The organism is Mycobacterium gordonae, assembly GCF_002101675.1.
GTDB lineage: Bacteria > Actinomycetota > Actinomycetes > Mycobacteriales > Mycobacteriaceae > Mycobacterium > Mycobacterium gordonae.
The window spans coordinates 57,672-111,782 of record NZ_LQOY01000022.1; the positions used below are offsets into that span (position 1 = coordinate 57,672).

General features: G+C 66.6%; 66 protein-coding genes and 2 pseudogenes (2 of these 68 running past the window's edge). 26 read left to right on the forward strand and 42 right to left on the reverse strand.

Features of this window, described 5'->3' with window-relative positions:
• Positions 1-45 carry the start of a Si-specific NAD(P)(+) transhydrogenase gene (gene sthA, locus AWC08_RS04100; RefSeq protein WP_142283404.1) on the reverse strand. It extends 1,362 nt beyond the left edge of the window, so the window shows 45 of its 1,407 coding nt (coding positions 1-45); the start codon lies at positions 43-45; its stop codon lies beyond the left edge, outside the window.
• A 112-nt stretch (positions 46-157) separates the two neighbouring features.
• Between sthA and AWC08_RS04105 the strand changes: the two genes are divergently transcribed.
• Positions 158-1,213 (forward strand): DUF4192 domain-containing protein, encoded by a 1,056-nt coding sequence (locus AWC08_RS04105; protein ID WP_065134424.1) that lies wholly within the window; start codon positions 158-160, stop codon positions 1,211-1,213.
• Between the two features lie 13 nt (positions 1,214-1,226).
• Here the strand turns inward: AWC08_RS04105 and AWC08_RS04110 are convergent, their stop codons facing one another.
• The 3 genes from AWC08_RS04110 to AWC08_RS04120 all read right to left on the reverse strand — a co-directional run bounded on the left by AWC08_RS04110 (position 1,227) and on the right by AWC08_RS04120 (position 3,611).
• Positions 1,227-1,919 carry an iron-dependent transcriptional repressor DtxR gene (locus AWC08_RS04110; protein ID WP_065134404.1) on the reverse strand — a complete coding sequence of 231 codons (693 nt, stop codon included), beginning with the start codon at positions 1,917-1,919 and terminating at the stop codon, positions 1,227-1,229.
• A 147-nt stretch (positions 1,920-2,066) separates the two neighbouring features.
• Entirely contained in the window at positions 2,067-3,038 is a 972-nt protein-coding gene (gene sigB / locus AWC08_RS04115) for a sigma-70 family RNA polymerase sigma factor SigB (protein ID WP_065134405.1), read from the reverse strand.
• Between the two features lie 147 nt (positions 3,039-3,185).
• Positions 3,186-3,611 carry a DUF3099 domain-containing protein gene (locus tag AWC08_RS04120; RefSeq protein WP_082986398.1) on the reverse strand — a complete coding sequence of 142 codons (426 nt, stop codon included), beginning with the start codon at positions 3,609-3,611 and terminating at the stop codon, positions 3,186-3,188.
• 58 nt (positions 3,612-3,669) lie between these two features.
• Between AWC08_RS04120 and AWC08_RS04125 the strand changes: the two genes are divergently transcribed.
• Positions 3,670-3,909, forward strand: coding sequence for a DUF3039 domain-containing protein (locus tag AWC08_RS04125; RefSeq protein WP_065134407.1), 240 nt, complete (start codon positions 3,670-3,672; stop codon positions 3,907-3,909).
• 1 nt (position 3,910) lies between these two features.
• On the opposite strand, the gene AWC08_RS04130 is transcribed toward AWC08_RS04125, so the two are convergent.
• Together AWC08_RS04130 and AWC08_RS04135 are read right to left on the reverse strand one after the other, a co-directional pair.
• The gene (locus AWC08_RS04130; protein WP_069433096.1) at positions 3,911-4,906 is read right to left on the reverse strand and encodes a YihY/virulence factor BrkB family protein; all 996 of its coding nucleotides are present in this window, start codon (positions 4,904-4,906) and stop codon (positions 3,911-3,913) included.
• Between the two features lie 64 nt (positions 4,907-4,970).
• Positions 4,971-5,156 (reverse strand): DUF7455 domain-containing protein, encoded by a 186-nt coding sequence (locus tag AWC08_RS04135; RefSeq protein ID WP_055578419.1) that lies wholly within the window; start codon positions 5,154-5,156, stop codon positions 4,971-4,973.
• A 117-nt stretch (positions 5,157-5,273) separates the two neighbouring features.
• On the opposite strand from AWC08_RS04135, the gene AWC08_RS04140 reads away from it, so the two are divergent.
• A complete protein-coding gene (locus AWC08_RS04140) occupies positions 5,274-5,663 on the forward strand; it encodes a DUF952 domain-containing protein (RefSeq protein WP_065134426.1) in 390 nt (129 codons plus the stop codon).
• On the opposite strand, the gene AWC08_RS04145 is transcribed toward AWC08_RS04140, so the two are convergent.
• On the reverse strand, positions 5,648-6,019 hold the full coding sequence (locus tag AWC08_RS04145) for a RidA family protein (protein ID WP_069433095.1): 372 nt from the start codon (positions 6,017-6,019) through the stop codon (positions 5,648-5,650). The genes AWC08_RS04140 and AWC08_RS04145 overlap by 16 nt on opposite strands.
• Positions 6,020-6,083: 64 nt before the next feature.
• Between AWC08_RS04145 and AWC08_RS04150 the strand changes: the two genes are divergently transcribed.
• The 3 genes from AWC08_RS04150 to AWC08_RS04160 all read left to right on the forward strand — a co-directional run bounded on the left by AWC08_RS04150 (position 6,084) and on the right by AWC08_RS04160 (position 7,872).
• Positions 6,084-6,539, forward strand: a complete 456-nt coding sequence (locus AWC08_RS04150; RefSeq protein WP_069433094.1) for a DUF4352 domain-containing protein — start codon at positions 6,084-6,086, stop codon at positions 6,537-6,539.
• A 173-nt stretch (positions 6,540-6,712) separates the two neighbouring features.
• A complete protein-coding gene (locus AWC08_RS04155; RefSeq protein ID WP_142283399.1) occupies positions 6,713-6,994 on the forward strand; it encodes a hypothetical protein in 282 nt (93 codons plus the stop codon).
• Positions 6,991-7,872 carry a tyrosine-type recombinase/integrase gene (locus tag AWC08_RS04160; RefSeq protein ID WP_232007780.1) on the forward strand — a complete coding sequence of 294 codons (882 nt, stop codon included), beginning with the start codon at positions 6,991-6,993 and terminating at the stop codon, positions 7,870-7,872. The genes AWC08_RS04155 and AWC08_RS04160 overlap by 4 nt, the downstream gene beginning before the upstream one ends.
• A 23-nt stretch (positions 7,873-7,895) precedes the next feature.
• On the opposite strand, the gene AWC08_RS04165 is transcribed toward AWC08_RS04160, so the two are convergent.
• From AWC08_RS04165 to ppgK, 19 genes and pseudogenes are all read right to left on the reverse strand, one after another.
• Positions 7,896-8,120, reverse strand: coding sequence for a hypothetical protein (locus AWC08_RS04165; RefSeq protein WP_085087393.1), 225 nt, complete (start codon positions 8,118-8,120; stop codon positions 7,896-7,898).
• Positions 8,121-8,201: 81 nt separating this feature from the next.
• Positions 8,202-11,822: a tape measure protein gene (locus AWC08_RS04170; protein WP_069433091.1), complete on the reverse strand. Its 3,621-nt coding sequence runs from the start codon at positions 11,820-11,822 to the stop codon at positions 8,202-8,204.
• A gap of 238 nt (positions 11,823-12,060) precedes the next feature.
• Positions 12,061-12,396, reverse strand: coding sequence for a hypothetical protein (locus AWC08_RS04175; RefSeq protein ID WP_069433090.1), 336 nt, complete (start codon positions 12,394-12,396; stop codon positions 12,061-12,063).
• Positions 12,396-12,872 carry a phage protease gene (locus AWC08_RS04180; RefSeq protein ID WP_069433089.1) on the reverse strand — a complete coding sequence of 159 codons (477 nt, stop codon included), beginning with the start codon at positions 12,870-12,872 and terminating at the stop codon, positions 12,396-12,398. Before AWC08_RS04180 ends, AWC08_RS04175 begins: the two co-directional genes overlap by 1 nt.
• 13 nt (positions 12,873-12,885) lie before the next feature.
• A complete protein-coding gene (locus AWC08_RS04185; RefSeq protein WP_069433088.1) occupies positions 12,886-13,770 on the reverse strand; it encodes a major capsid protein in 885 nt (294 codons plus the stop codon).
• Positions 13,771-13,784: 14 nt separating this feature from the next.
• Positions 13,785-14,168: a DUF2190 family protein gene (locus AWC08_RS04190; protein ID WP_069433087.1), complete on the reverse strand. Its 384-nt coding sequence runs from the start codon at positions 14,166-14,168 to the stop codon at positions 13,785-13,787.
• The gene (locus AWC08_RS04195; protein ID WP_069433108.1) at positions 14,165-14,689 is read right to left on the reverse strand and encodes a hypothetical protein; all 525 of its coding nucleotides are present in this window, start codon (positions 14,687-14,689) and stop codon (positions 14,165-14,167) included. The genes AWC08_RS04190 and AWC08_RS04195 overlap by 4 nt, the downstream gene beginning before the upstream one ends.
• 2 nt (positions 14,690-14,691) lie before the next feature.
• Positions 14,692-15,087, reverse strand: a complete 396-nt coding sequence (locus AWC08_RS37560) for a helix-turn-helix domain-containing protein (RefSeq protein WP_197521984.1) — start codon at positions 15,085-15,087, stop codon at positions 14,692-14,694.
• Positions 15,084-15,305 (reverse strand): hypothetical protein, encoded by a 222-nt coding sequence (locus AWC08_RS04205; RefSeq protein WP_069433085.1) that lies wholly within the window; start codon positions 15,303-15,305, stop codon positions 15,084-15,086. Before AWC08_RS04205 ends, AWC08_RS37560 begins: the two co-directional genes overlap by 4 nt.
• 13 nt (positions 15,306-15,318) lie before the next feature.
• Positions 15,319-15,492 carry a hypothetical protein gene (locus tag AWC08_RS36280; protein WP_156803059.1) on the reverse strand — a complete coding sequence of 58 codons (174 nt, stop codon included), beginning with the start codon at positions 15,490-15,492 and terminating at the stop codon, positions 15,319-15,321.
• Positions 15,489-15,680, reverse strand: coding sequence for a hypothetical protein (locus AWC08_RS04210; protein WP_069433084.1), 192 nt, complete (start codon positions 15,678-15,680; stop codon positions 15,489-15,491). Before AWC08_RS04210 ends, AWC08_RS36280 begins: the two co-directional genes overlap by 4 nt.
• Positions 15,677-15,817: a hypothetical protein gene (locus AWC08_RS36285; RefSeq protein ID WP_156803058.1), complete on the reverse strand. Its 141-nt coding sequence runs from the start codon at positions 15,815-15,817 to the stop codon at positions 15,677-15,679. Before AWC08_RS36285 ends, AWC08_RS04210 begins: the two co-directional genes overlap by 4 nt.
• A 190-nt stretch (positions 15,818-16,007) precedes the next feature.
• Complete coding sequence (locus AWC08_RS04215) at positions 16,008-16,976, reverse strand: AAA family ATPase (RefSeq protein WP_069433107.1); 969 nt, start codon at positions 16,974-16,976, stop codon at positions 16,008-16,010.
• 99 nt (positions 16,977-17,075) lie between these two features.
• Positions 17,076-17,153, reverse strand: a pseudogene (locus AWC08_RS37870) (hypothetical protein); the annotation flags it as partial.
• A gap of 334 nt (positions 17,154-17,487) precedes the next feature.
• Positions 17,488-17,760: a hypothetical protein gene (locus AWC08_RS04225; protein ID WP_083271053.1), complete on the reverse strand. Its 273-nt coding sequence runs from the start codon at positions 17,758-17,760 to the stop codon at positions 17,488-17,490.
• A gap of 116 nt (positions 17,761-17,876) precedes the next feature.
• Positions 17,877-18,281: a hypothetical protein gene (locus tag AWC08_RS04230; RefSeq protein WP_069433082.1), complete on the reverse strand. Its 405-nt coding sequence runs from the start codon at positions 18,279-18,281 to the stop codon at positions 17,877-17,879.
• Positions 18,278-19,156: a tyrosine-type recombinase/integrase gene (locus tag AWC08_RS04235; protein WP_174900753.1), complete on the reverse strand. Its 879-nt coding sequence runs from the start codon at positions 19,154-19,156 to the stop codon at positions 18,278-18,280. Before AWC08_RS04235 ends, AWC08_RS04230 begins: the two co-directional genes overlap by 4 nt.
• Before the next feature lie 122 nt (positions 19,157-19,278).
• Positions 19,279-20,763, reverse strand: a complete 1,485-nt coding sequence (locus tag AWC08_RS04240) for an RNA polymerase sigma factor (RefSeq protein WP_065134428.1) — start codon at positions 20,761-20,763, stop codon at positions 19,279-19,281.
• 178 nt (positions 20,764-20,941) lie between these two features.
• Complete coding sequence (ppgK, locus tag AWC08_RS04245; RefSeq protein WP_065134411.1) at positions 20,942-21,736, reverse strand: polyphosphate--glucose phosphotransferase; 795 nt, start codon at positions 21,734-21,736, stop codon at positions 20,942-20,944.
• A 115-nt stretch (positions 21,737-21,851) separates the two neighbouring features.
• Between ppgK and AWC08_RS04250 the strand changes: the two genes are divergently transcribed.
• Positions 21,852-22,730, forward strand: coding sequence for an inositol monophosphatase family protein (locus AWC08_RS04250; protein WP_069433081.1), 879 nt, complete (start codon positions 21,852-21,854; stop codon positions 22,728-22,730).
• 4 nt (positions 22,731-22,734) lie between these two features.
• Here the strand turns inward: AWC08_RS04250 and cei are convergent, their stop codons facing one another.
• Positions 22,735-23,388: an envelope integrity protein Cei gene (gene cei, locus AWC08_RS04255; RefSeq protein ID WP_065134413.1), complete on the reverse strand. Its 654-nt coding sequence runs from the start codon at positions 23,386-23,388 to the stop codon at positions 22,735-22,737.
• Positions 23,389-23,578: 190 nt separating this feature from the next.
• On the opposite strand from cei, the gene AWC08_RS04260 reads away from it, so the two are divergent.
• Entirely contained in the window at positions 23,579-23,881 is a 303-nt protein-coding gene (locus AWC08_RS04260; RefSeq protein WP_003919098.1) for a DUF4193 domain-containing protein, read from the forward strand.
• A gap of 9 nt (positions 23,882-23,890) precedes the next feature.
• Here the strand turns inward: AWC08_RS04260 and AWC08_RS04265 are convergent, their stop codons facing one another.
• Complete coding sequence (locus AWC08_RS04265) at positions 23,891-24,367, reverse strand: DUF3093 domain-containing protein (RefSeq protein ID WP_065134414.1); 477 nt, start codon at positions 24,365-24,367, stop codon at positions 23,891-23,893.
• Positions 24,368-24,392: 25 nt separating this feature from the next.
• Here AWC08_RS04265 and dut point away from each other — a divergent pair, with 25 nt between their 5' ends.
• Together dut and AWC08_RS04275 are read left to right on the forward strand one after the other, a co-directional pair.
• A complete protein-coding gene (gene dut / locus AWC08_RS04270; protein WP_065134415.1) occupies positions 24,393-24,857 on the forward strand; it encodes a dUTP diphosphatase in 465 nt (154 codons plus the stop codon).
• A 53-nt stretch (positions 24,858-24,910) separates the two neighbouring features.
• Positions 24,911-25,675, forward strand: a complete 765-nt coding sequence (locus AWC08_RS04275; protein ID WP_065134416.1) for a DUF3710 domain-containing protein — start codon at positions 24,911-24,913, stop codon at positions 25,673-25,675.
• A 116-nt stretch (positions 25,676-25,791) separates the two neighbouring features.
• Here the strand turns inward: AWC08_RS04275 and AWC08_RS04280 are convergent, their stop codons facing one another.
• Positions 25,792-26,493: a hypothetical protein gene (locus AWC08_RS04280; RefSeq protein ID WP_069433080.1), complete on the reverse strand. Its 702-nt coding sequence runs from the start codon at positions 26,491-26,493 to the stop codon at positions 25,792-25,794.
• 154 nt (positions 26,494-26,647) lie between these two features.
• Here AWC08_RS04280 and AWC08_RS04285 point away from each other — a divergent pair, with 154 nt between their 5' ends.
• A complete protein-coding gene (locus AWC08_RS04285) occupies positions 26,648-27,016 on the forward strand; it encodes an OB-fold nucleic acid binding domain-containing protein (RefSeq protein WP_055578430.1) in 369 nt (122 codons plus the stop codon).
• Between the two features lie 33 nt (positions 27,017-27,049).
• Positions 27,050-27,709, forward strand: coding sequence for a DUF3159 domain-containing protein (locus AWC08_RS04290; RefSeq protein WP_065134418.1), 660 nt, complete (start codon positions 27,050-27,052; stop codon positions 27,707-27,709).
• Here AWC08_RS04290 and AWC08_RS04295 read toward each other — a convergent pair.
• Both AWC08_RS04295 and AWC08_RS04300 read right to left on the reverse strand, forming a co-directional pair.
• Positions 27,706-28,368 carry a potassium channel family protein gene (locus tag AWC08_RS04295; RefSeq protein WP_065134419.1) on the reverse strand — a complete coding sequence of 221 codons (663 nt, stop codon included), beginning with the start codon at positions 28,366-28,368 and terminating at the stop codon, positions 27,706-27,708. The two genes, AWC08_RS04290 and AWC08_RS04295, sit on opposite strands and share 4 nt — an antisense overlap.
• A gap of 31 nt (positions 28,369-28,399) precedes the next feature.
• A complete protein-coding gene (locus AWC08_RS04300; protein ID WP_065134420.1) occupies positions 28,400-29,071 on the reverse strand; it encodes a potassium channel family protein in 672 nt (223 codons plus the stop codon).
• Positions 29,072-29,204: 133 nt separating this feature from the next.
• Here AWC08_RS04300 and AWC08_RS04305 point away from each other — a divergent pair, with 133 nt between their 5' ends.
• The 7 genes from AWC08_RS04305 (at position 29,205) to dxs (ending at position 38,579) form a co-directional block, all read left to right on the forward strand.
• A complete protein-coding gene (locus AWC08_RS04305) occupies positions 29,205-31,202 on the forward strand; it encodes an APC family permease (RefSeq protein WP_065134421.1) in 1,998 nt (665 codons plus the stop codon).
• Complete coding sequence (locus AWC08_RS04310; RefSeq protein WP_142283400.1) at positions 31,199-32,395, forward strand: class I SAM-dependent RNA methyltransferase; 1,197 nt, start codon at positions 31,199-31,201, stop codon at positions 32,393-32,395. Before AWC08_RS04305 ends, AWC08_RS04310 begins: the two co-directional genes overlap by 4 nt.
• Positions 32,396-32,569: 174 nt before the next feature.
• A complete protein-coding gene (locus tag AWC08_RS04315; RefSeq protein ID WP_069433079.1) occupies positions 32,570-33,463 on the forward strand; it encodes an ABC transporter ATP-binding protein in 894 nt (297 codons plus the stop codon).
• Positions 33,460-34,170, forward strand: a complete 711-nt coding sequence (locus AWC08_RS04320; protein WP_069433078.1) for a fluoroquinolone export ABC transporter permease subunit — start codon at positions 33,460-33,462, stop codon at positions 34,168-34,170. Before AWC08_RS04315 ends, AWC08_RS04320 begins: the two co-directional genes overlap by 4 nt.
• Positions 34,167-34,928: a fluoroquinolone transporter permease gene (locus AWC08_RS04325; RefSeq protein ID WP_069433077.1), complete on the forward strand. Its 762-nt coding sequence runs from the start codon at positions 34,167-34,169 to the stop codon at positions 34,926-34,928. The genes AWC08_RS04320 and AWC08_RS04325 overlap by 4 nt, the downstream gene beginning before the upstream one ends.
• 221 nt (positions 34,929-35,149) lie before the next feature.
• The gene (locus AWC08_RS04330) at positions 35,150-36,613 is read left to right on the forward strand and encodes a cation:proton antiporter domain-containing protein (protein ID WP_069433076.1); all 1,464 of its coding nucleotides are present in this window, start codon (positions 35,150-35,152) and stop codon (positions 36,611-36,613) included.
• A 49-nt stretch (positions 36,614-36,662) separates the two neighbouring features.
• On the forward strand, positions 36,663-38,579 hold the full coding sequence (gene dxs, locus AWC08_RS04335) for a 1-deoxy-D-xylulose-5-phosphate synthase (RefSeq protein ID WP_085087396.1): 1,917 nt from the start codon (positions 36,663-36,665) through the stop codon (positions 38,577-38,579).
• Here dxs and AWC08_RS04340 read toward each other — a convergent pair.
• From AWC08_RS04340 to AWC08_RS04355, 4 genes are all read right to left on the reverse strand, one after another.
• Positions 38,576-39,814, reverse strand: coding sequence for a cytochrome P450 (locus AWC08_RS04340; RefSeq protein WP_069433075.1), 1,239 nt, complete (start codon positions 39,812-39,814; stop codon positions 38,576-38,578). The two genes, dxs and AWC08_RS04340, sit on opposite strands and share 4 nt — an antisense overlap.
• Before the next feature lie 257 nt (positions 39,815-40,071).
• Positions 40,072-41,379, reverse strand: coding sequence for an HRDC domain-containing protein (locus AWC08_RS04345; RefSeq protein ID WP_065137195.1), 1,308 nt, complete (start codon positions 41,377-41,379; stop codon positions 40,072-40,074).
• A 1-nt stretch (position 41,380) separates the two neighbouring features.
• Positions 41,381-41,965: a DUF3000 domain-containing protein gene (locus AWC08_RS04350; protein WP_065043210.1), complete on the reverse strand. Its 585-nt coding sequence runs from the start codon at positions 41,963-41,965 to the stop codon at positions 41,381-41,383.
• 57 nt (positions 41,966-42,022) lie between these two features.
• Positions 42,023-42,829: an enoyl-CoA hydratase/isomerase family protein gene (locus AWC08_RS04355; RefSeq protein ID WP_065137196.1), complete on the reverse strand. Its 807-nt coding sequence runs from the start codon at positions 42,827-42,829 to the stop codon at positions 42,023-42,025.
• Between the two features lie 58 nt (positions 42,830-42,887).
• Between AWC08_RS04355 and hemE the strand changes: the two genes are divergently transcribed.
• The 5 genes and pseudogenes from hemE (at position 42,888) to AWC08_RS04375 (ending at position 46,811) form a co-directional block, all read left to right on the forward strand.
• A complete protein-coding gene (gene hemE / locus AWC08_RS04360; RefSeq protein WP_065137197.1) occupies positions 42,888-43,952 on the forward strand; it encodes a uroporphyrinogen decarboxylase in 1,065 nt (354 codons plus the stop codon).
• On the forward strand, positions 43,949-45,283 hold the full coding sequence (locus AWC08_RS04365) for a protoporphyrinogen oxidase (protein ID WP_065137198.1): 1,335 nt from the start codon (positions 43,949-43,951) through the stop codon (positions 45,281-45,283). The genes hemE and AWC08_RS04365 overlap by 4 nt, the downstream gene beginning before the upstream one ends.
• Before the next feature lie 5 nt (positions 45,284-45,288).
• A complete protein-coding gene (gene hemQ / locus AWC08_RS04370; RefSeq protein ID WP_065137199.1) occupies positions 45,289-45,984 on the forward strand; it encodes a hydrogen peroxide-dependent heme synthase in 696 nt (231 codons plus the stop codon).
• Positions 45,985-45,986: 2 nt separating this feature from the next.
• Positions 45,987-46,055: pseudogene (locus AWC08_RS37875) on the forward strand (16S rRNA (guanine(966)-N(2))-methyltransferase RsmD); the annotation flags it as partial.
• A gap of 3 nt (positions 46,056-46,058) precedes the next feature.
• A complete protein-coding gene (locus AWC08_RS04375) occupies positions 46,059-46,811 on the forward strand; it encodes a class I SAM-dependent methyltransferase (protein WP_065137200.1) in 753 nt (250 codons plus the stop codon).
• Positions 46,812-46,899: 88 nt separating this feature from the next.
• On the opposite strand, the gene msrB is transcribed toward AWC08_RS04375, so the two are convergent.
• From msrB to AWC08_RS04395, 4 genes are read right to left on the reverse strand one after another with little or no spacing between them, the layout of a single operon-like run.
• A complete protein-coding gene (msrB, locus tag AWC08_RS04380) occupies positions 46,900-47,319 on the reverse strand; it encodes a peptide-methionine (R)-S-oxide reductase MsrB (RefSeq protein ID WP_065137201.1) in 420 nt (139 codons plus the stop codon).
• The gene (gene aftC, locus AWC08_RS04385) at positions 47,316-48,632 is read right to left on the reverse strand and encodes an arabinofuranan 3-O-arabinosyltransferase (protein ID WP_065137202.1); all 1,317 of its coding nucleotides are present in this window, start codon (positions 48,630-48,632) and stop codon (positions 47,316-47,318) included. The genes msrB and aftC overlap by 4 nt, the downstream gene beginning before the upstream one ends.
• A gap of 39 nt (positions 48,633-48,671) precedes the next feature.
• Complete coding sequence (locus AWC08_RS04390; protein WP_065137217.1) at positions 48,672-50,231, reverse strand: alpha/beta fold hydrolase; 1,560 nt, start codon at positions 50,229-50,231, stop codon at positions 48,672-48,674.
• Positions 50,232-50,258: 27 nt separating this feature from the next.
• Positions 50,259-51,050 (reverse strand): pyrimidine reductase family protein, encoded by a 792-nt coding sequence (locus AWC08_RS04395; protein WP_065137203.1) that lies wholly within the window; start codon positions 51,048-51,050, stop codon positions 50,259-50,261.
• On the opposite strand from AWC08_RS04395, the gene zapE reads away from it, so the two are divergent.
• On the forward strand, positions 51,049-52,143 hold the full coding sequence (zapE, locus tag AWC08_RS04400) for a cell division protein ZapE (RefSeq protein WP_142283401.1): 1,095 nt from the start codon (positions 51,049-51,051) through the stop codon (positions 52,141-52,143). The genes AWC08_RS04395 and zapE overlap by 2 nt on opposite strands.
• Here zapE and AWC08_RS04405 read toward each other — a convergent pair.
• From AWC08_RS04405 to AWC08_RS04415, 3 genes are all read right to left on the reverse strand, one after another.
• Positions 52,121-52,618, reverse strand: coding sequence for a GNAT family N-acetyltransferase (locus AWC08_RS04405; protein WP_178132171.1), 498 nt, complete (start codon positions 52,616-52,618; stop codon positions 52,121-52,123). The two genes, zapE and AWC08_RS04405, sit on opposite strands and share 23 nt — an antisense overlap.
• A gap of 1 nt (position 52,619) precedes the next feature.
• On the reverse strand, positions 52,620-53,144 hold the full coding sequence (locus AWC08_RS04410; RefSeq protein ID WP_065137205.1) for a hypothetical protein: 525 nt from the start codon (positions 53,142-53,144) through the stop codon (positions 52,620-52,622).
• A gap of 79 nt (positions 53,145-53,223) precedes the next feature.
• Positions 53,224-53,955: a Clp protease N-terminal domain-containing protein gene (locus AWC08_RS04415; protein ID WP_065137206.1), complete on the reverse strand. Its 732-nt coding sequence runs from the start codon at positions 53,953-53,955 to the stop codon at positions 53,224-53,226.
• A gap of 131 nt (positions 53,956-54,086) precedes the next feature.
• On the opposite strand from AWC08_RS04415, the gene AWC08_RS04420 reads away from it, so the two are divergent.
• A protein-coding gene (locus AWC08_RS04420; protein WP_065137207.1) for a DUF732 domain-containing protein crosses the window boundary here: on the forward strand, positions 54,087-54,111 show its 5' end (the start). Its footprint extends 302 nt past the window's final position; the window shows 25 of its 327 coding nt (coding positions 1-25); its start codon is at positions 54,087-54,089; the stop codon falls past the right edge of the window.

A 54,111-nucleotide genomic window follows, 5' to 3' on the forward strand; every position in this document is an offset into this window, starting at 1 on the left:
GCCGCCGGGCCCGGATCCGATAACGACCAGGTCGTACTCGCGCATCGAAGTCATGTGTAGACGATAAAGCCCACAGTCGCGACTTTCTCCACAAGCGGGCGGCTGAATCACGTTGCGCGAGCACGAAGTGACGGTGCGGGTCGTCACCGTGGACGCCATGACGACGTATGAAGCTGGCTATGCACTGAACCGCCCCGCCACGTTGATCGCCGCGTTGCCGGCCATTCTCGGCTTTGTGCCGGAGAAATCGCTGGTGCTGGTGACTCTTGAGGACGGCGCCCTCGGGGCGGTGCTGCGGGCCGACCTGTCCGACGACCTCGCCGACCGGGTGGACGAGTTGGCCAAGGTCGCAGCCGCGGCCGATCCGCAGGCGGCGATCATGGTGATCGTCGATGCCGAGGGTGCGCACTGTCCGGGGTGCGACGAAGAGCACCGGCAGCTGTGCGACGCGCTCACCGACGCCCTGGCGGAGTACGGCGTCGAGCGCTATGCGGCGCATGTGGTGGACCGGATCGTCGCGGGCGGGCGTTGGCATTGCGTCGACGGCTGCGGTGCGGGCGGCGAGATCGACGACCCGTCGGCGTCGCCGCTCGCGGCGGCCGCGGTCGTCGAGGGCCGCCCCCTCTACCCGCGGCGCGCGGACCTGCAGGCGGTGATCGCACTGGATCCCCGGCGCAGCGCCGCGGTGGCCGGCGCGGTCGAGCAGGCGGCACGCGCGCGCGAGATCGTCCACCGCAACGATCCCACCACCTGTTCGCGCCGCGATGTGGAGAACGCGATCGCGGCCGCTGCGCGGGTCAACGACGGGGATTCACTGTCGGACGCTGATGTGGCCGAAGTGGGCTGCGCGCTGACCGACGTCCAGGTACGCGACACGCTGTACGCGCTCGCCGTGGGTGAGGACGCCGACGCGGCCGAGTCGTTGTGGGCGTTGCTGTCGCGGCTGCTGCCGCAGCCGTGGCGGGTGGAGGCGCTGGTGTTACTGGCCTTCAGCGCCTACGCGCGCGGCGACGGGCCGCTGGCGGGGCTGTCGCTGGACGCGGCGCTGCGCTGCGACCCGTCGCACCGGATGGCCGGCATGCTGGACCAGGCACTGCAATCAGGTTTACGGCCCAACGACATTCGAAGACTGGGCGGCACGGGTTACCGACTGGCCGAGCAACTCGGGGTGCGGTTGCCGCCGCGCCAGTCCTTCGGTCAACGAGCGGGCTGAGCGGATCGGTGGCTCAGACCTTCTCGACCTTGACGGCGTGCGCCATCTCGTGTGGCAGGGTGACGTTCTCGTGACCGGGGATGAGGATGGTGACCCCGCCGCTCTGGCTGTTCTCGACGGTGACGCGCGCATTGGGCACTACGCCGGCGTCCTTGAGCCGGGCGATCAGGTCGATGTCACCTTGCACATGTTCGGTGAGCTGGCGGACCACAACGGCGACCGGCGATCCGGGGGGCAACTCGGTCAACCGGACCAAGTTGGCTTCGTCGGCGCCGGAGTCGGGGCCGACGCCGAGGTCCAGCAGACCGGGGATCGGGTTTCCGAACGGCGACGTCGTCGGATTGTTGAGCACCTTGACCAGGCGGCGCTCGACATCCTCGCTCATCACGTGCTCCCACCGACATGCCTCGGCGTGCACTTCCTCCCACGGCAACCCGATGACGTCGACGAGAAGACGCTCCGCGAGCCGGTGCTTGCGCATGACGGAGATGGCCAGCGCCCGCCCCTTGTCGGTGAGTTCAAGATGCCGGTCTCCCGCAACACGGAGCAGGCCGTCGCGTTCCATCCGGGACACGGTCTGGCTGACAGTGGGTCCACTCTGCTCGAGCCGTTCGGCAATGCGCGCACGCAGCGGCGTCACGCCCTCTTCTTCGAGGTCGTAGATCGTCCGCAGGTACATCTCGGTGGTATCAACCAGGTCGTTCATTCAGCATCCTCCGTTGCCGCCGAGTCTACTTCGCCAGCCGCGCGAGTGGTTCGTCCAAAACGCCCCACCGCAGCAGTATGCCCGCCGCGCTTGCGCGGCGGGCACACCGTCTCCTACCAAGCTTGCCAAATTGGCTTGGGCTACACCTCAGCTGGCGTAAGACCGCAGTCGGTCGGCCCGCTCGCCGTGGCGCAACTTGCACATCACGTCGCGCTCGATCTGGCGAACCCGCTCACGGGACAGGCCGAACAGCTTGCCGATCTGATCCAGGGTGCGCGGCTGGCCGTCGTCCAGACCGAAACGCAGCCGGATCACCTGGTGTTCGCGTTCGTCGAGCGTGGCCAGGACGCTGCGGATGTCGGTGTGCAGAAGTTCGGCGATCACCGCGTTCTCGGCCGACATGGCTTCGGCGTCTTCGATGAAGTCGCCCAAGGGTGCTTCTTCTTCGGAGCCGACCGGCATGTCCAGGCTCACCGGGTCGCGACTGTGCTCCAGCAGATCGTTGATTTTCTCGATCGGGATGCCGGACTCGGCCGCCAGTTCCTCGTCGGTGGCTTCGCGGCCCAGGTTCTGGTGCATCTCGCGCTTGATCCGTGCCAGCTTGTTGACCTGCTCCACCAGATGGACGGGCAGCCGGATGGTGCGGCTCTGGTCGGCCATGCCGCGGGTGATCGCTTGCCGGATCCACCACGTGGCGTACGTGGAGAACTTGAATCCCTTTGCGTAGTCGAACTTTTCCATCGCCCGGATGAGACCCAGGTTGCCCTCCTGGATCAGGTCCAGCAGCGGCATCCCGCGTCCGGTGTAGCGCTTGGCCAGCGACACCACCAGTCGCAGGTTCGCTTCGAGGAGGTGACGACGCGCGGCCTGACCATCGCGAACCACTGCGGCGAGATCACGTTTCCGGTTCTCGCCGAGGCGCTTCCGGGTTTCCAGCAGGTGCTCGGCGTACAGCCCGGCCTCGATGCGCTTGGCCAACTCGACCTCGTCGGCGGCGTTGAGCAACGCCGTCTTCCCGATGCCGTTCAGATACACGCGCACCAAGTCTGCAGCTGGGCTTTGAGCATCCAGATCGCCGTCGAACCGGCTTGTGGTGGCCCGTGTAGTGAGTTCGGCCATTGCGCCCTCCCGATTGGCTTGTCTTGTCATGTGGTTAACGAGAAGCCCGCCGGATGAGTTCCCACCCGCTCGTCATCTCACACCCCGTGACGTGCACAAATACGGCGGTGACCTGAGAATGTCCTGAGAAGTGGCGCGATTGGACGGTTAGTCGGAACCGTCCGCGTCGATTGTCTGCGGATCAGGCCGCGGCGCGAAGTGCGGTCGCGGCTCCAGCGCCGGACGTTCGGCCGTCGGGAATAACGGGGTGCGTTGCCGGGCATGGTCGAAGCGTCGTGGCTCGTCGGCGCTGCGCGGCGGTCGGTCGTTGGCGATCAGCACGGCGATCCACGGCAGCGGTATGGAGGCCGCCACGATCAGCAGCGACACCAGGCCGTTGTGCCAAGCGCCGTAGGCGAGTGCGGCCAGCAGCAGAGCCGGAATTCGAAAAGCCATGATGGTCAAGTACTTACGCACGCGAGCGCGGTGCTGCACCTCGTAGGAAGGTGCGGCGGCAGTGATCAGTACCGGCCGGCCCTCGTGGTCGAAGCCGTCGAACTGCGGGCCCCGCTTCATACCTCCACTGTTGCACATCCAGCCGATTCCGGTTTCCCCGGTGTCTGTCGGCAGGTCAGGAGGCAGAATATGAGGGATGGACACCCAGACGATCGAGCGCACCGATACCCGCGAACGCACCGACGACGGGACCGGTAGCGACACGCCGAAGTTCTTCCACTACGTCAAGAAGGACAAGATCGCCGAGAGCGCGGTCATGGGCAATCACGTTGTCGCCTTGTGCGGTGAGGTATTTCCCGTGACCCGCGCCGCCAAGCCGGGCTCGCCGGTGTGTCCGGACTGCAAGCAGATCTACGAACGACTGAAGAAGGGCTGACTCACGCCTTCGGTTCCACCGGGTCGGGCGTATCCAGTGCGGCGGTGTCCGGCTGCGGTGGCGCCGGGTCGTCCGAGCCCGATAGGGCGGCGGTGCGACGGACCACCCAGTTGCGCAGCCGGTGAGCGTGTGTGGCCGGTGCCGGCCACTCCTCCTGGATCGCGGCATTGAGCTCGGCGCCGATCATTATCGAGAAGCCGCCGAAGAACGCGAACAACAGAAAGGCGATCGGTGTGGCGAGCGCACCGTAGGTGTAGCCGGTGCTGCCGATCCACCGGAGGTAGAAGCGCAAACCGAGAGTGGCGACCAGGAACACCACCGAGGCCAGCACGGTGCCCGGTATCAATCGGTGGGTCGGCAGCGGTACCGGCAGCGCGACCCGATACAGCACGGTCACTCCCGCCATCAAACCCAGGATCAACGCCGGGTAATAGCCGTAGTGCAGCAGATTCTGCAGACCCACCGGGATGTGCTCGCTCACCTTGCGCGGGCCCACGACCGCGACCGGCGCGGTGATCACCACAAACGCCAGCATCATGATGTACAGAAACAGGGCGAAGAAGCGCTGCCGCACCGGATGGCGCAGGGGCGTCTGATCGTGGGCCTCGACCACCGCGTCGACGAACGACGAGATGGCCGACGAGCCCGCCCACAGAGAGATCAGAAAGCCGAGCGACGCCACCTCACCGCCGGCAGTGGTGGTGATGTCGCGAATCGAGGGCTCGATGATCTCGTTCACCACGTTGGGAGAGAAGAAGTTTCGTGCAGTGGACAGCGTGCTCTTGATAATGGAGGACAGCGTGTCCTCGCCGAACAGCGGCGCCACCCAGGCTAACGACCCCAAGATGCCCAATAGCAACGGAGGCGTCGAGAGACAGGTCCAAAAACCGGCTTCCGCGGATTCGGAAAAAATCGAATCGTCCCACGCCTTGGACAGTGTCCTACGGCTGATTTGCCAGACGTGGTGGCGGAACGGTTTTCGGACCTGGTCGCTCATACCCGTCCAGCATTGCCCATCAGACCTCGCACGCGCGACATTGGGTCGGCGAGTTCTGCGGCAATTACTGGCCGCTGACCTCCAGCACTGCCGCCAGCTCGGCGAGCTTGGCTTCGTGCTTGTTGGCGTGGTGCTGGCAGAAGAGGAGCTCAGCGCCCGAAGGCAGCTTGGCGCGGACCCGGGCGGCGGCACCGCAGCGATCGCAGCGGTCCGCTCGAGTGAGCTCGGGACTGGTCAGAGTTGCGTTCATGGCTCCTCCGTTCTGGCGGTAATTTCACTCTGTCAGACGTTCGGAGTTTTCGCCTTGTTCCCCGACCGTTATGAGGTGTGTCGTTTCTCACGAATATTTGCCCACAAATGGGGGTCCATAATCACCGTGTCGGAAATTGGTCTTGTACTGGTGCGTTTGTGCTCTGAGCAGGAATGGAGGGCGGCCCGGGACCGTGGCTGGATCGCTCCCGAGCCCGCCGGACCGGACGCAGAGCCGTTCGTCCACTTGTCGACCATCGAGCAGGTGCATCTGCCGGCCAATCGGCTCTACCGCGGCCGCCGCGACATGATCCTGTTGTACATCGACGAGTCGGCCATCGACGCGCCTCTGCGGTGGGAGCCGGGAGTTCCGACTGACCCGCAGTCCATGCTTTTTCCGCATCTGTACGGTCGGCTGCCGGTGGGCGCGGTCATCCGGTCGGCGCCGTACCCGCCGGCCGCTGACGGCAGCTTCCCCGCCGTCAGCGCGGGTCAGGAACCGACGTAGGCATCCGCCTCGATCTCGACCAACAGCTCGGGGGCTATCAGCGCCGACACCTCGACCATAGTCGCGGCGGGGCGGATCGCCCCGAAAACCTCGGCATGCGCGTCACCGACTTCACGCCAATGGGAGATGTCGGTGACGAAGATGCGGGTCCGAACGACGTCGGCGAGTGTGGCGCCGGCCTGCTTCAGGGCGGTCTCGATGCGGCTCAACGCATCTCGGGTCTGAGTGGCGAGGTCGTCACCGCGGCCGGTGGTGCCGGCCACCGCGACCAGCGGGCCGACGCGTACGGCTCGGGAATAGCCGACGATCGATTCGTAGGGGGAGTCTGACGCGATGTTCTGGCGGCTCGCTGGCATGGCCGTCACGGTACGACCGGCTGACAGCTTTACCCGCAGGGCATCTGCTGGTAGCTGTGCAGGGGTGCGCCGCAACACCGCTTTGGCGTGGATTCTGGTTGCTCTGGCGGCCTCCGGTTGCCTTGGCGCCAGGCACGCTTCCGCTCCGTCGATCAACGACGAAGTCCGGGTGGGCGAGTTGGCGTTCACCGTGACGTCGATCAACCTCGGGGTCCCGGCGACCGGCCACCGAACGGTTCAGGGCGTCTTCCACGTCGTCAACCTGATGGTCCAGAACAAGGGGGACCGGCCGCGATCTGTTTTCTGCCAGGACCAGACGCTCAGGGATCCCGCGGGAAAGAGATACACGAACGTCGCGAACATCGAGTCGCCCGGCGACCTCGTCCGGATCGATCCGGGCGCCAAGGTACTCGTCAAGTGTGCATTCGACGTGCCGAGCGGAACGCTGCCCGCCGCCATCGAATTGCGCGACTCGCCCTACTCGCGGGGTGTGACGGTGCGGTTGTTGGGCGGAGGTTGAGGCTAGTCCAGGTAGTCGCGCACTAGGGAACGGTTAGCGCTGTACGTGACCAGCAGGGATGCAGGTGTAAGCGTAGCCGTGTAGGCGCAAATATCTTGGATTGAAGGGGACTTCCGGGAAAGGATTCGGATGTCGACCCGGCCCGATAACCCCGCAACCTCTTGGCGCGACCGGTGAGCGCCGCGACGGCCTTCGCCGAGATAGTTGCCTCCTTCAGCAAGCAGCTTGGTTGCGAGATGCCGACCCACACCAGCGGCCAGTGTCAGCGCCTGGCGCGCTGGCGCATCGACTTGCACGGCTGCGAGCAGGTCAACATGTGCAGTCACCACAAGGCCGCATGGGTTCGACGAGAACAGGCCCGCGCGCTACAGAGCGAAAACGGCCTGCCGCGGTGCGCCCACTGCGGCCACGCATTCCCCAGCTTCAACGACGCCGTGAGGATCACCGCAATATGAGCGCCGTACTGAGATTGGTGCCGAACGCCGGAGCCGGCGACGACGATGGCGGGTTGACCGCATTGGAGCAGTGGGAGTTGTACATGCGCGGGGCCGGGCGTTCCAATCGGACCATTTCTGAGACGATCGGTGTGTTGCGGCGCTTGGAGAAGTTCGCCGGCGCGCGCGTCGAATGTGTGAGGCCGCTGGATATCGCACGGTTCCTCGGTCGCAAACGCCTCAAGCAGAACAGCCGCGCCGCCTACTACGGCTACATTCACGCGTTCTACCGGTGGTGGGGTGAAAATGGTGGCGTCAACGCCGCGGCGAATTTGCCACGGCCGAAGGCGCCGAAGGGCGTTCCCCGGCCCATCACCGATGAGCAGCTGCGCAATCTGCTGGATCTGCGCATGCACCGCCGGACCCGGGTGATGATCTTGCTCGCGGCGTTCGCCGGCCTGCGGGTGCACGAGATCGCGAAGATTCGGGGGGAGGATGTCGACCCGATGGCCCGTGCGTTGCGAGTCACGGGTAAGGGCAACGTGACCGCAGAGCTCCCCTTACATCCTCTGCTCGTGGAGGCTGCGCGCGGCATGCCTCGGCGTGGCTGGTGGTTTCCAGGGAATTCGCGGCGGGCCGGGCAGCCGATCCTGTCCCGAAGCGTTGCTGACCTCATTGGGGACGCCATGGACCGGGCCGGCATCCCGGGCGGCACGGCCCACCGTCTACGTCACTGGTACGGGACGAAATTGGTCAACAGCGGCACCGATCTGCGCACCACGCAGACGTTGATGCGGCACGCCCAGCTCAACACCACTGCGATCTACGTCCAGGTGGCCAACCCCAAGCATGCGGAGGCGATTAACCGGCTTGGGGTGACTGGCGATGAAAATGAGTAACCACCGAGCGTCGCGCCCGGCGGTCAAATCCTCGACACCATGTAGGTGTAGTTGTACATCAGCATGCGCTCGGTGCTGCGTTCCCGATCCAACTCGTCTCCGATGTCGAGCCTCAGGATCTCTTCGTCGTCAGCCAAAGTGGCCTCAGCCTGCTTCAGGGCCGCGTGATAGAGGGCGGTGCCGTCGATATATTCATGGTTCGGCCACCTGATGCTGCCGTGCCGCTTGTCGGGTTCGAGGGGCGTCATGGAGTTGATACAACCACCGCTGGCCGACACACGACCCCCGGCGGGGCCTCAGCCACGGTTTGGCAGTCCAGTTTCCTAACGTCAGCGCGTGTACGACGCCAGCTGTGCCGCGGCAACGGTGTTCGCCATGGAGTTTTCGCTCCAATTGGCCGCGTTGAACGTGTTGTTGTTGGTGATATTGACGTTCTTGCTGTTGTCGGTGTTACCGCCCTGGTGCACGGGGTCGGGCAGCCCGGCCGGACGCCCGTCGATGCCCTGCCCCTGGCCGACGACCTGTTCTGGGGTGGGACCGCCGCCGCCGTCCTCGCCCCCCTTGCCGGCGACGTTGGGCAATGCCAAGGACGCGCCCGCAAGGCCGCCCGCGATCTTAGTTACCCAGTTGTTCGTCGCGAGGTCCGAGCCCGCAGGTAGGAGCGTCTCCGCGAGGCCCTGCACGCCGATGCCCGCGGCCTGACTGCCGAACTGAATACCGCGGTTGACGAGCTGAATCATCGCCTGGGCGGCCGCCGCGCCCGCCTGGCCACCGAAGGGTGCACCGGCCATGCCCGCCGCGCCGATCCCGGCCTGAATCGCGGCCATTGCCATCCCGCCAATGCCTGCGCCGCCTGAGCCCTTGCCCTGCGGTGCTGCGACGCCGCCGATGCGGGTGGGGTTGGCCGTGTAGGGCAGCTGAGGCAATCCGGGGCCGGGTGCGCCGGGCTGGGGGCCGCTGGGGGCCCGTGGCACACCGCCTCCCGGGCCGAAGCCGCTGGGACTAACGGAAGGCGCGCCCGGCGGTATGTAGTCCCCAGTTGCATTGCCGGAGGCGTCCAGCCCCGTCTTCGACCCGTCGGCGTTGGTCCGCCACTGTGTTGCCGTGCCGGGGCCTACCGCGCCGCCGCGGCCGCCGCCGCCCGCCGGTCCCCGCGCAGCCGGCCCTGTACTGGCCGGACCTGATGAAGGTCCGGGCATCGACAAACCGGGTATCGACAAACCGGGCCCTCCCGAAGGGGACGCGCCGCCGGGCCGGAAGTAGTGCGACGTGAGCGCGGGGTCATCAGCCCCGGTACCGCCGATGCCGCGGTTGGCGGCCGCAGCATCGCTACCCCAGTTGAACGGTGTCCCGCCGGGCAGCGTGGCCTGCATATGCCCGCCGTTGAACCCGACGCGGAAGTCTCCGGGGCCGCCCATCCCGGGGATGAACCCATGCTGAGTCAACCACTGGGCCGCGTTCCCTGTTGCCATCGAGCGCCCTGCAGTCGGACGGCCATCCAGGATGTTGACGAGATCCTCTACGGCGCTTGAGCAGTCACCGAGGCCCCTGGACAGGTCGCCGCTGGCGTCGTACCGCCCCGCTGGGACGCTGGCCAGCAGCGCGGCATCGCCCGGGTATGCCCCGCCGCCTCGGCTGGCGGGGTAGTACAACGCCGCGCCCGGCGCCCCCTGACCGCCCTGGCCTAGTGAGGCGAACGGAGTGAGCTGATACTGCGAGCCGAAAGCGCCCGAGGCGGCCATTGCGCCCATGAGCCCGGATCCAGCCTCACCGGGCTTGTAGCCGGAAACGAGCTGGGACGCGGCCAGCCTTCCTAGTAGTGGGGCTGCGGCGAGGTTGGCGATGAACTTCGTGATGTTTTCCGCGATGCCCGCCAGACCCTTGCTGATACCGAAGTCCTGATCGAGCGCGGCGCCGATGTCACCCAGCTCGGACAGCCACGACTTGAATTGCTTGCCCTGCTTTCCGAAAATCTCGGCCCGAGCCTCGTACAGCCGTAGCTCGGACTGCTGCTGGTCGCGCAGCGCCTCCACGACGTCGTTGCGGGCGTCGAGGACGTCCTGCTCCGTGGCGTTCGCGTCGTGCTCGAGCTGCGCCAACCGGGCGCGCTTCTCGGCCAGCTTGTGCCGGGCGTCGAGGAAGGACGACTCGGCGCCGTACAGCGACGACGACATCGGCAGGTTCTCGAAGCCCGGCGGCAAGGTGGTGTCGTACGGCACCACGGGCGCTTTCGGCAGATGCGGCTTGCCGTCGCCGGCCGCGCCGGACGGCGGCAGGATCGGCCCGCCGGCAGGCCCGGGGCCGCCGTCGCCCGCTACAGACTTGGGTATGCGCGGGTCATACGGGCCCGGTGCCGTCGGACCGAACGGCGTGCCATCGGCCTTGAGTGGCCGCCCCTGCGAGTCGAAGAACGGCACCGACGACGGCGCGCGGTACAGCGGCTCCAATTCCTTCGGGATCGGCCCCCGGCCTTCGAGCCACTGCTGGTAGCCCTGCGGCATCTGGTGGTGCTGATCGAAGTACTTCTTGCCGGCGTCGAGCTTGGCCTGACGGTCGCCAGCGCCGGGGCCGATACTGCCGGGTGCTTCGCTGCCCTTCAGTAGCGGCAACAGGGCGATCAGCTCGGCCGGTAGCGCGATCGCGGACAGCGCGGCACTGATGGCCGTCGCGCCGGCAGTGGCGCTGGCGGGCAGTGAGACACCCAGTAGCGTGTTGATCGTCTGCAGGCTGGTAATGAGCGCCGAGACGCCCTCGATTGTCTTCCAGGCCGCGTACGAGCCGGCCACGACGTAGATCAGCTCTTTATGCTCGGCCAGCGCGCGGGCGATGGCGCCCAGCACCTTGACGACCTCGCCCGCAACCTCGGCCGAATTCTTGAAGAAATCGTGAATCTCGCGCTGGTGGGCCGTCACCCACGCGCTCATCTCGTCGAGCCGCTGCCGAAGCGTTTTGAGCACTTCGACGAGGGTGTTGCCCTGGTCGGTGGGCTTGCCGAACAGCGCGCCGAGGAAATTAGCGCCACCGCGGGCGATCGACGTCTGCACGTTCTGGATTGCGCCCTGGATCGTGTCGCCGGAGGCTTTGGCGAACCCGCCGGCATGCTGCTCGATCGCTTTCAGCAGGTCCTCGAGCCCAACCTTGTTCTCGCGGAGCATTTTCGCCAGCTCGGCCCCGCTGAGATGCATCGTCTCTTGCAGCCATGGCACGACGGGGATGTTGCGGAGCTGATTGGTGACTTCCTCCATGGACAGTTTGCCCTGGTTGGCCACCTGCAGGAATGCGTCGCCGATTTCGTCGATTCCGGCGCCCGCGAAGCCCGCCGCGTCGGCCACGTCGGTCATGAACCGCTTGAGGTCGCCCGTATTCGACGCCAAAGCCCTTGTGGCGACGGAGAATGCCTTATCGAGAGCAAATGGGGTGTCAAGCACCACCTTATTGACGGTGTCCATCACCCGCTGGACGTCGATGCCCGCCTTGCCGGTGGCCTGCAGCGTCCGGTTGAGGTTCTGCAGCCGGTTTTTCGCCGCGTCGATGGCCTCGTAACGCTGGAAGCCCTTGAACAGCGTGTATCCCGCCGCCCCGATCAGCCCGCCCGCGGCCGTGGTGAACGCCATGCCCAGCGCGCGGCCCGCCAAGGCACCGGATTTCGCCGCCGCGCCCTCGTAACCGGACATAGTAGAGGCGAATCCGCTGATTCCGGGCAGGGATCGGACCATCTCGGCGCCGAATCCGGTGCCGAAGTTCCGGCCGGCGAGGCGACCATGGGCGGTGAACTGGGTCGCGAGCTGGCCGCCGACGCGGTTGAACGCCTCGGCGCTGCTTTGGACCTGGGCCGCGAACGCCGCGCCTGCGCGGGTGCCGGCGGAGGCGAACTGCTGCACCAGCTTGTCGGCCTCGGTGCGCGATGACCGTTCATCGAGGCGGGCGACGATATCTGTGTGTAGTGCCATTACGCATCGCCTCGAAACGTATCGCGGCACAACAACTCTGGACAATCAAATGCGTTGCTGCACAACGGATTCCGCGGGGCGGGCCAGCAAACTTTTCGCCCCGTGTGTGAAAAAGTCGCGACGTCCGTCGCGCGACTCGACACCCCCCCGGTCTGATAATTTCGGCTGGGGGGGTTGCGTTGTGGGACAACGCTTTTCACGTTCACATCGTCAACCAATGCTGTTGCGCCACAGTACATTACGTGGCTTCATCGAGTTGAGTCGTCACCGCGTCGATGAGGTCGGGCTTGCTCATAGCATGAGCCTCGGCTCGCTCGATCCCGATAGCCTCGGCATAGTCCACCCAGGCGGCCTTCGGTGCAGCCTGCTTGGGTGGCAATGGGGCGGCGCCGGTAGGTGCTGCGGGCCCAGGTGCTGCTGCGGGCTCAGGCTCCGGCGCGAACACGTCCGCCCGCTCACCGCGGGCCAGCTCGTCCTCGGACAGCTCGAACCGCTGCCCGAACAGAGCGCGTCGTCTGCGTCCGTCGCCGTCGCGGTAGTTCCACAGCGCGACACCCAGCGTGCGCGTGGGCATCAGTGGAACCACGCATCGGCGGCGGCCGGGGCGTCCGCGTCCTCGCGGGAGACGCCGTGGCCCAGTTCGTGGATCGGCACGGCCGTCTCGTCGGGCACCGAGGCCAGCACCTCGGCCATGGCCGGGTCCGCCTCGATCAGCGTCACCCAGTGCCCGCGGCGAGCGGGGGTGATCTTGCCCCGACTGATGGCGTCGTCCACCGAAGCCTCCACCTTGGCCTTGGCCGCCGCGGCAACGATGCGACGCCCCTCCTGGGCGTCACGGCGCAGGGCGGTAATGGTGTCGGCGTCTATCAGCTCGAGCCCCACGCGGCGGGCTGCTGCGGCCACGGCTGACGGCTGTGCCGTTTCTGCAGTTGATGCCGTGACCGCGTCCCTGACCGTGGCCAGGGTGGTGTCGATGTCGGTGGTATCGGTGGGCAGACCGAGCGCATCAAGCAGCGCGGCGGCCTGCTCGTCGTCAAACATCAGTGCCATGGGGTGTTCCTCCTTAACCGGCGAGCCCGGTGAGTTTCTTTGCGGCGAAAGGACGATCGACTGCGAAGGCCGGCACCACGTACGCCTGAACCCACCAGGAGCGGGTGGCCTTGTCTTCCCAGATGTCAACGGTCAGCGGCCACTCGAAGCCCACGGTTCCGACCATGCCGCGCTCAACAGCCCAGGCGGTTCCGGCTGTGACGCGCGGGTTGGCGAACATGCTCTCGATGCCAGCGCTCTTGAGCATCGCGTCGAGCTTGTCGCCGTAGGCGACGCGCAGGCTGTGTGCTTCGTTAGGGTGCACTACCAGCAAGTTGTGCTTGACGCCCAGCTCTTGCAGATCGCTGGCCAGCTGGGCGGCCGAGAGGTCAGCGGTGGGCAGGTCGGCTGATGCGGTGAGTGTGTCGAGCGGGCCGATGGTGACCAACGTCGACCAGTCATTGCCCGGCACCACGTTGGCACCGGTGACGGCCGCGGTCAGTTCCGCCATGGCCAGCACATCGAGCTTGCGACTGATGGTGTTGGCCAGCTGCGTGGTCTGCTGATCGAGGTAGGACACGTTGTTGCGCGTGATTTCCTCGATGCCGACCTGAAACTTGCCCCCGTAGTCGGCGACCAGTGCCAGCTTGGGATCGGGGTCGACGCCCTCAACGATGCGGTATTCGCTGCGGGGTGCCCGCTTCTCGACGTCGGAGGTAAAGAAGTCACTGGCCTGGATCACGTTGTACAACATCCCGCCGCCGGTGACCTGAGAACCGAACGTGCGGAAGAATTTTGGGAGAAGAATAGTTTCATCCGCGAGCTTGGCAATGCGCGCCCTGATGTAGGGCGGTTGCTTGAGCGCGATGTCGACGGTGAGCCGGCGGCCGGACAGCTCGGGGATCAGTGCGTTGGGCATGTGCGGGTCCTGTTCTAGTAGAGGCTGATCTCAGCGTCGGCGCCCGAGGCGGCGCCGGTCATGGCGTAGCCGACTGCCACACCCGCATCGAGGGTGACGGCCTTGCCGGCGCTGCCCACCTCGACTTCGGCCCCGGCGGCGATGATCCCGGCGGTTGTCACCTTGACCACGCGGGAGTTGCCGCGGGCGATGGTCACCAGCTCGCCGCTGGCGGCATCGTTGGCTGCGACTCCGCAAACCCGGCCGGCGGCCGTGGCGGTGACCACGGAGATGTTGCCGCCGCTGGTGCGGTTGCCGTTGATCTTGACGAAGGTACGGGAGGTAATGCTGCCGCCCGCTTCGCCGGTGATGTCTTGGCCCGGGTTGTAGACGCTGATGTTCTTCAGGGTCGTGCTCATCGAATTCCCTTCGAGGTGAGTTGGGTACGGCGTCGCCGTGCGGCGGCCACTTTCACAGCACAATCTCGGGCACGCGCCGCATAGAGATCCTCGACGTCGGCCAGCGATTTCAACGACGTCACCGCGGGCCCGTGGGCGCCGAGTAACGCGACAGCCAAGATGACCATTGGCCACTCGCGGCCGTCTTGATCCCGAAAGTCGTACGCAGCCTCGATGCTTCGCTGGGGATACGCATACTGCATGATCTCGGCCAGCTTGGCGGGCACGCCCACGAAGTCGGCAAGCAGTGCCTGTCCGTCGGCCGACAGGCGCATGGCGTCGACGTAGCCCACTGCTGGATCTCCCTCGCCCAGCGGCTCGACGTGCCCGAGCTTGAGCGCCGGCCGATGCACGACGCCGGCGTTGAACGCCTCGATCGCACTCACCAGATCCTGTGTGGTGGTGCGCATGATCCCGGTCTTGGCGGGCCACCGACCCAACCGGACCAACTCGATACCGCGCAGGGTTCGCACGTCAGGCACGGTCAACTCCGCTTGGCCGCGCGCCGCTCGGCGCGCTCGACGACCGGCAGCGCAGGGAGCAGAAGCCGGCCGCCGGCACGGTGCGCGGGCAACTTCCCGCGGCGGACAAGATCGCGGACGCCGTTGGGCCCGATGCCAAGGATTGCCGCAGCTTCTCCGGTGTCGAGCAGGTCATAGCGGGCAGTGTGCGCCGAATCCTGCTGACTGCCAACTTCTCTGGCGTCTACGCGGCATGTCGCGGGGTTATCACTGGCGCGGGCAACAGATTTCCGAAGTTGTCTGATGAACTGATCGAGCTGAGCAGTCGGGGTGCGATCGACCAGCAACGCTGCAAGCGCGGCAAGCACATACTGCACATCCGGCACGCTGAGGACCACCCCGTCAACCCGCTCAATCACAGCCGCTCCTGAAGCTTGATCCACAGCCGTGTCACTTCTCGGCCCAGCATCACAGGCCGCAGGTGGCCGAATTGTTGTCTAAGCAAGGTGATTTCGTCGATGATCTCCTGGCGGGTGAAGCCTTCGACATCCATCGCACCACGCAGGGCAGCGCGCTGCAGCTGGTCTCCCTGGACGACCGCAAGCAGCCACTGTGCGCACCGCCAGCGCAGCTGCACAAGGTCGTGTGTGCTAGTCAGCGGCATCGCGCACCGCCTTCGCCGCGGCGGCAAGCTGGCGGGCCAGCTCGTCGGCTTCGTCTGCTGTCGCGGCGTATCGCTGAAAGCCGATGCGGATGAACACCCGTGGCGAGCCGATGTACTGGCGCGCCTCAAAGTCCGCGTCCTTGACGCCGATGACCTTCATGCGTCACCGCCTGGGTTGACCACCCGGCAGAACGCGCACAGCCCGTCGTCGCCGTCCGGTAGCTCACGGACACACTCGGTACATAGCGGCTGCAGCTCCGGCACGCCCTCGCCGAGGTGGCCTGGATCGGGGCTTGCAGTGACTTCGAGAAACGCGAACAAGCTTTCTTCGTCGTCGCGGTTAGTCATGGTGCCTTGGCCTTTCGGTCGGTGATGTCGGCGAGAACGCCCAGGAGTCGCAACGCCTCAGGTGCCGTTAAGTCGCCCGGATGAATCTGCGGCCAGAGCCGGGCGATATCACCCAGGATCGGACGTAGGTCCAGCACGTGAGACACGCTGCCCTCGACGAGGGCCGCTGCCTGCCCACGTCCCGGGAGGGGGTCTTTATAAGACCCCCCTCTCCGGGGGACACGTTGGGCGCGGCGCAGCCGGTGCGTGTCCCGATGTGTCCCGGCGGCATTGGGGACACGTCTGAGCTGGATATTTCCCGACAGCGGGAAGAAGGTTCGCGGACACTCATGTTCCGAACACCTCCTGGTAGGTGTCCCCGTCGACTTCGGGACACATTTCGGTGGTCTTTCGTGCCCTCACGGCTGCCGCGATGATGGAGTTACCGAACTTGTATTCGCGCTGGCGCAGCGCAAGGCGCGCCTTGCGTGCACCCGTATCGATAGGCAGGCGAAGGGTCTTCATCGCCTCGATGCACTGGCCGATTCGCTCGCGTTCAGAGAAGCTGAGCTTCGGCGCGATAGCGACGTGTCGCAGATGTGGATTGACCCGACGGTGCAGATGCATCTCGTCCGGGTGGGCGCTGCCGCGTTGGCGCTCCAAGCACAGTCTCACGCTTGCTTCGCCATCAGGCATTGGTTGCTGGCTCAGCTGCCACACGACATCGACATCATCATTCTTGGCTGAGGAACCCCGGGCACCGGCAGTCCTGTCCTTGCCGCGGTGGTCGAGTCGGACTACGGCACGGCCCCTGGCCTTCAATGGCGACAGGGTGTGTCGGTAGAGAGCGCGGTAGGTGTCGGCGCTGTTTTCCTCGCCTGCTACGACACGCGCAATCGTGTCGATGACGACCAGGTCCGCAGCGTGATACTCGGCCATTTCAGCGATGTCTGCGCCACCGGCCGGCCCGTCCAGTGGTGGCATCGTGGGAAACGACAGGTAGCGCAAGCCACTGAGATCATCTGGCCGATACCCCATGTCGCGCAACCGCTCAACAAGATCGTCGCGGCTGTTCTCGTGGTCCACGTAGAGCACACGAACCGGTGCCTGGCGAGGACTTCCCAGCGCCGAGCGCCCGGCCGCGATCGCGGCCGCGACGTCGAGCATCAGCAACGACTTACCGGCCTTCGCCGGCGAGACCAGCGAATACGACTGCCCCCGTGCAATGAAGTCGGGAACCAACCAGGCGATATCGTCGGGAGCGCCCTCAAACAGTCTGTGCCAGTCCAGAGCTGGATAGCGCTTGTGCGCGGCCATGTTGCTGTTACCTGCAACATGCTGGCTGCCATGAGGGGCGTGACGCAGCCTTAGGCCTTCATCAGCCGGCTCGTCTGGTGGCGGTACGTCGGCATAAGGGTCATCGATTATCACCCCACCGTCGCGATCGATCCACGGAGCATCGGGATACTCACGCCCGTAGGGGATGTCGCCCACGGCTACACCCCCGCCGTGCGGCGATGAACGGCCGACGCCAGATCGCGTCGGCCGATGCGCGCCAGGCCGCGGCAGGTCTTGGTATCAGCCAGCGCCGGCAGGCCCTGCGCGTCGAGGTGATCAATGGCCTCGGCTGCGGCCTCAGCCTGGCGATCGGTGATTTCACCACAACGCCAACAGGGAGCGTGAGGGTCGGCGCGGTGACCGCAATCGAGCAAGGCGCGGCCGCGTCGCCACTGACGCACGGCGCCGGAGACGGTAAGCTCTTGGGTATCTGCTGCTCGAGAATCTGCCGCCCGGTTGCCACCCGGGCGGCGTTCTCGTTGAGGGGGGCTCACTGGCCACCGCCGGCGGCATCCGGCTCGGCAATGCGCTCGGCGACAATGGCCTTACGGCGCCGCCTTGCCTGTGCCGACCTGAGCGCCATCCGCGCGAAGTGGGCTTTACGGAGATGTTCTGCGCGGACGGGATCGCCCTCGGCTGCGGAAAGAAATTTTTCGTCTAAAGCTCTGCGCGCCTTGGCTGTTCGAGCAGATCGGTCCGGCGTACGTGCCCACGAGTCATGGGCTGCGATTTGAGCGCGCAAGGAGCGCTCGGTCGGTGTCATGGTCAACTTCTCATCTCCGGCATGGGAGTTGAGCCACCTGTAGAGGGTGGCGCTGAGAAGCCGGCGCGGAATGCGCTGCTACGGGATACGGAGCCCGCTCGCTGTATTGAACGCTATCAGGAGCGTTGTGCAAGAGCGCGTAACTGAGTGACTGTCAGCGTGTCGGTTCGCTCAGCGAGGCTTTCAAGAACGGGCATGACGCGCTCCCATCGCAGCGTCAGACCCGGCAGCTCAAGGACCCAGCGGTACCCGTCGTCGGTCGGTATCGCTCTGACCGGCGGCCGCGGACTGTAGATGTCGGTACCGCCACTTGCCAAGATTGCATCCGACCGCTGCCGGGCCCTGCGACTTAGCGGCTTCCCCTCAATCCGCCAAGCCGCCATTGAATTGTCAATTCTTCCCGGAAAGGGTTCGGACAGCCATTCGTCGCCCCACTGTTCGTCGACGACGAACTTAACGAACGCGCACACGGTCTTGCCGATGTCATCGACAAGTTTGATTCGCGCGACTGTGGTGGTCACAGTTCGCCCAGATTCAGCCCGCGCGCTTCGCTGGCGGCTCGCTCGGCCGCAGTGGCGCGGGTGTAGCGATCAATCATGTCGCGCGTCGACCACCCGGCGACGGCCATCAGACCGCCCTCGGAGCCGCCAGCGGCCAGCCAGCGCGATGCGGCGGTGTGCCGGAGCAGGTGTGGGTGAAACTTCGCTAGACCGGCCACCTGGGCGCGGTATTTCAGCGCGGCATGCAGGCCGTAGTACGACAGATTTTTGCCACGGTCGCCTAGCCACAACGCGTCACTGTCGGCTAGCCGGTGGGTGCGCCTGGCGCGCAGGTAGCGGTCAATCGCGCGAGCGGTCTGGTCCCCGAATGGCGCGATGCGTCCTTTGCCGCCCTTGCCCCGACGCACGGTCACGATGCCGCGGTTGAGGTCCACATCACCCACGCTGAGCCCGCACACCTCGCCGGCCCTCATGGCCGTCTCGGCCATGAGCCGCACGATGGCCTCGTCGCGCCGGTCGCGGAATTCCCTCCCGCCGCACGCCTTGATCAGCTGGCGCAGTTCGGTCTCAGTCAGGGATTCTGTGACCTTCGCGTCCAACTTGGGCGCTTTAAGTCCAAGCAGGGGATCGGTGTCGACCTCGCCCTCTTCCTCAAGCCAGGCCGAGAATCGCCGCACCCCGAGCTGACGGGCCCGCGCGGTGGCAGGCTCAGCGCCGCCCTCAAGCAGATCGGCCACGAACCCCTTCACCAGGTCGCGGTCCAGCGCGGGGGAGTGGCCGTGTTCGTTGCACCACCGGATGAACGCGCGTACGCCGTCGCCGTAGCTCTTGATGGTCTGGGGCGACTTGCGCTCGGCGCGCAGCGCCAGCTCCCAAGACGGCAGCAGCTCGACCAAATCCAGAGCCGCAGGTTTGAGGCGCGCCATGGCCAATATCTTGACTAGTAACGCTGTACTTGTCTACTATTTCTGCACTGACCAACAAACCCGCTGGTCAGACCCGTAACACGGAGTGTCGTTCAGTCCAGGTAGTCGCGCAGCACCTGTGAACGGCTGGGGTGGCGCAGCTTCGACATGGTCTTGGACTCGATCTGGCGGATCCGCTCGCGGGTCACCCCGTACACCTGGCCGATCTCGTCCAAGGTGCGCGGCTGGCCGTCGGTGAGCCCGAAGCGCAGCCGGACGACGCCGGCCTCGCGCTCGGAGAGTGTGTCGAGCACCGACTGCAGCTGGTCCTGCAGGAGCGTGAAGGAGACCGCGTCCACCGCGACGACGGCCTCGCTGTCTTCGATGAAGTCACCCAGCTGGCTGTCGCCCTCGTCGCCGATGGTCTGGTCCAGGGAAATGGGCTCCCGGGCGTACTGCTGGATCTCCAGCACCTTCTCCGGCGTGATGTCCATTTCCTTGGCGAGTTCCTCAGGGGTGGGCTCGCGGCCCAGGTCCTGCAGCAACTCGCGCTGGATGCGGCCCAGCTTGTTGATGACCTCGACCATGTGCACCGGGATGCGGATGGTGCGGGCCTGGTCGGCCATGGCACGGGTGATGGCCTGGCGGATCCACCAGGTCGCGTAGGTGGAGAACTTGTAGCCCTTGGTGTAGTCGAACTTCTCCACCGCGCGGATCAGACCGAGGTTGCCCTCCTGGATCAGGTCCAGGAACGCCATGCCACGGCCGGTGTAGCGCTTGGCCAGCGACACCACCAGACGCAGGTTCGCTTCCAGCAGATGGTTTTTCGCCCGATCGCCATCGCGGCAGATCCACATCATGTCGCGGCGCTGGGCGGCGGGCAGCTTCTCGCCGCGATCGTTGAGCTCCAGCATGAGTTGAGTCGCGTACAGGCCGGCCTCGATGCGCTTGGCCAGCTCGACCTCTTCCTCGGCGTTGAGCAGCGCTACCTTGCCGATCTGCTTGAGGTACGCGCGCACCGAGTCGGCCGAGGCGGTGAGCTCGGCGTCCTTGCGAGCCTGGCGCAACGCCTCAGACTCGTCTTCGTCCCACACGAAATCGCCGGAGGCCTTGTCCTTCTCGGTGGGCTCGGCGATGTCCTCGTCTTCCTCGACGGGGGCAGCGGTGACGACGGCGGCCGTCACGGCCTCGCCCTCCTCGGCGTCGCCCGCCTCGATGTCAGCGTCCACGGCATCGGGGGCCACGTCCTCGTCCAGGTCGTCAAGACTCAGATCGCCGGCGTCGATCTCCAGGTCGTCGCCGGGCTCCACTTCCAGCTCGGTGTCGAGTTCCTCGCCGGCCTCGAGCGTGACGTCGTCGGGTGCGGCGCTGTCGGCGTCCTTGGGCTGGGCTGCCGGAGCTTTGGCGGCGGCCTTGGCGCGGGTCTTCCTCGGAGCCGCGCCGGGCGCCGCATCCACCGCAGGTCCGGCGGCTTTTGCGGCCCGTTTCGCGGGAGCGGAGCCGGTGGCGGCCTTGGCCGCCGTGCGCTTGGCGGGAGACTTCGCGGCGGTGCGCTTCACCGGCTCATCGGTTGCCGCACTTGCCTTGGTCGGTGCCACGTACACCCCTTCAGTTGGACGCACTTCCGGTGGGTCTGGGCATGGAAGACCGAAAGTGTCTGTTATGTCGAATGTCGGCGTTTGATATCAGCGTGAGTATCGCGCGCTATCGGTTTGGGCGGCCGCCGACGACCATTGTAACTTCACACTGTCCTCGTACTGGCCGAGCGGACAAAATTCAGTGCGTCACGTCGCCGGCTGAGGCCATAGCCGCGCCGACGATGCCCGCGGCGTTCTGCAGGGCGGCCGGCACGACCGGGGTGCGGTTTTGCAGCAGATGCACCCATTTGTCGGCCTTGCGGCTGATCCCGCCGCCGGCGATGAACAGGTCGGGCCAGATCGCGTTCTCGATGGCCACCAGCACCCTGGTGACCTGCTGGGCCCATTTCTCGTAGGTCCAGTTGTTTCGTTCCTTCACCGAGGACGCCGCCCGCTCCTCGGCCTCCTTGCCCCCCACCTCGATGTGGCCGAACTCGGTGTTGGGAATCAGCTTCCCGTTGTGGATGACCGCCGAACCGATGCCGGTGCCGAAGGTGAGCAGGACGACCAGCCCCTCATGGCCTTTGCCGGCGCCGTAACGTTCCTCGGCCAGCCCCGCGGCGTCGGCGTCGTTGAGGATCGTGACGTCCTGGCCTGCGAGTTCGGCGCTGATTATGTCGCGCGCGTTGGTTCCGATCCATGCCTTGTCGACGTTGGCCGCCGTCTGCACGATCCCGTGCGTGACCACGCCCGGATAGGTGACCCCGAGCGGTCCGGTCCAGCCGAATCCGTTGACGACTTCGGCGATGGTCTTGGCGACGGCGTCGGGGGTGGCGGGCTGCGGCGTGAGCAGTTTGATCCGGTCACCGATCAACTGCCCGGTGTCCAGATCGACGATCGCGCCCTTGATGCCGCTTCCGCCGACGTCGATTCCGAAGCCTCGGCGCTGCGACGGGGAACCGACGGGGTCAATTCCAGAGGCGGTGCTGGTCATCGAAATCTCCTCGGCGAGACTTTGGTGGTCCGCCCACCTTATCGACCCGGCACCGCAAACGGGGTGAGGCGGGTTGCGTCCGTCGAGGAGTCGGCCGTTGTGTTCCGATAGATCGGTGACATCCCCCGACAAACCCGGTGCCGAGCCCGCGCACCTGCGCGAGGTGGCCGTCACGGTCGCCACCGAGGCGGCTGCGTTCGTGCGGCGCCGGCGCGCTGAGGTGTTCGGCCCCAGCACAGAACGTGCCCCCGGTGACGACGCGGTACACGCCAAGACGACCCCCACCGATCCGGTGACGGTCGTCGACACCGAGACCGAACAGTTGCTGCGGGACCGACTGGCGGTGCTCGCGCCCGGCGACCCCATCCTCGGCGAGGAGGGTGGTGGGCCGCGCGATGCGGCGGCCGATGGTGCCGGCGCGGTCACCTGGGTCCTCGACCCCATCGACGGGACGGTGAACTTCGTTTACGGCATCCCCGCCTACGCAGTGTCGGTCGGCGCGCAGATCGACGGGGTGTCGGTGGCCGGCGCGGTAGCCGATGTCGTTGCGGGCCGGGTGTATTCGGCGGCCAGCGGGCTCGGCGCCCACGTCACCGACGGCCACGGGAGCCAGGAGTTGCGGTGCACCGCCGTGACCGAGCTGTCGATGGCGCTGCTGGGCACCGGGTTCGGCTACTCACCCAGCCGCCGGGTGCGTCAGGCCGAGTTGGTGGCACAAATGCTGCCGGTGGTGCGAGACGTGCGGCGCATCGGTTCGGCGGCCCTAGATCTGTGCATGGTGGCGGCCGGGCACTTGGATGCGTATTACGAGCATGGTCTGCAGGTGTGGGATTGCGCGGCGGGCGCGCTGATCGCCGCGGAGGCCGGCGCCCGGGTGGTGTTGCCGCCGCCGGGCGCGAACGGGGCAGGCCTGGTGCTCGCCGCGGCGCCGGGCATCGCCGACGCATTGCTGGCGGCACTGCGGCACGTCGGGGGTTCGGATCCGATCGACTGAACCGTCAGCAGCTGTTTGCGTGGATCTTGGCCAGCAGCGCATGATCGGCCGGCTCGGTGGCCCCCGGACGCAGCGTCGCCAGTACGGCGTCGATGTCGTCGTTGTGGGCCAGGGAGTTGAAGTCGGTGCCGAGGGCCAGATCGACGGAGTCGTCACCGCGGCTGTCGTGGAACAGTTCGGTGCACGGCGCAACCAGCCACAGCGCCGCCGCGGTGGCTTGCCCGGCGGTGCCGAACCGGATCTGACCCTGACAGTTCAGCCGGGTGCCGGCGTAGATCGGGTCGTTGGCGGACGTGGGTTGCGCGAAGCCCAAATCCTGTAGCGCACCGGCGATGTCGCCGGCCTGACCGCCTCGGCCGCTGGCATTGAGCACCCGGACCTTGGCGTCGCTGAGCTTGGCGGGAGCGACGTCGATCATTTCCGTACGCGACACCTGATCGCCGAGCTTGGCCGGCGTGTCAGTTCCGGTCGCCGGAGGGGGAGGGTTGCACACGGCGGCCTCGCGGACATCGGCGGGCCGGGTAAGCGCGACCGTCCACACCACGCCGGTCACCACCACGAGGAAAATGACGACGATGATGGCGGGGCGGGGATTGCGTCGCCGGAAGGGCCGACCGTGCTTGTCGAAGGCGGTACCCTCGGTGATGTGTGCAACCACACATGCACTCTAATCGCACCGTAAACGCACCGTTTAAGGCCAAGTACAGGGCCATTCCAACAGTGTGACGCAAATCACATCCAATCCACCCGTATTACGGGCACGAATAGTTTGGTGCAAGCGTTCGACGCTGGTACAAAGCGTTCCTTGAGCTTATGAGGGCCCTGAGGGGATAAGGACGGGGAAGAAGATGCCTACCGACTATGACGCTCCGCGGCGTACCGAGACTGACGATGTCTCGGAAGACTCGCTGGAGGAGCTCAAAGCACGACGCAACGAGGCGGCGTCAGCCGTCGTCGACGTCGACGAATCCGAGTCCGCCGAGTCGTTCGAACTCCCTGGCGCCGACCTTTCGGGTGAAGAACTGTCGGTGCGCGTGATTCCGAAGCAGGCTGACGAATTCACTTGCTCGAGTTGCTTTTTGGTGCAACACCGCAGCCGGCTCGCCAGCGAGAAGAACGGCGTGATGATCTGTACCGATTGCGCGGCCTGAGCGCCGCACTCAGCTTCGCAGCGCCGACAGCACCCGCTCGGGATGCCGGCAGCTCACGAGCCAGTACGGCGTCGGGTCATCGGGATCATCGAGCACCAACAACACCATCGGGCCCACCCAGGCTCGGTGCAGGACGTAGGCCGCGGGGTCGAGTTGACGGCCCAGAGCGGCCGACTTGGCGGTGCGCGCTATCTCCGCGGACCGGGAGACGACAGTGACCGGCAGATGCGCATCACCGGCCCATAGTTCGACTCCGGCGTCGCCGGCCGCCACCCGAATCTCCACGCGGCCCAGCCACAGCAGTACCCCGGTTGCGACGGCGAACAGTGTTGCGAACGGCAGCCAGGCGGGCAACGAGCGGATGCCCAGGTTGACCTCATACGCGATGACCCCGGCGAGCGTGAAACCCAGGGGCCACCACCACCAGGGCACCCACAGCCGCTCGCGATATCGCACGCTTTGCGGCGCGACGCGCGTATCGGACACGCGGTCAAGGGTAGTCTGTGCCCCCGTGTCGACCAGTCTGGCCATAGTCCGCCTCGACCCCGGCCTCCCGATGCCCAGCCGCGCCCACGACGGCGATGCGGGCGTCGACCTGTTCAGCGCCCAAGACGTCGAGCTGGCACCTGGTCACCGTGCTCTGGTGGGTACCGGCATCGCGGTTGCCGTCCCGTTCGGCATGGTCGGTCTGATACATCCCCGCTCCGGGCTCGCATCCCGGGTGGGGCTGTCGATCGTCAACAGTCCCGGGACCATCGACGCCGGTTATCGTGGCGAAATCAAGGTCGCGCTGATCAACCTCGACCCCAGCACCCCGATCGTGGTGCACCGCGGCGACCGCATTGCCCAGTTGTTGATCCAGCGGGTCGAATTGGTCGAGTTGGTGGAGGTTGCGTCATTCGACGAAGCCGGGCTGGCAGAAACGTCCCGTGGCGAAGGTGGTCACGGTTCTTCGGGCGGGCACGCGAGTCTGTGACCGTGGACGACGAAGCGATGAGGACGACGAAGCGATGAGAAGGAGCGGCGCTGATGCCAGCATTCGGTAGACGCACACGCAAGGACGACAGCGCTTCGGAACCGCAGCCGGCTGATCCACCTCGGGTCGAAGAAGGCGTTGAGCAGGGCGCCGCCGACGACGAGTCGCTCGAGGGCCCCTTCGACATCGAGGACTTCGACGACCCGGCCGACGCCGAGGTGGCCCGACTCGATCTGGGCTCGGTGCTGATTCCCATGCCGGCGGCGGGTCAGGTGCAGGTCGAGCTGACCGAGACCGGTGTGCCCAGCGCCGTATGGGTGGTCACGCCCAACGGGCGATTCACCATCGCCGCCTACGCAGCCCCCAAGACGGCGGGCCTGTGGCGCGAGGTGGCCAGCGAGCTCGCCGACTCGCTGCGCAAAGACTCGGCCAAGGTTTCCATCAAGGACGGGCCGTGGGGGCGCGAAGTTATCGGCTCTGCCTCCGGCGCGGTGCGCTTCATCGGCGTCGACGGCTACCGCTGGATGATCCGGTGCGTGGTCAACGGACCGCACGAGACCATCGACGCCCTGACCGACGAGGCCCGGGAAGCGTTGGCGGACACCGTCGTTCGCCGTGGCGATACGCCGCTACCGGTACGCACCCCATTGCCGGTGCAGCTGCCTGAGCCGATGGTGCAGCAGCTGCGCGAGGCCGCGGCCGCACAACAGAGCGGCGACGAGGCCCAAGCGCCGACCCCGTCGGACCAGCCGGCCGCGCGCCGCTCCACCGAGGGGTCGGCGATGCAGCAGTTGCGCAGCACCTCAACCGGCGGGTAGCCCGCCGGCGCGGGTCAGCGATCGAGACTGAGCCCACGGCCAACAAAACGCCGTCAATCGCGCCGTTCACGCAGTCTCGTTGCCGCCGTCGCAGGCTCGGCGGTACTGAGCGCAGATCAGCCCACATCGCCCAGGGCTGCCAGGCAGGCCGCACCCAGCGCTGCCGGGCGCGCCCCGAATTCGTCCAGCGTGACGGTGCGCAGCGCTGCCCGCGGCGCCGCGGTCGCCCAGTCGACGCCGACCTGCAGCGGGTGAATCGGGTCGTCGACCGCGGCCGCCACACCCAATGGCCTGACCAGCCGCGCCAGCTCGGCACGGGTCGGTGCGACATAGGACGCCGCCTCCTCCATGGCGTCCGGCAGCAGCGGCCATTGCACCGCCCAGGACCGGGCCAGCTCATCGGCCAGCCAGGCCGGGCTGGAGGCCCGCATCTGCGCCGTCGTGGCTTGCAGGCCGTCGCGGCGCAACTGCGCGGCCGTGTAGCGCGCGGCCAGCGCCGCGGGTGCCGCGCTGGGGTCCCCGGCCCAGGCCGGTAAGGCCGCCAGGACGGCGATCGTGCGCTCCGGATGCGCCAGCGCCCACGCTGTAGCCACCGCGGCGCCTATCGATACGCCGCCGACCGCGATCGGTCCGGCACGAGCCGCATCGTCCAGCGCGGCGACGTAACTGTCGAGCAATCGGTGCGGTTGGGGCGCGGGTGTGACCAACACCGCACCGACTGCCTGCAGCGGTGCCGAAAATGCCCGGTGAACGTAGCTTTCGTCAGACCCGGTTCCGGCCAGCAACACCGTCGTGACACCGCGCAAATCGACAACCACCTCCCCATACTGCCCGGTGCTGCAGAAGACCCGAAGATCAGTGGTTTCATCCGTGTGGCATCAGGGAACCAACAGGTCTACGGTGACCGTTGGCATAGTGAAATGCTTCATTAACACGAAGCTTTCTAACGACGTCGAAGTGTCAGGAGTGGCCATGGGGGCCCAAGGGTATCTACGCCGGCTCACCCGTCGGTTGACGGAGGACCCGGAGCAACGCGACGTCGAAGAATTGTCCGACGAAGTCCTCAATACCGGCGCACAGCGCGCCATCGACTGCCAGCGCGGCCAGGAGGTCACGATGGTGGGCACGCTGCGCAGCGTCGAGACGAACGGCAAGGGATGTTCCGGAGGGGTTCGCGCGGAATTGTTCGACGGCAGCGACACGGTGACGCTGGTATGGCTGGGGCAGCGACGCATCCCGGGCATCGAGTCCGGACGCACCCTGCGGGTGCGGGGCCGGATGGGCAAGATGGAGAACGGCACCAAAGCCATCTACAACCCGCACTACGAAATTCAGCGGTGACCGGTTTCATCACCGTGAGCGTGTCGAAATCTCGTGAGCGATAACCGTTTCAACGCCGAGCGCCTGCTGGCGCAGGCCGGTGGGGTGAGCGGCCTCGTCTACTCCTCGTTGCCGGTGGTGACGTTCGTGATCGCGTCCAGCGTCGGCGGCCTCCTGCCCGCGATCGGCAGTGCGGTGGGTGCGGCGGCCCTGGTCCTGCTGTGGCGGCTGGTCCGCCGAGACTCGTTGCAGCCGGCCGTGTCCGGTTTCTTCGGTGTCGCGGTGTGCGCGCTGATCGCATACCTGGTCGGACAGTCCAAAGGGTATTTCCTGCTGGGCATCTGGATGTCGTTGTTCTGGGCGGTCGTGTTCGCCCTGTCGATCGTGATCCGGCGTCCGGTGGTGGGTTATCTGTGGAGCTGGGCCAGCGGCCGCGACAACGGCTGGCGTGCCGTGTCGCGCGCGGTCTACGCGTTCGATATCGCGACGCTGTGCTGGACGGTGGTTTTCGTCGCACGTTTCGGCGTCCAGGGCCATCTCTACGAGGTCGGCAAGACCGGCTGGCTGGGGGTGACCCGGATCGCCATGGGATGGCCCCTGACCGCCCTGGCCGCTTTGGTGACGTACGGGGCGATCAAAGCCGTGCTGCGTGCCCTGCCGGACGGTGAGCGTCCGGTGGCTGCCGAGATCGACGGCGAACCCGTACGGGACTAACTCGTCGGCAGCAGCAGCTTGCGCAGTTCCTCTTCGGCCTCGGTGACCGCGACGAACAGCAACTCGTCGCCGCCTTCGAGCGGTTCGTCACCCTCCGGGACGATCACCCGCGGACCCCGCAGAATGGTCACCAGCGAGACGTCGCGCGGCAACTGCAGCTTGCGAACCGGCTTGCCGCCCCACGGGGTGTCATCCGGCAGGGTGATCTCGACCAGATTGGCTTGGCCCTTACGGAACTCCATCAGCCGCACCAGGTCGCCCACCGCGACGGCTTCCTCGATCAACGAGGCCAGCATGCGCGGGGTGGACACCGCCACGTCGACGCCCCAGGCGTCGGTGAACAGCCATTCGTTGCGTGGGTCGTTGACCCGGGCCACCACCCGCGGCACTGCGAATTCGGTCTTGGCCAGCAGGCTGAGGACGACGTTCACCTTGTCGTCACCGGTGGCGGCGACGACGACGTCAAAGTCTTCGAGGTGCATCTGTTCGAGCAGGCTCAACTCGCAGGCATCACCCAGCAGCCAGTGCGCGGCGGGGATGGCATCGGTGTCGAGATGGTCGGCGTTGCGTTCGATCAGGGTCACGTCGTGCTTGTTCGCGACGAGTTCGCGGGTGACCGAGCGCCCGACGGCGCCCGCGCCGGCGACAGCTACCTTCATGATTCTCTGCCCCAGCCGTTCTCAGCGCGCGTCATTTGTCCAAGTCCTCGCTCGGCGGCAGCGCCGCAATGGCCACGGCTTCAGCCGCGCGCCCGGAAATGGCCGCTACATAGACCTGATCACCCGCCTGTAGCACGGTTTTGGGTTCGGGCAGGATGCCGGTGCCGAACCGGATCAGGAACGCCACCCGCGCGCCGGTGGCCTGCTCCAGGTCGGTGGCGCGGCGTCCGACCCAGTCTTCGTGCAGCACCACCTGCGCGACGGCGACGGTGCCCGTCGGATCTCGCCATTTGGCGGTCTCGGTCTCCTGGGTCAGCGCATTGAGCAGACGATCGGTTGTCCACGGCACGGTCGCGATCGTCGGGATGCCCAGACGTTCGTACACCTCGGCGCGCTTGGCGTCATAGATTCGCGCGACCACGCGGCGCACGCCGAAGGTCTCCCGGGCCAGCCGCGCCGAGATGATGTTGGAGTTGTCGCCGGAGGACACCGCGGCGAATGCGTCGGCCCCTTCGATCCCGGCTCGCAACAGGACGTCGCGGTCGAAACCCTGGCCGAGCACCCGGTCGCCGTCGAACTCGGGACTGAGCCGGTTGAAGGCGGCGCTGTCGCGGTCGATGACCGCCACGTCGTGGCCGATTCGGTACAGCCCGTCGGCCACCGAAGAACCGACCCGGCCGCAGCCCATCACAACCACCTTCACTCGGAGGTCCTTTCGGTTGTGTCCTGCGCGTCATTGTGATCGGCAACCGATTTCGGCGGGCCGATTTCGGTCGTGAAAATTCTCGCCTACGGAACGCTACCGCCAAACCCGGGTGGGCTTACTCTTGGCTCTCGTGTCCAAACTTTCAACCGCTGCGCGCCGTTTGCTTATCGGACGGCCGTTTCGCAGCGATCGGCTGGCCCACACGCTGCTGCCCAAGCGGATCGCCCTGCCGGTGTTCGCCTCCGACGCCCTGTCCTCGGTGGCCTACGCCCCCGAAGAGATCTTCCTGATGCTGTCGATCGGCGGTTTGGCGGCCTACGCGCTGTCGCCGTGGATCGGGCTGGCGGTGGCCGCGGTCATGTTGGTGGTGGTGGCCAGTTACCGGCAGAACGTGCACGCCTACCCCTCCGGCGGCGGCGACTACGAGGTGGTCACCACAAATCTCGGCCCCACCGCCGGCTTGACGGTGGCCAGCGCACTGATGGTTGATTACGTTCTCACCGTTGCCGTTTCGACCGCGTCGGCAATGTCGAACATCGGCTCGGCGCTGCCGGTGGTGGCCCACCACAAGGTGTGGTTCTGCGTCGCCGCGATCCTGCTGGTGACGGCGATGAATCTGCGCGGGGTGCGCGAGTCCGGGTTGGCGTTCGCCATCCCGACCTACGGCTTCATCATCGGCGTGACCGGCATGATCGGCTGGGGCCTGTTCCGCATCTTCGTGTTGGGAAACCCCCTCAAGGCGGAGTCGGCAAACTTCCAGATGCACTCCGAGCACGGGAAAATCGTCGGCTTCGCGCTGGTTTTCCTGATGGCGCGGGCGTTCTCCTCGGGCTGCGCCGCGCTCACCGGTGTCGAGGCGATCAGCAACGGCGTGCCGGCGTTCGAGAAGCCCAAGTCGAAGAACGCGGCCACCACGCTGCTGATGCTGGGTGCCATCGCGGTCACCCTGCTCATGGGCATCATCGTGCTGGCCAAGAAGATCGGGGTGCAGCTGGTCAGCGATCCGGCGACGCAACTGGCCGGGGCGCCGGCCAGTTACTACCAGAAGACGTTGGTCACCCAGCTTGCCGAAACCGTTTTCGGCAACTTCCACATCGGGTTCGTGCTGATCACAGCCGTGACGGCGCTCATCCTGGTGCTGGCCGCCAACACGGCATTCAACGGCTTCCCGGTGCTGGGCTCGGTGCTGGCCCAGCACAGCTATCTGCCCCGGCAGCTGCACACCCGTGGCGACCGCCTGGCGTTCTCCAACGGCATCGTGTTCCTGTCGGTGTCGGCGCTGCTGGCGATCATCGCGTTCCGGGCCGAGCTGAGCGCGCTGATCCAGCTGTACATCGTCGGGGTGTTCATCTCGTTCACGCTGAGCCAGATCGGCATGGTGCGGCACTGGACCAGGCTGCTGCGCACCGAAACCGACCCCGCGGCGCGCCGGCGCATGATGCGTTCGCGGATCGTCAACACCATCGGCTTCATCGCGACCGGCGCGGTGCTGCTGGTCGTGATGGTCACCAAATTCCTGGCCGGTGCGTGGATTGCGATCGTCGCCATGGCGCTGCTGTTCATGCTGATGAAGCTGATCCGCCGCCACTACGACGGCGTCACCCGCGAACTGGCCGAGCAGGCCGCCGAACACGGCGGCGAGATGGTGTTGCCCAGCCGCAACCACGCCCTGGTGCTGGTGTCGAAGTTGCACCTGCCCACGCTGCGCGCTTTGGCCTACGCCCGCGCGACGCGGCCCGACGTGCTCGAGGCAGTCACGGTGAGCGTCGATGACGCCGAAACCCGCGAGTTGGTCCACGAGTGGGAGGAAAGCGACGTCAGCGTTCCGCTGAAGGTGATCGCGTCCCCCTACCGGGAAGTCACCCGGCCGGTACTCGATTACGTCAAGCGGGTCAGCAAGGAATCGCCGCGCACCGTGGTGACGGTGTTCATCCCGGAGTATGTGGTAGGCCGCTGGTGGGAACAGTTGCTGCACAACCAGAGTGCGCTGCGGCTCAAGGGGCGCCTGTTGTTCATGCCCGGCGTGATGGTGACTTCGGTGCCCTGGCAGCTGACGTCTTCTGAACGGGTCAAGGCGCTGCAGCCGCACGTAGCTCCCGGCGACGCCCGTCGAGGCATCTTCGATTGAACGACCAACCCGCCCGCGGGGAACTGACTCTGGTCACCGGTGCCCCCGCCAACGGCGGCAGCTGCATTGCACATCACGAGGGCCGGGTGGTCTTCGTCCGCTACGCGCTGCCCGGCGAACGAGTGCGGGTCCGGGTGACGGCGGATCGCGGATCATATTGGCACGCAGAGGTTGTCGAGGTGCTCGAGGCCTCGACGGAACGTACGGATTCGTTGTGCCCGATCGCCGGTGTGGACGGCGCCGGATGCTGCGACCTTGCGTTCGTGGTGCCAGAGGCCGCACGCGCTCTCAAGGCGCAGGTGGTGGCCAACCAGTTGGACCGGCTGGGCGGACACAGCTGGACGGGGACGGCCGAGACGCTCTCCGGCACCGGCTCGACCGGTTGGCGCACTCGGGTTCGGCTCGACGTCGGAGCCGACCGGCACCCCGGGTTCCACCGGTACCACAGCGAGCAACTGGTTACCGACCTGCGCTGCGGACAGTTGCCGGCCGGGATGCTGAACGGGCTGGCCGGGCCCGATTGGCCTGCCGGTGCGCATGTGCACGTGGTCGTGGACGACGACGGCGAGCGTCACGTCCTGCGCACCGTGCGCCAGGGTAAGCGCACGGTGTCGAAGGTCATCGAAGGTAGCTACCACGCAGTGCAGCGGGTCGGGGCGCGCAGTTGGCGAGTGCCGGTGACGGCGTTCTGGCAGTCGCATCGGGATGGCGCGCGCGTGTACAGCGAGTTGGTCGCGGACTGGGCGCAACCCGCGTCCGGTGCGACGGCCTGGGACCTGTACGGCGGAGCCGGAGTCTTCGCCGCGGTGCTCGGCACCGCGGTGGGCGAGTCCGGCCGGGTGCTGACCGTCGACACCGCGCGGGGTGCTTCGGGTGCGGCGCGTGCCGCCCTGGCCGATCTGCCGCAGGTCGAGGTCGCCACGGACTCGGTGCGCCGGGCGCTGACCGCGCAGGACCGGGTAGCCGACGTCGCGGTGCTGGATCCGCCACGAACCGGCGCCGGGCGTGAGGTGATCGATCTGATGGCCGCCGCGGGTGTGCCGCGGGTCGTGCACATCGGTTGCGAAGCAGCATCTTTCGCCCGCGACATCGGTTTGTACCGGGGCCACGGCTACACCGTCGAGCGGATCAGGGTCTTCGATGCGTTCCCGCTGACCCACCACGTGGAGTGCGTGGCTCTGCTGACCCGGTAGGTTCGGGCCGGCCCTTGAATGCTGTCCAACGCGAGTGCGGCTGGGTGGGGCTAAACGCTGGGTCGGCGCGCGGATTCCCTCGGCGCGGGTTGTTATTGACTATGCTGACGACGGCGCTCCGGGAAGTCTGGTCGGAACTTGGGAAACTCGTCCCTACCGAAAGGAACTCCGCGCATGCCGGGCCCCGAAATCGCTGCTAAGAGCAGTGACGTCATCCGAGTCCGGGCGCTGGGTTTCACGTATCCGAAATCGTCGGTGTCAGCCGTACGGGGCATGAACTTCAGCGTCGGCCGGGGTGAGATCTTCGGCTTCCTTGGTCCCAGCGGGGCGGGCAAGTCCACCACTCAACGAATTCTCATCGGCTTATTGCGCGGCCACACCGGTGAAGTCGTAGTGTTTGGAGAAGATCCGACAGCGTGGGGCCCGGACTACTACGAACGCATCGGCGTATCTTTCGAATTGCCAAACCATTACCAAAAGCTGACAGGGTTGGAGAATCTGCGATTCTTCGGTTCGCTGTACGCGCGACCGACGTTGGATCCGATGCACTTGTTGGAGGCCGTGGGTCTGGCAAAGGATGCTCATTCGCGAGTGGGCAAGTATTCCAAGGGAATGCAGATGCGCTTGACCTTCGCCAGGGCATTGATCAACGATCCGGAGTTACTGTTCCTGGATGAGCCCACTTCCGGTCTGGATCCGGTGAACGCCCGCACCGTCAAGGACATGATCTTGGACCTTAAAGCGCGCGGCCGCACTGTCTTCCTCACCACACACGACATGAAGACTGCGGATGAGTTATGTGATCGGGTGGCATTCGTCGTCGACGGGGAGATCGTCGCGCTCGACCGGCCCTCCGAGCTCAAGATTGCCCGGAGTCGGCGCATGCTCAGAGTCGAATACCGAAGCCGTGCTGGCGATCTGCGCGGCGCCGAGTTTCCGATGGATACCCTGGCCGATGATCCCGCCTTCTACGCGGTGCTCAAAGAACACCGGGTCGAGACGATCCACAGTCGCGAAGCAAGCCTCGACGATGTCTTCGTTGAGGTCACCGGTAGGCGGTTAGCGTGACGCGGCTGCTGACGGCGCTGCGACTGGAGCTGACACTGCAAGTCCGCCAGCGCTTCTTGCACGCGGCGGTTTTTTCAGGACTCATTTGGCTCGCGGTGCTGTTGCCGATGCCCGCCCACTTGCGTCCGGTCGCTGAGCCGTACGTGCTCGCCGGCGACGTCACGATCATCGGGTTCTTCTTCATCGCCGGCTCGGTGTTCTTCGAAAAACAAGAGCGGACTCTGAGCGCGGTGATTGCCAGCCCATTGCGGTTTGTTGAGTTCTTGTCCGCCAAACTAATTGTGCTGCTGGCCGTATCGGTGTTTGTGGCTGTTTCGGTGACTACCATCGTTCATGGCTTTTCGTACCGTCCAGTCCCCATGATTGCCGGCGTCGTGCTAGGAACGTTGCTGATGCTGCTGGTGGGATTCATCAGTTCGTTGCCGTTCGATTCGATCAGCGACTGGTTCCTGGCCGCAACCGTTCCCCTGGCTGTGATGAATCTTCCTCTTCTGCACTACTCCGGCCTCTGGCCCAAGCCGGTGCTCTATCTGTTACCCACGCAGGGGCCACTGTTGTTATTGGGGGCTGCCTTCGACCAGCGGCAGCTGGCACCATGGCAAATTGGTTACGCGCTGGTCTACCCGGCGTTGTGCGTAGCCGGACTGCAATGGGTGTCTGGCAAGCTGTTCGTCCGTTATGTTGTGACGACGGCCGGCGTCCAGTGACGGCCTATCCCCGCTCGGTTCGAGCGCTTAAAGCCTTTGGCATCAACGACATTCGCGGTACGTATCGCGACCCATTGTTGGTGATGATCGTCGTTGCACCCGTTATCTGGACGTCTGCCGTCGCTTTGCTCACCCCGCGCGTGACCGCCATGCTGGCGCGTGTTCACCATTTCAACCTGGTTCCCTACTATCCGTTGATCCTGACCGGATTCTTGTTGTTGACGAGCATCATCATCGTGGGTGGCCTGGCCGCCTTCCTGGTCCTAGATGAGGCGGACGCCGGTACGTTGACCGCACTGCGAGTAACCCCGGTGCCGCTGTCGATGTATTTCGCTTACCGCGCGGCAACTGTGATGGTGGTAACCACCGTCTACGTGATCACTACGATGTCGTTCAGTGGCATTCTCGATCCGAGCCTGATTCCGGCATTGATCCCGATTGGATTGCTGGCCGGACTTTCGGCGGTCGTGACGCTGTTGCTGATTATCGCGATGGCCAGCAACAAGATTCAGGGTTTGGCCATGCTTCGCGCGCTTGGCATGCTGATCGCAGGCCTGCCGTGCCTGCCATGGTTCATCCACTCCGGCTGGAGCCTGACCTTCGGCGTATTGCCGCCTTACTGGGCAGCCAAATCGTTTTGGGTGGCCAGCGCGCATGGAGTGTGGTGGCCTTACCTGCTCGCCGGTTTCGCTTACAATTCGGCGGTCGCGGTGCCGTTGTTCCGACGCTTTACTCGCCAGGCGCGCGTGAGGACTTGACCTACACCTGTTTGGCGCACCGAAGCGGTGACCACATGTTCCGTGAGCACGCCCGCAACCTGGCGAGCAGACGCAAAATCCCCCTTTTTCGTGCCGGAAAAGGGGATTTTGCGTCTGCTGGGCACGGGCGATCCGTCCCGGCAGGCTAAACTCCTTCGCGGTGTGCCGGGAAGTCTGGTCGGCAATATCTTTGTCGACCGATCGCGTGAAAGGCGGCCCCGGTGAACGAGACTGCCCGCTACGCCCTGATCGTCCTGTTCTCCAGCGCCGTCGGATTGATTGCGGTGCTGGCGAGCCGGCTCACCGAACGGGTGAAAATCCCGGTGCCTCTGCTGGTCCTGGTCGGGGCCGCCCTGGCGGTGCGCGCGGTGCCCGCCGTGCAACAACCATCCGAGCGGACGGTCGAGCGGGTGCTGACCATCGCGCTGGTGTTGGTGTTGTTCAACGGAGGCATGCACATCGGACCGGCGCGGTTCCGCGCGGCGGCGGGCCCGATCTTGTCGGTCGGCGTCCTGGGCACCGCGCTCACCGCCGCCGGGGCGGCGCTGATGCTGCACTATGCGTGCGGAATTGGTTGGTTCGCTTCGGTTCTGGTGGCAACCGCGGTAGCTCCCACCGATCCGGCCGTCGTTTTCTCAGTGTTGGGCAAGCGTGAGATCTCCGGTCGCAGCAGCACCATCCTGGAGGGCGAATCGGGCGCTAACGATCCGGTCGGCATCTCCCTGATGGCCAGCCTGATCGCCGCCGGCGGCCTCAGCGCCGCCGGTTTTGCCAGTGTGGGAACGCGATTCGTGCTGCAGATGGCGATCGGCGGGGCCGTCGGAGTGATCGGTGGCCGGCTCCTTCTCGTGTTCATGCGCCGCGTCGCACTGCCCAGCGAAGGCCTCTACCCGCTGCGAACGCTGGCATCCGCGCTGATGCTGTACGGCATTGCGACGCTCGCCCACGGATCGGGGTTTCTGGCGGTGTTCGTCGCCGGCATCGTGATCGGTGACGCGCGGGCGCCCTACAAACCGGAGATCAAGCGCTTCCACGCCGCCCTGGCGGGACTGGCCGAGATCGTCGCCTTCACCGTGCTGGGGCTGACCGTCGACCTGCGTGTCCTGGCCCATGCGAACGTGTGGATTCCCGGGTTGGTCCTGGGTGTCGGCCTGACCGCGCTGATCCGACCGCTGGCGGTGAGCGCATGCCTGGTGCGCGCGCAACTGGAGCGCAATGAGCGTGCCTTCATCCTGTTCGCCGGCCTCAAAGGTGCGGTGCCGATTCTGCTCGGCGAATTCCTGCGCGTCGCCCACATCGCCGAAGCCGAACGGCTGTACGGCATCGTCGTTGTCGTCGTCGTGTTCTCGGTTCTGGTGCAAGGTAGCTCCGTGCCCGGCGTCGCCAGGCTATTACGCCTGCCCATGCGGACCGTCGAGACGCAGCCCTGGGAGATCGGGGTCCGGCTCGCGGACGAACCGCACGGGGTCCATCGCTTCACCGTGGCCTCGGGTTCTGCTGCCCAGGGATGCACGGTCGAGGGGCTCGGTGACCAGGTCGGCGACATCTGGGTCAGCATCGTCGTGCGCACCACCGGCCTGGTGCCCGTGCGTGGCGACACCGAACTGCAGGCAGGCGACGAGGTCGTCGTCCTGGCGGACCCGGAACTGCACGACACCCTGGCCGACCTGTTCGGCCCGTCGTAGCCCAGCCGCTGACCCTGCCGCGGTTGCGTTCGCTGCGTAGACTGGCCAGATGCTGGAACAGATCCGCGGGCCCGCCGATCTGCAGCACCTTTCGCAGCAGCAACTCCGCGACTTGGCGCAAGAGATTCGCGAGTTTCTGATCCATAAGGTTGCTGCCACCGGGGGACACCTTGGCCCCAACCTCGGTGTCGTCGAACTGACACTCGCGCTGCACCGGGTGTTCGATTCACCGCACGACCCGATCATCTTCGACACCGGTCACCAGGCCTACGTCCACAAGATGCTGACCGGTCGCGCCCATGACTTCGAGACGCTACGCAAGAAGGGCGGCCTATCGGGATATCCGTCCCGCGCCGAGAGCGAGCATGACTGGGTCGAATCCAGCCATGCCAGCGCCGCGCTCTCGTACGCTGACGGCCTGGCCAAAGCGTTCGAGCTGACCGGACACCGCAACCGGCACGTGGTCGCGGTGGTCGGGGACGGCGCGCTCACGGGCGGCATGTGCTGGGAGGCGCTGAACAACATCGCCGGGTCGCACCGGCCGGTGATCATCGTCGTCAACGACAACGGACGCAGCTACGCGCCGACGATCGGGGGAGTGGCCGACCACCTGGCCACCTTGCGGTTGCAGCCGGCTTACGAACGGTTCCTGGAGCGGGGCCGCAACGCGATGCAGGCGGTGCCGGTGGTCGGTGAGGTCGCCTACCACTTCATGCACAGCGTCAAGGCCGGCATCAAGGACTCCCTGTCGCCGCAGCTGTTGTTCACCGATCTGGGCCTGAAGTACGTCGGCCCGGTCGACGGCCACGACGAGCGGGCGGTGGAGGTGGCGCTGCGCAGCGCCCGCGGCTTCGGCGCCCCGGTGATCGTGCACGTCGTCACCCGCAAGGGCATGGGGTACGGACCGGCCGAGGCCGACGAAGCCGAGCAGATGCACTCGACGGTGCCGATCGACCCGATCACCGGAGTGGCCACCAAGGTGGCCGGCCCGGGCTGGACGTCGACGTTCGCCGAGGCGCTGATCGACGTCGGCCGCAAGCGGCGCGACATCGTGGCGATCACCGCGGCGATGCCCGGACCCACCGGGCTGTCGGCATTCGGCGAGGCGTTCCCGGACCGGTTGTTCGATGTCGGCATCGCCGAGCAGCACGCGATGACGTCGGCGGCCGGGCTGGCGATGGGCGGGATGCACCCGGTCGTCGCGATCTATTCGACGTTCCTGAACCGGGCGTTCGACCAGATCATGATGGATGTGGCGCTGCATAAGCTGCCGGTCACCATGGTGTTGGATCGGGCCGGCGTCACCGGCAACGACGCCCCCAGCCACAACGGCATGTGGGACCTGTCGATCCTGGGGGTGGTGCCCGGCATGCGGGTGGCCGCGCCCCGCGACGCCACCCGGTTGCGGGAGGAACTGGGCGAAGCGCTGGATGTCAATGATGGTCCGACTGCCCTGCGTTTCCCCAAAGGCGATGTGGGCGAAGACATTCCGACTCTGGAACGGCGCGACGGGGTTGACGTGCTGGCCCTCCCGGCTGACGGCTTGAACACCGACGTGCTGTTGGTGGCGGTCGGAGCATTCGCCTCGATGGCGCTGGCTGTGGCCAAGCGGTTGCTCGACCAGGGGATCGGGGTGACGGTGGTCGACCCGCGCTGGGTGTTGCCGGTGCCCGATGTGCTGGGCGAAATGGCTTCGCAGCACAAGCTTCTGGTCACCCTGGAGGACAACGGGGTGGCCGGCGGCGTGGGTTCGGCGGTATCGGCGGCCTTGCGGGCCGCGGATATCGATATTCCGTGCCGCGATGTCGGGCTGCCGCAAGCGTTCTACGACCACGCGTCGCGCGGTGAGGTGCTGGCCGAGTTGGGCCTCACCGACCAGGATGTGGCCCGGCGGATCACGGGTTGGGTTGCGGCGCTGGGGACTTCACCGGTGGAGCAGTCCGAGATCAGCGAGCAGCTGGACTAGGGCGCGGTGCGTTCGACGATGTCGACGTTCAGCCCGGGCCAGGGCCGCAGCGCCGCGATGCTGTGAGCCCGAATGTGCTGCGTTGGCAACCGCAGCTGGGTTCTCGCGAGCAGCCGCGCCAGCATCACCGTCATCTGGGTGATCGCCATCGCCGAGCCGATGCACCGATGCAACCCGCGACCGAACGGAATGAACTCATAGGGCGTCGGTTTGCGGTAACCGGGCGCGCTCGGATCCCAGCGCCCGGGACGGAATTCCCAGGGTTGCGGCCACAGTTCCGGGAGCCGGTGGGTGACGTAGGCGCTGAAAATCAGGCGCTGGCCCGCCCGGATGTGGTGCCCCTGGAACCACAAGTCTCGCTTGACCTTTCGCGCAAAGATCGTCGTGCACAGTCGGACAGTTTCGTGCACGACGCCGTTGAGATAGGTCAGCTCGTTGAGGGTGCCCGAAGTGGGTGGCAGTCCGTCCAGCACCCGACGCACCTCGGCGGCGGCGGTGGCCCAGGCGCCGGGAACCGTCAATAGTGCGTAGATCGCCCACGCGATTGCGCCGCTGGTGACCTCGTAGCCGTCTGCGATGAGCGAGACGATCATGTCGCGAATCTCGTTGTCGCTTAGGAATTCACCGCGATCAGCGCGACCGTTGACCAACGTCGTCAGCAGACGGTCGTCGGCTCGCGGTCGCAGGCGGGCTTGGGCGATTTCGGCGTAGATCAGTTCGTCGATCCGGTTGCGCGCGGCCTTGCCACGCCGTGACAAGGGTGACCCGAGCCACCGATGCATCCGGCGCCTGCTCGCATCCAGATTGGTCAGGTCGATCAGCGGCTGCAATTGTTCACCGAGGAAGTCGGCGTGGGCCGCGAGGCGCGGGCCGAACAGGCACTCGGCGGTGTTGCGCCGGACCACCGAACGCAGTTGCTCGTAGATCTCGATGCGCGTCCCGGGCCGCCAGCCATCGATGACGGCGTCGGTGTTGTCCACCATGGTTTGCACGTAGTCTGCGACCCGCCGGTGCTGTAAGGCCGGGAGCGCAAAGCTGCGGCGCCGGCGATAGTCGGCGCCGTCGCTGACGATCAGCGCTGTCGGGCCGTCGACCGGGATCAGCGCCTGGTACGCCTCTCGCCAAGTGAAGGCCTCGGAATTGGTGAACACGAACTCGTTGGCCTCGGCGCCCAGCAGGATGACGGTGTTGCGCCGGCGGATGACCGGACCTTGTTGCCGGTACTGGGTCAGCATCGCCTCGCAGGGCGGAAAGGCGCATAGCCGAGGCTGTTCCGCCACGTTGGCTCCCTCACGACGTCAATCAGCGGAAGGCTACCGCCCAAATAACGGGCATGCTACGATTCGATATACGAATCTTAGAGATTCGCGATGCGGATCACAATACGAAGGGTCGAACAATGGAGCACGAAATGCTGTTTTTCGAAGACGAGGCGGCGTACACGATGCCGCAAGCCACTTTCAACGCCTACAACTGCGAGTAACCGGTCCCGTTAAGGGGTGTCGGCGCCAGCCTGCGGCGCCTTGTTAATCGCCGCGGCCAGCACGGGGACGACCAGTTCCCGTTGCCAGGGGCGCGCGTGCCCGGCGCGCAGGTAATCCTCGGCGACGGTGAGCGGGTCGTTGCCACGCGCGGCGAGGGCTTCCCACTCCCAGCACAGCCGGCGTACCAGGTCCGGTGAGATCAGGTTTTCCGTCGGGATCCCCACCCGCTCCGACAAGCCGGACAGCGCTGCGCGCGCGGCCTCCAGCCGAGCGGCTGCCTCAGGTTTGCGTCGGCTCCAGCGCGCCGGTGGGGGCGGTCCGGCGGATTGCTCCGCGGGGTCCGGAAGATTCTGATTCTGCCGGGCAGCTTCCAGCGCGGATAGCCACATCGGCGCGCTGCGGCGCTGATTGCGTCCCCCGAACACCGGCAACGCCACCAGTTCATCGATGGACGTGGGGTTGGCCAGCGCGGCGTCGATGATGGCCGAATCCGGCAGAATCCGGCGTGGCGCGATGTCGCGGCGCTGTGCGATCCGGTCGCGAGTGGTCCACAATTCACGGACCGCGGCCAGCGCCCGACGATCATGCACCTTGTGGATGCCCGAGGTGCGACGCCAGCGGTCGCGCCGGGTGGGTGCGTTGGCCAGCCGTTCCTCGGAGGTCCGCAGGTGTTCGAATTCCTGCGCGGCCCAGTCTGATTTGCCTTGCTCAGCCAATACTTGCGCGATCGCGTCCCGCAGCTCGATGAGCAGTTCGACGTCCAGCGCGGCGTAGTTGAGCCACGCCGGCGGCAGCGGGCGCTTGGACCAGTCGGCGGCGCCGTGTCCCTTGGCCAGGCCCTTGCCCAGCAAGCGCTCGACCATGGTCGCCAGATTGACCCGGTCGAATCCGGCCAGACGTCCGGCCAGTTCGGTGTCGTACAGGGCCGGCGGTCGCATGCCGACTTCGGCGAGGCAGGGCAGGTCCTGATCGGCGGAGTGCAGAATCCATTCGTCTTGGCCGAGCACCTCGGCCACCGGCCGCAAAACGTCCAGCGGATCACCGCCGTGGCTGACCGGGTCGATGAGCACCGTCCCGGCGCCGGAGCGCCGAACCTGGATCAGATAGGCCCGGTTGGAGTAGCGGAAGCCCGAGGCGCGTTCGGCATCCACCGCGAACGGGCCGTGCCCACTGTCGAGCTGCTCGGCGGCCGCGGCGATGTCGCTGGCGTACACGGACAGATTCGGCATGCCGTCGGCCGGGTGCAGCAGCAGCGGAACCTCGGGCTCCGTGCTGCCCGGCGGATCGGTCTCCGCCGGAGACGGGTCGGGGCACATGTCAGGCGCGTGACCGTGAACTCAGGTCGGTGACACCCGCCGGCGGCAGACCCGCGGCGTGCTCGAGGACGTCGCAGAACGCCTCGACGTGGCTGCCCACATCCGGGGTGGTCGCAGTCCACGATGCGCGTAGCTCCAGCTGGTGGGCGCGCGGCGGACCGGAGATGTCGCCGTACCGCACCGACGTGGTGGCGGTGACCGTCCCGCCCAGCGCGGTCATGTGCTTGGTGTGCGAGTCCAGTGCCTCGGACAGCCAGCTCCATGCGACTTCTGGCAGCAGCGGGTCGATGGCCTCGTGGGAGTCCAGGTCCGCCTGGATGTAGGCGACGAGGCGGATGGTGCCGTCCCAGGCGTCGGAACCCTCCGGGTCGTACAGCAGAATCAGCCGGCCGAACGCGTCACCCTCGGACCGCTCGGGAACGATCTCCAGGTCCGGGTGTTTGACCTCGGCGCCCAGCGCATAGCTGAACGGCGCCAGCCGCTGCGGCGGGCGAATAGGGCCCAGCTCGATTTCCGGCCGCACGGTGACACCGTTCATCGCCGCGACCGCTTCGCGGAATGGCTCGGGTTCGACCGCTGATGTCATGAATTTCGACGGTAGCCCCATCCGCCGACACGCGTGAACAGGCGCGCCGAATTAGGCTCAGCTCTGCGGACGGCTGTCAAACCGGGCGGGCCGTTTCTCACGGTGCGCGGCCAGTCCTTCGCGTACGTCGGGTCCGCCGAAGCCGAGGAATTCCAGGCCGAGTGAGGTCTCGAACGCCGGAGCGAACATCCGGTACCAGTGGTTGAGGCTGTGCTTGGTCCACCGGATGGCGTTTTGCGCGCCGGCGGCCAGATTCTCGGCCAACTGCGTTGCGGTGGCGAGCACGTCGTCGTCATCGACGCAGGTGGAGACCAAGCCGATCCGCTCGGCTTCCTCGCCGGACAGCGTCTCGCAGGTCAGCAGGTAGTACTTGGCCTTGGCCATGCCGGCCAGCAGCGGCCAGCAGATCGCGGCGTGGTCACCGGCCGCGACTCCGAGCTTGGTGTGCCCGTCGATGATCTTTGCGGTCCGCCCCGCCACCGAAATGTCGGCCAGCAGCGCCACCACCAGCCCGGCGCCCACGGCCGGCCCGCGGATCGCCGAGACTACCGGCTTGTCGAAATTGACCAGGTTGAGCACCAGGTCGCGGGCTTCGCGCATGATGCGGATGCGGCCTTCGTAGTCGCCGATCGTCTCGTCTATCAGGTCGAAGCTGCCGCCGGAGGAGAACGCCTTGCCTTCGCCGCGGACCAGCACCACGTTGACGTTGGGATCGCGATTGATCACCGGCCAGATGTCGGCCAGGTCGCGGTGCATCTGGGGGCCGACCGAATTCAGTCCGGGCGCGTCGAGCACCAGGTTGAGGATTCCGTTGTCGCCGGGTTCGCAGCGCAGGCTGGGGAAGTCGTCATAAGTCGCGGGCATCCCGGCTGATGTTACGCAGCGTCGGCGGCGGCATCCGCTTCTGGCAGCATTGAGCGCGATGAACACGACCCGTCGCGACCTCCCCGCGTCGCCCTATCTGGCCGCGGTCGCCGGCCGCAAACCCAGCCGGGTCCCGGTGTGGTTTATGCGGCAGGCCGGCCGTTCGCTGCCCGAGTATCGGGAGCTGCGCAAACAGCACAGCATGTTGGCCGCCTGCTTCGAGCCGGAAGTGGCCTGCGAGATCACTCTGCAACCGGTTCGCCGGTACGGGGTGGACGCCGCGATTCTGTTCTCCGACATCGTGGTGCCGCTGCGCGCCGCCGGGGTGGATCTGGACATCGTCCCCGACGTCGGCCCGGTGATCGCCGACCCGATCCGCACCGCGGCCGATATCGACGGCATGAAACCCCTTGACATGCAGGCGGTTCAGCCGGTGCTGGACACCGTCGGGCTGTTGGTGTCCGCCCTGGGCGAGGTGCCGTTGATCGGGTTCGCCGGCGCGCCGTTCACCCTGGCGTCCTATCTGGTGGAGGGTGGGCCGAGCCGCAACCACGCGCGCACCAAGGCGATGATGCTGGCCGAAACGGCCAACTGGCATGCGCTGCTGACGAAATTGACCGACCTCACCATCGCCTTCCTGCGCGGGCAGATCGAGGCCGGCGTCGACGCGATCCAGATGTTCGACTCGTGGGCCGGGACGCTGTCGCTGGCCGATTACCGGCAGTATGTGCTGCCGCACAGCTCCCGGGTTTTCGCCACGCTGGCCGAGTACGGCGTGCCGATGACGCATTTCGGCGTCGGGACCGCCGAACTGCTGGGTGCCATGTCAGAGGCCGTGCAACCCGGGCGGGCGCGAGTGGTCGGCGTCGACTGGCGGACCTCGCTCACCGACGCCGCGAACCGGGTGGTGCCCGGGACGGCACTGCAGGGAAACCTCGACCCGGTGGTTGTGCTGGCGGGTTGGGAGGTGGCCCAGCGGGCCGCGCGTGCCGTCGTCGAAGACGGGCGTCGCGCCGTCGACGCCGGGGCGGCAGGGCACGTCTTCAACCTCGGACACGGTGTGCTGCCGGAAACCGACCCCGGCGTGCTGACCGAATTGGTGGCGCTGGTCCAGTCGCTATGACCCGTTCGTACTGCGTCGTCGGCGGCGGCATTTCGGGTTTGACGGCGGCATATCGGCTGCGCGTCGCGGTCGGTGCTGATGCCGACATCACCCTGTTCGAGCCGGCCGATCGTCTCGGCGGCATCTTGCGCACCGAAGTGGTGGGCGGTCAGCCGATGGACCTGGGCGCCGAAGCGTTCGTGGTGCGCCGCCCCGAGATGCCGGTGTTGCTGGCCGAATTGGGCCTGTCTGGCCACGAACGTGCCACCACCGGTGTGCGGCCGCTGATCTACAGCGGCGGGCGGTTGCACGCCCTGCCGTCGGACACGGTGGCCGGCATCCCGTCGTCGGCGGCTTCGGTGACCGGCCTGGTCGACGACCTGACGCTGGCACGCATCGAGGCGGAACCGCAGCGGCCGCTGCACTGGACGCCCGGAAGCGATCCCGCGGTGGGCGAGCTGGTGGCCGACCGGTTCGGTGAGCAGGTGGTGACGCGGTCAGTGGAACCGCTGCTGGCCGGTGTGTACGCGGGGTCGGCGGCGACGATCGGGTTGCGAGCCGCGGTGCCCAGCGTGGCGGCGGCCCTGGACCGCGGCGCCACCAGCCTCACCGATGCGGTCCTGCACTGCCTGCCACCGGCCGGCGGGGGGCCGATCTTCGGTTCGTTGCGGGGCGGCTACCAGGTGCTGCTCGACGAACTGGTGGCACGTAGCCGGGTTCGCTGGGTCCGGGCCGGTATCCGCACCCTGGAGCCGGGCTGGACGTTGCGCGACGACACCGGCGCCGAGTGGCCCGCGGACGCGGTCGTTCTGGCGCTCCCGGCGGCTCAGCTGGCCCGGTTGGTGCAGACGATCGCGCCGCGCACCGCAGCGGCCGCGGCGCGGATCGTGACCGCCTCGGCGGCGGTGGTGGCGCTGGCGGTGCCGGCCGACACCGACTTTCCGCAGTCCTCCGGTGTGCTGGTGGCCAGTGGAGAACCGCTGCATGCCAAGGCGATCACGCTGTCGTCACGCAAATGGGGCGGTAGCGGGAACGTGCAACTGTTGCGGCTGTCCTATGGGCGGTACGGCGACGACATCGCCGCGACGACCCCTGACGGCGAGCTGCTGGCCTGGGCCCGCCAGGACATCGCCGACGTGTTCGGGTTGACGGTCGAGCCGGTGGACGCGCGCGTGCAGCGCTGGATCGATGCGATGCCGCAGTACGGGCCGGGGCATGCGGAGCTGATTGCCGAGCTGCGCGCCGGACTGCCCTCGACGCTGGCCGTCGCGGGCAGTTACCTGGACGGCATCGGGGTGCCGGCCTGCGTCGGGGCGGCCGGCCGGGCCGTCACCGGCCTGGTGGCACCATAGGGGTCATGGCACGCCTCGACTTCGACGCCCTCAACGCAACCATCCGCTACCTGATGTTTTCGGTGTTCTCCGTACGACCCGGCGAGCTGGGTGAGCAGCGCGACGCCATCATCGATGAAACCGCGACCTTCCTCAAGCAGCAGGAAGAGGCCGGAGTGGTGGTTCGCGGCCTCTACGACGTGGCAGGCCTGCGCGCCGACGCGGATTTCATGATCTGGACGCATGCCGAGCGGATCGAGGCGCTGCAGGCGACCTACGCCGACTTCCGGCGCACCACCACGCTGGGCCGCGCCTGCACACCGGTGTGGTCCAGCGTGGCGCTGCACCGGCCGGCGGAGTTCAACAAGAGCCACATCCCGGCGTTCCTGGCCGGCGAGGATCCTGGCAACTACATCTGCGTGTATCCCTTTGTGCGGTCCTATGAGTGGTATCTGCTTCCCGACGACGAGCGTCGCCGAATGCTGGCCGAGCACGGCATGGCCGCACGCGAGTACAAGGACGTCCGCGCCAACACGGTGCCGGCCTTCGCGCTGGGCGACTACGAGTGGATTCTGGCGTTCGAGGCTCCCGAGCTGTACCGCATCGTCGACCTGATGCGGGAACTGCGTGCCACCGATGCGCGTCGGCACACCCGCGAGGAGACCCCGTTCTACACCGGTCCGCGGGTGGGGGTCGAGCAGTTGGTGAACGCGCTGCCATGACGCGCGCCGGCGACGATGCAGTGGGGGCACCTCCCGCTTGCGGGGGACGAAGCGATGAGGAGGAGCGGCGCCGAATGACTCAAGCGTTTGATCCCACCGACCCCAGCCGCTTCGAAGAGAGTTACCGCGACGAGCGCGTCGTGCGGGGCCTGCCAGCCGCGACGCCATGGGACATCGGGGGCCCGCAGCCCGTCGTGCAGCAACTTGTCGCTCTGGGCGCTGTGCGTGGCGAGGTGCTCGATCCCGGAACGGGGCCCGGACACCACGCCATTTACTATGCGTCGCAAGGCCTTTCGGTGACCGGTGTGGACGGGTCGGTCACCGCGATCGAGCGTGCGCGGGACAACGCGGCCAAGGCCGGCGTCACGGTCGATTTCCGGGTGGCCGACGCCACCAAGCTCGAAGGCCTGGACGGCCGGTTCGACACCGTCGTGGACTGCGCGTTCTATCACACCTTCATCACCGCACCGGAGTTGCAGGAGTCCTACCTGCAAGCGCTACACCGGGCCACCCGTCCGGGGGCGCGGTTGTTCATGTTCGAGTTCGGCGAGGGTGAGATCAACGGCTTCAAGATGTTGCGGTCGGTTTCTGGCGATGATCTGCGGCAGATGCTGCCCCGGTGTGGTTGGGAGATCACGTATCTGGGGCCGACCACCTACCAGATCAACACCAGTCCCGAATCGATCGAGTTGCTTGCCGCCCGTAATCCCGACATGGCCGATCAGGTGGAGACCATGCTCGAGCAGTATCGGGCGATGGAGCCGTGGCTGGATAGCGGTCGCGTGCACGCGCCGTTCTGGGAAGTGCACGCCACCCGGGTCGACTGACGCGGCGCTCACGCGAAATTGAAACCACGGCGTTGCTTGCCGGCGTGTCGTGTGCGCTGGTGCAGTGTCGCGACAACGGCTCTCGGCGTCAGCCTTCGTCTGGGACCAGGGTCAACGAGATCGAGTTGATGCAGTAGCGCAGGTCGGTGGGCGTGGGGTAGCCCTCGCCGGCGAACACGTGGCCCAGGTGGCTGTGGCAGTTCGCGCACAACACCTCGGTGCGCGTGGTGCCCATCGAGTGGTCGGGACGCAGCACCACCGCGTCGGAACTCGACGGGTCGAAGAACGAGGGCCAACCGCAGTGCGAATCGAATTTCTCTGTGCTGCGGAACAATTCGGCACCGCAGGCCCGGCAGTTGTAGACGCCCTTGGTTTTGGTGTCGGTGTACTTGCCGATGAACGGCCGCTCGGTGCCGGCGCGCCGCAGCACGTCGAACTCCTGCGGGTTCAGTTTCTTGCGCCACTCGTCGTCGGAAAGTTGCAGTTTCGGGCGCGCGAGTTCAGTCATCGCTTCTCCTCTTCGCTCTCTTCGACGTTAGCGCGGTCCCTCGGCAGCCACGCCGGGTCGATGCCCTCGTCCAACCTGTTCTCCGCCTTGGCGTCCAGATACCGGAAGTAGAGCACCGTGAATGTCACGATCAGCACCAGAGACCAACCGTAGGTGATCTTCAGGTATTCCAGCGCCCGTCCCCAGCGCATCCAGTTGAACAGCAGCCACCGGTCCAGCGTCATGAAGCCGTAGATCCCCAGCCATGCCGGCCAGTTGCGGATCACCGAGTTGGGCAGCACAACCGTCATCAGGAACGGGAACAGCATCATCGAGTAGTAACCCTGGGCCAGCGACATCACCAGCCACGACCACAGCATCAGCACACCGGAGGATGTGGTGAACCAGAACAGCGGGTCGCGGGTGCGGTAGTAGCGGTACAGCAGCCACAGCGCCCCGATGGCGATCGCGGTGAACAGCAGCCGCAGCGCGATGATCAACCAGAACGGCAGGCCGAAGTACACGCCGTTACCCTCGATCGAGCTGTTGAAATAGTCGCGGGTGCCCAGGATGTAGGGCACCGTGCGGGTAAAGAAGTCCATCGGATGCGGCACCAGGGGCAGCGCGGCCAGGTTGGCCACGAGGGGCACGACGAGCGCCGTCACCCACGCCCGCCACTGCCGGTTGAGCAACGGCAACAACAACAGGGGACCGAGCAGCGGTTTGAGAACCAGGGTCAGCCCGATGGCCAACCCCGCCCACCATTGCCGGCTCGGCCGGCCGTCGAGCAGCCACTTCAGGAACAGCACTTCGAGCAGCAGGATGCAGCCGTTGATGTTGGTGAACACCAGGGTGTTGGTGACGGTTTCGGTGCAGAACATCGCCAGGATCAGTGCCGGTGCGGCCACCGAGGACATCGTGAAGTTGAACATCCGCAGCAGCAGGTAGGCCGCGACGAGGATCGCGACGGTGTTGATCGAGATGAACAGGTAACGCGAGGGCGCGAACGGCAGGTAGCCGAAGGGCGCCATCAGCAGGGTGCCGCCCGGCGGATACAGGTAGTGCGGGTCGACATAGTCGAAATGCTCGTTGTAGATGTCCCAGCCGTGCCGGAAGTTCAGCACCGCGCGGTAGACCGGCTTGAAATCGTCGGTGATGTTGCCGTTGGTGGTGAGCACGATGCTGCGGTGCAGTACGGAGAGGATGGCCGCCGGCCACAGCACCGCCCGCAACACGGACGCGGTGGTCGATGGGCCGGGGCGGAATGCCGCCTGCACTGATGCGCGTAAGCCGGTTCTGGTCGAGTCAGCTGCCGTCACCAGCGCACCGTACACCGTTGAGCCAGCTCAAGTCTCAGCCGGTCCGACCGTCGTTTACGCCGGACAGTAGGTGTCGGTGCCGGGCAGCTTGCCGCTGTCCAGGTACCCGGCCAGCGGCGGAACCGCGCACGACGAGTAGATGCTGGCGCCATGGCCGATGCCCTGCCACATCACCCGCTTGCTGGCGGCGCTGGCGTTGATCACGGTGGCTGCCGTGGCGGCGACCCCCTCGTTGCCCACGATCGGGTCGTTCTGCACGCCCAGCAGTAGCACGTCCACCTTGAGTTCCTTCGGGGCCTGCGGGCTTGAACCGGTGGGCCAGTGCACACATTTGGCCAGGTTCAAGGCGGCGACGCTGCCGAACTGGGGGTAGAGCTTGGCCCAGGCGACCACCAGTTCGCGCACCCGATCCGGAGTGGGCCGGTTGGCCGCGTCGCTGCAGCCGTTGACGAACTGGCCGTCGCTGTCACGGATGCTTTCGGCCCGGTTGATCAGGTTGTTCAGCTGATTCATGTCGCCGGTGCGGGCGGCCGCCAGGGCGTTGGCCAGGTTGGTGGTGTTGGCGACGCGGTCGCCGACGGGAAATCCCAGCGCGGTGGTGATGGCCCCGACGATCGACGCCACCGACGTGCCGCTGAGGCCCTGAGCGCTGCGAGCGCTGGTCAGCACCGCGCTGACGGCGCCTTTGGGATCGGGACCCAGCGCGCATCCCATGGCCACGCACTGCGCCGCGAACGCGTCCAACGCGGCCTGCTCGCCTTTGACCTGCTGTTCGGCGGCAGCTTCGGCGCTGACGCCGATGGCCACCGGCGAATCGACGATCAGTCTGGCTACCTTGTCGGGGCGCGAGCCGGCGTAGGTCAGTGCCACCTGGGCGCCGTTACCGATTCCGACGAGCGCGAGCGCCGGGACGTCCCACAGGTTGCGCAAGCGCTCGATGTCGGAGGCCGCATGGGTGTTGTCGTACGCGGAATCGCCGGGTGCGATCGCGTCGGTGCAATTGGTGGTGGCGGTGTTGGAGATGTCGGAAAGGTTGGCCACCGGGTCGTCCCCGGTCTGGAACTGGGCCTGGTCGCGCATCTCGTCACGGTCCACGCGGTCGCGGCAGTCGATCGGGCTGGACATGCCGATGCCGCGGCGGTCGATCGCCACGATCGGGTGACTGTTCAGCACGTCGGCGCCGGCGTGGGACAACCAGATCGGCAGCTGGGTGGAGGACGCGATGTCGGATCCGGTGGTGAAAACAAGAGGTCCCGCGTCCTTGGGAGTCTTGGGCGAACGGGCGCGGACCACGCCGATACTCACCGACCCCGACCCGCCGTTAACCGGGTCCAGGTCGGCGTCGAAAGTGGCACAGTCCAGCTTCACGCCCGGTGCGTCGGGAACACCCGCGTCCGCATTGACCTTGGACGTGCAGTCGCGCCACGACAGGTCATTTTTCGGCGCTGCGATGGGCGGGGGCCCGCTGGGTGGCGGTTTGGTGCTGGGGACACCCTGCGGCCGGGCGCCGGATTCGGTGGCGAACCGCGGGTCGGCGCCGAACACCGGTACGCAGCCGGTCAGCGATGCGGTCACCGCCACCAGGATCGTGGCGGACGTCAGGTGCCGGCGCATGCCGACCACAGTAGCGGGAACCGTCAGCTACTCCCTGACGTAGCGCGTGTAGAGATAGCCGGCGTCGTCGGTCAGGACGTGGGCGCACCGCATCCGCGTCGCCACCTGCCCAGGTCCCGCCGCGATCCGGTGGGCCTGACCGCCGACCACCAGCGGCGCGATCGTCAGGCACAGCTCGTCGAGCCGGTCGGCCTCGATGAACGCGCCGAGCAGTGTCGGCCCGCCTTCGGTCAGCACACAGGGCAGGCCGCGGTCGGCCAGCGCGGACACCACCACGGACACGTCGACCTCGCCGGGATCGCCGCCCGAGCAGTCGATCACCTCGGCGGGTAACCCGACGAGGTGCCTTCGGGCGTCATCGGCGGCCGCGGTGCAGGTGAGTACCAACGGCGGCACCTCCGTTCGGGTAAACACCGCCAAATCGCGGTCCAGGTGACCGGACCGGGTGACGATCGCCAGCGGCGGGATCTCGCTCTGGCCGCGGTCCTGGCGCTGTTGACGCTGTCCGACGCTCAGCTGCGCACCCGAGTAACCCTCCGAACGCACCGTGCCCGCACCGACGACGATCACATCGGCGAGTTCGCGCAGCACGACGAAGACCGCCCGGTCGCCGGGACCTGCCAGTGCACCGGACAGGCCCTGGACGGTCGCGCCGCCGTCGAGGCTGGTGATGAAGTTCGCCCGCACCCGGGTGCCGCCCGGGGGGTAGCCGTACAACTGCGGTAACTCGCCGTGGACGAGTTCGCGCTGTGCGCCGAGCAGCTTCAGCGAGGTCTCGGCGGCCAGGCCGGATGCGATACCGGCCTCGAAGTCTGGCATGTGGTCGATTGCAGCACGTCGCTACAGTGCCACCATGCACGGGTCTACACCTTCGGCCGCGGTCGGTCACCTGGTGGACCGGCATCCGGCGGTGTCACCGGAGCGATTGATCGCCCAGTTGCGGCCGCCGCCGACGTTCGCCGATGTGAGCTTTGCCAGCTATCGGCCCGACCCGGCCGAGCCGACTCAGTCGGCGGCGGTGCTGTCGTGTCAGGAGTTTTGCCGGCAGGCGCAGGAGCGACGGGCCGGCCGCAAGAAGCTGTTCGGCCGACGGGAGGTGCTGCCCGGCGTCGGGCTGTATCTGGACGGCGGATTCGGGGTGGGTAAGACCCACCTACTGGCCTCGGCCTACTACCAGCTGCCCGGCGCCGGACCAGGCGTGGCCGAAAGCCCCAAGGCTTTCGCGACTTTCGGAGAACTGACGCAGCTGGCGGGGGTCTTCGGGTTCGTCGAGTGCATCGACATGCTGGCCGACTACACCGCGGTATGCATCGACGAGTTCGAATTGGACGATCCGGGCAACACCACGCTGATCTCCCGCATGCTGTCGTCACTGGTCGAACGGGGTGTCTCGGTGGCGGCCACTTCGAACACTTTGCCGGAGCAACTGGGCGAGGGACGCTTCGCCGCTCAAGATTTTCTGCGTGAAATCCACACGCTGGCAAGCATTTTCACCACAGTGCGGATCGAAGGTCCGGACTATCGGCACCGTGATCTGCCGCCGGCGCCGCGCCCGCTGTCCGACGAGGAGGTGGTTGCCCGGGCCGCTGAGGTGCCCGGGGCGACCCTGGATGACTTCGACGCACTGTGTGCGCATCTGGCCACCATGCACCCGTCGCGCTACCTGACGCTGATCGAAGATGTGACGGCGGTGTTCGTGACCGGCGTACACGGTCTGGACGACCAGAACGTGGCGCTGCGGCTGGTGGCGCTGACCGACCGGCTTTATGACGCGGGCATCCCGGTGGTGGCGTCCGGGGCAAAGCTGGACACCGTTTTCAGCGAGGAGATGCTGGCCGGTGGCTATCGCAAGAAGTACCTGCGGGCCACCTCACGGCTGCTGGCGCTGACTACCCGAGCTCCCGGGTCATGACGTAGTCGTTCTCCAGATGGGGACCGAGCCGGAAGCTCCGGGTGCCGGTGACGCTGAAGCCGGCTTTGGCGTAAAAGCGTTGCGCCCGTTGATTTTCCTGGTTGACGCCTAACCACACGCGCTGGGCGCCCCACTCGGCGGCGCGGGCAACTGCTGCCTCCATCAGTGCCGCCGCCACCCCGGTGCCGTGATACTCGGCGAGCGTGTAGAGCTTTGACAGCTCCACCTGCTGGGCTGGCTGGTCGCGAATGAGCATGGCGTAGCCGACGATTCGTCCCTCGCGGCGGGCGGTCAGGATGCCGCGTTGCGGGTCGGAGAGGTATTCGCCGAACCGGGCGGCGGAAAGGTGGGCGGCGATGAACGCGGCGACGTGCTCGGCCGCCACCGAAGGCGGGCACGCCAGTGGAAAGGTCTGCGCGGCAAGGGCGGCGATCGCGTCGGCGTCTGCCGGGCCGGGGTCGGCTACCTCGTGCAGATCACAGGTTCCACTGCGCGAGGTGCTCACCGGTCTTGCGGTCCAGCAGCACGACCACGGACACCGGGTCGCGGTAGGCGTCCCAGTACACTCCGCCCCGAACGACCGCTCCCTGAGGCGCGTTACCCAATGCGGCGTCGAGCCAGTCGGGCGCGTCGCACGGTCGCGGCTTGTAGGCGTCGGCGAAGGGCGTGACGCCGTCGAAGCTGAAGTTGGTCGCCATGATGTAGGAGTTGGGCACCCGGACCGCGCGCACCACCACGTCGGCGCGATTGACCGAGCTGTCCGGGAAGCTCTTGACCGGAACGCCGCTGCGTGTGTAACCGAATCCCGGTGGGGGGTCGACCGGTACCACGCTGGTGACGGTGACGTCCGCGACGTAACTGCCGGTGTCCACCCGCAACGTGTCGCCGATGTGGCCGATCGGTGCGTCACCGGCCCGCGCGCGGGGCAGAGCGGCGTCTACCGACAGCACGCCGGCCGCCGTGACGAGGAAAGCGGAAAGGACGATCAGCCAGCGGTGCATCTTCGCCTCCTGGGCTGCCTGTTCTCCGGACCTTCGCATGATTACACACGTGGGTTCACCGCGCGGAAGGTTGGCCCCTTCAGGGTTGGGGGTTCGTGGCGGTGGCGATCGACTCGAGGGCTGCGACCAAATCGGTTTCCACACGCTGCTTGTCCACGCCGGCCCGGTGCAGCGGCCCGGTGCCGTCCTCGAGTTCGAGCAGCGCCAGCAGTAGGTGTTCGGTTCCGATGTAGTTGTGGCCCAACCGAAGTGCCTCCCGGAACGTCAGCTCGAGGGCCTTGCGGGCCGGGCCGCTGAACGGGATCAGGCTGGGCGTTTCCTCGGCAGCGGCAGGAAGCTCTATCGACTTCTGCAGGGCTGCGGTGTCGATTTTCTGCAGCCGGAGTAACACTGTGGCGAGCGCCGCGGGATCGCTGAGCGTGCCGAGCAGCAGGTGATTTGGCGTGATCTCGGCGTTGCCGGCCTCGTGCGCAACGTTCTGGGCGGCGACCACCGCTCCGCGAGCCCGTGGGGTGAACCGTCCGAAGCCCTGCTCGGGGTCCAGGGGAGTGGCTTCGGCCCTGGGGACGAACCGCTTCTGCGCGGCCTGTTTGGTGACGCCCATGGCTTTGCCGATCTCGGTCCAGGAGGCGCCGGAGCGTCGGGCCTGGTCGACGAAGTGCCCGATCAGGTGGTCGGCGACTTCGCCGAGAGTTTCCGCCGTCAGCACGGCGTCAGCCAGTTGGTCGAGTGCGTCGGTGTGCACCTTCTTGATGGCGTTGATCAGCTCGTCGAGGCGGACCGGGTAGGCGATTTTTGCCGATGACTCCATGGCGTCAACCTTAGGTTGACGCCATGCGATGTGTCAACCTCGGGTTGACGCTGGTGCCGGGGAAAGTTCACTCGCCGTTCTCCATCGCTCGAGATGCGGCCTGATCTCGGGTTTGGGAGAATCGCAGGGCTATGAGAATCCTTGCTTGCATGGTTG

Excerpts from the sequence above, each read along its gene's own strand:
- AWC08_RS04215 (WP_069433107.1), bottom strand. The coding sequence starts at position 16,976 with ATGGCCGCGCACAAGCGCTATCCAGCTCTGGACTGGCACAGACTGTTT.
- AWC08_RS04285 (WP_055578430.1), top strand. The coding sequence starts at position 26,648 with ATGGGGGCCCAAGGGTATCTACGCCGGCTCACCCGTCGGTTGACGGAG.
- AWC08_RS04145 (WP_069433095.1), bottom strand. The coding sequence starts at position 6,019 with ATGCCAGCGAGCCGCCAGAACATCGCGTCAGACTCCCCCTACGAATCG.
- AWC08_RS04395 (WP_065137203.1), bottom strand. The coding sequence starts at position 51,050 with ATGCCAGACTTCGAGGCCGGTATCGCATCCGGCCTGGCCGCCGAGACC.
- AWC08_RS04315 (WP_069433079.1), top strand. The coding sequence starts at position 32,570 with ATGCCGGGCCCCGAAATCGCTGCTAAGAGCAGTGACGTCATCCGAGTC.
- AWC08_RS04160 (WP_232007780.1), top strand. The coding sequence starts at position 6,991 with ATGAGCGCCGTACTGAGATTGGTGCCGAACGCCGGAGCCGGCGACGAC.
- AWC08_RS04340 (WP_069433075.1), bottom strand. The coding sequence starts at position 39,814 with ATGCTGACCCAGTACCGGCAACAAGGTCCGGTCATCCGCCGGCGCAAC.
- AWC08_RS04125 (WP_065134407.1), top strand. The coding sequence starts at position 3,670 with ATGGACACCCAGACGATCGAGCGCACCGATACCCGCGAACGCACCGAC.
- AWC08_RS04350 (WP_065043210.1), bottom strand. The coding sequence starts at position 41,965 with ATGACATCAGCGGTCGAACCCGAGCCATTCCGCGAAGCGGTCGCGGCG.
- AWC08_RS04345 (WP_065137195.1), bottom strand. The coding sequence starts at position 41,379 with ATGTGCCCCGACCCGTCTCCGGCGGAGACCGATCCGCCGGGCAGCACG.
- AWC08_RS04130 (WP_069433096.1), bottom strand. The coding sequence starts at position 4,906 with ATGAGCGACCAGGTCCGAAAACCGTTCCGCCACCACGTCTGGCAAATC.
- AWC08_RS04120 (WP_082986398.1), bottom strand. The coding sequence starts at position 3,611 with ATGTGCAACAGTGGAGGTATGAAGCGGGGCCCGCAGTTCGACGGCTTC.
- AWC08_RS04375 (WP_065137200.1), top strand. The coding sequence starts at position 46,059 with ATGACTCAAGCGTTTGATCCCACCGACCCCAGCCGCTTCGAAGAGAGT.
- msrB (WP_065137201.1), bottom strand. The coding sequence starts at position 47,319 with ATGACTGAACTCGCGCGCCCGAAACTGCAACTTTCCGACGACGAGTGG.
- AWC08_RS04410 (WP_065137205.1), bottom strand. The coding sequence starts at position 53,144 with ATGCACCGCTGGCTGATCGTCCTTTCCGCTTTCCTCGTCACGGCGGCC.
- AWC08_RS04390 (WP_065137217.1), bottom strand. The coding sequence starts at position 50,231 with ATGCGCCGGCACCTGACGTCCGCCACGATCCTGGTGGCGGTGACCGCA.
- AWC08_RS04110 (WP_065134404.1), bottom strand. The coding sequence starts at position 1,919 with ATGAACGACCTGGTTGATACCACCGAGATGTACCTGCGGACGATCTAC.
- AWC08_RS04295 (WP_065134419.1), bottom strand. The coding sequence starts at position 28,368 with ATGAAGGTAGCTGTCGCCGGCGCGGGCGCCGTCGGGCGCTCGGTCACC.
- AWC08_RS04365 (WP_065137198.1), top strand. The coding sequence starts at position 43,949 with ATGACCCGTTCGTACTGCGTCGTCGGCGGCGGCATTTCGGGTTTGACG.
- AWC08_RS36280 (WP_156803059.1), bottom strand. The coding sequence starts at position 15,492 with ATGAAGGTCATCGGCGTCAAGGACGCGGACTTTGAGGCGCGCCAGTAC.
- AWC08_RS04105 (WP_065134424.1), top strand. The coding sequence starts at position 158 with ATGACGACGTATGAAGCTGGCTATGCACTGAACCGCCCCGCCACGTTG.
- hemE (WP_065137197.1), top strand. The coding sequence starts at position 42,888 with ATGAACACGACCCGTCGCGACCTCCCCGCGTCGCCCTATCTGGCCGCG.
- AWC08_RS04260 (WP_003919098.1), top strand. The coding sequence starts at position 23,579 with ATGCCTACCGACTATGACGCTCCGCGGCGTACCGAGACTGACGATGTC.
- dxs (WP_085087396.1), top strand. The coding sequence starts at position 36,663 with ATGCTGGAACAGATCCGCGGGCCCGCCGATCTGCAGCACCTTTCGCAG.
- AWC08_RS04180 (WP_069433089.1), bottom strand. The coding sequence starts at position 12,872 with ATGGCACTGATGTTTGACGACGAGCAGGCCGCCGCGCTGCTTGATGCG.
- AWC08_RS04175 (WP_069433090.1), bottom strand. The coding sequence starts at position 12,396 with ATGCCCACGCGCACGCTGGGTGTCGCGCTGTGGAACTACCGCGACGGC.
- AWC08_RS04355 (WP_065137196.1), bottom strand. The coding sequence starts at position 42,829 with ATGCCCGCGACTTATGACGACTTCCCCAGCCTGCGCTGCGAACCCGGC.
- AWC08_RS04135 (WP_055578419.1), bottom strand. The coding sequence starts at position 5,156 with ATGAACGCAACTCTGACCAGTCCCGAGCTCACTCGAGCGGACCGCTGC.
- AWC08_RS04165 (WP_085087393.1), bottom strand. The coding sequence starts at position 8,120 with ATGACGCCCCTCGAACCCGACAAGCGGCACGGCAGCATCAGGTGGCCG.
- ppgK (WP_065134411.1), bottom strand. The coding sequence starts at position 21,736 with ATGACCAGCACCGCCTCTGGAATTGACCCCGTCGGTTCCCCGTCGCAG.
- AWC08_RS04210 (WP_069433084.1), bottom strand. The coding sequence starts at position 15,680 with ATGACTAACCGCGACGACGAAGAAAGCTTGTTCGCGTTTCTCGAAGTC.
- AWC08_RS04275 (WP_065134416.1), top strand. The coding sequence starts at position 24,911 with ATGCCAGCATTCGGTAGACGCACACGCAAGGACGACAGCGCTTCGGAA.
- AWC08_RS04185 (WP_069433088.1), bottom strand. The coding sequence starts at position 13,770 with ATGCCCAACGCACTGATCCCCGAGCTGTCCGGCCGCCGGCTCACCGTC.
- AWC08_RS04170 (WP_069433091.1), bottom strand. The coding sequence starts at position 11,822 with ATGGCACTACACACAGATATCGTCGCCCGCCTCGATGAACGGTCATCG.
- hemQ (WP_065137199.1), top strand. The coding sequence starts at position 45,289 with ATGGCACGCCTCGACTTCGACGCCCTCAACGCAACCATCCGCTACCTG.
- AWC08_RS04225 (WP_083271053.1), bottom strand. The coding sequence starts at position 17,760 with ATGACACCGACCGAGCGCTCCTTGCGCGCTCAAATCGCAGCCCATGAC.
- AWC08_RS04190 (WP_069433087.1), bottom strand. The coding sequence starts at position 14,168 with ATGAGCACGACCCTGAAGAACATCAGCGTCTACAACCCGGGCCAAGAC.
- AWC08_RS04415 (WP_065137206.1), bottom strand. The coding sequence starts at position 53,955 with ATGGAGTCATCGGCAAAAATCGCCTACCCGGTCCGCCTCGACGAGCTG.
- sigB (WP_065134405.1), bottom strand. The coding sequence starts at position 3,038 with ATGGCCGAACTCACTACACGGGCCACCACAAGCCGGTTCGACGGCGAT.
- zapE (WP_142283401.1), top strand. The coding sequence starts at position 51,049 with ATGTGGTCGATTGCAGCACGTCGCTACAGTGCCACCATGCACGGGTCT.